The organism is Pseudomonas sp. EL_65y_Pfl2_R96 (assembly GCF_963970905.1).
GTDB lineage: Bacteria > Pseudomonadota > Gammaproteobacteria > Pseudomonadales > Pseudomonadaceae > Aquipseudomonas.
In genome coordinates this window covers 1-57671 of the sequence record NZ_CAXAQH010000035.1, presented here as the reverse complement: position 1 = coordinate 57671, position 57671 = coordinate 1, and the positions used below count along the sequence as shown (strand labels likewise).

The following is a 57671-nucleotide window of genomic DNA, read 5'->3' as shown; positions in this document are numbered from 1 at the left end:
TTCGAAACGCTGAAAGAACCAGACTTCGCTCTGTCGCTGCCGCCGGAAGGTGATCTGCAAAGCGGTGCGATGTTGCTGCCGTCGCAATTGCTTGAGGCACTGGAGGGTGCCCATTGGTGCAAGGTCCTGGCGTCCAGCCGTCTGGTGGCTCTGGCCGCCGACGGACGTGAGGCCGCGCAGCACCGACCATTGGTGCTGTCGGGTAAACGCCTGTACCTGCGCCGTTACTGGACTTACGAACGGCGGATCGACAACGCCCTGCGTCAGCGTCTGGCGGCACACGAAACAACACCGAATGACTTACCACAACGCCTGACCGGCCTGTTCGGTCCAGCAAAGTCTGATGAAGTGATCGACTGGCAGAAGCTCGCTTGCGCCCTGGCAACCCGTAGCGCATTCAGCATCGTCACTGGCGGCCCGGGAACCGGTAAAACCACCACGGTCGTGCGCTTGCTTGCATTACTCCAGGCACCCGCGGTGGAGGCCGGCAAACCGCTGCGCATTCGTCTCGCGGCCCCCACCGGCAAAGCTGCCGCACGATTGACCGAGTCCATCAGTCAGCAGGTTCAAACCCTGAAAGTTGCTGAAGCCGTACGGGAGAAGATCCCGTCGGATGTGACCACCGTGCACCGTTTACTCGGCAGTCGTCCCGGCACCCGGCATTTCCGGCACCACGCCGGCAATCGCTTGCCGCTGGATGTATTGGTGGTGGACGAAGCTTCGATGATCGACCTGGAAATGATGGCCAATCTGCTCGACGCATTGCCGGCCCATGCCCGTCTGGTGCTGCTCGGTGACAAGGATCAACTGGCGTCGGTAGAGGCCGGTGCTGTCCTGGGTGATCTGTGTCGCGATGCCGAAGCCGGTTGGTACAGCCCGCAGACCCGCCAGTGGCTGGAGGCGGTCAGCGGTGAAAACCTCGATGCCAGCGGTTTGCGGGAAGACACCCACGGAGCGCATCCACTGGCCCAGCAAGTCGTGATGCTGCGCCACTCACGGCGCTTCGGCGAGGGTAGCGGCATTGGTCAGTTGGCCCGTTGGGTCAACCAGCAGCATCCCGAGGGCGCGCGCAAGCTATTGGCCGCTGCAAGTCATGACGACGTATTTTCCCTGGTCCTCAAGGGGGAGCAGGACCGTGCTCTGGAGCGCTTGCTGCTCGAAGGCCATGGCGAGGGACCGCAAGGCTATCGGCATTATCTGAGTCTTTTACGCAGTCAGCGGCCACCGCTCGACAGCCCGCTCGACGATCCACGCTGGACCCATTGGGCTCGAGTGGTGCTGCAAGCCTTCGACGCTTTCCAGCTATTGTGCGCGGTACGCAAAGGGCCTTGGGGTGTGGAAGGCTTGAATCAGCGAGTGACCGACGCGCTGCTCAAGGCTCGGCTGATCGACAGCGACCACCAGTGGTACGAAGGGCGGCCCGTGCTGATGACCCGCAACGACTATGGCCTGGGTTTGATGAACGGCGACATTGGCATTGCCCTCAGGCTGCCGGAGCGTGAAGGCCCCGAGGCCGGCCGGCAAGTGTTGCGTGTGGCCTTCCCGCGCAACGATGGTCAGGGCGGTGTGCGTTTTGTCCTGCCAAGCCGGCTCAACGATGTCGACACCGTGTACGCCATGACCGTACACAAATCCCAGGGCTCGGAATTTGCCCATACCGCGTTGATTCTGCCGGATGCCCTGAACCCTGTGCTCACCAAGGAGCTGATCTATACCGGGATTACCCGGGCCAAAGACTGGTTCACCCTGATTGAGCCTCGCGCCGGCGTATTCGAAGAGGCCGTGCAGCGCAAGGTCAAGCGCTTGAGCGGGTTGATGCTGGAGCTGGAAGAGGGGATCGAGCCGAGTCACTGACGGAGGCGCGCCAGACGACGGAATCTGTCCGAAGTGCCGTAGTGCGTGGCCTCGCGGGTGTTTCGGTGCTGTGCTATCGTTGCGGCATCATTTCGTTGTAATCGAAGAGAATCCCTGCATGAAGGTGGCTGTCTGGGCGACAGAGCGCGTCGTTGGCTGCAAGCAAGTACTACTTGCCGGCCTTCTCTGTTTGTTGACGGGCGTTGTCTGCGCTGAGCCGGAAACCGCCGTGAGCAAGGCCGACCAGCGTGCCAGATCAGTCACTCAAGTGGTGCTCGGGATCCTCAGTTATGCCCGGTGGCCTGTTGAGCCCCAACAGCTGCGTCTGTGCGTGGTCGGCCCCACCGAATACACAGACGACCTGGTCAAAGGCCCCACCCAGGCCACTGGTCGGCCGGTTACCGTGCGACGGCTTTTGGCCGACAACCCGGCCATTGCCGGTGAGTGCGATGCGGTGTACATCGGCAAGCTGACCAGCGACGAACGCAGTCAGCTATTCACCTCGTTGACAGGGCGCCCGGTGGTGAGCATCAGCGAAGGCGGTGATCAATGCACCGTCGGCAGTCTGTTCTGCCTTCGGGTCGGCGATGAGCAGGTGTCCTTCGAGGTCAACCTCGACTCGGTCGCCCGCAGCGGCGTGCGCATTCATCCCAGTGTGCTGCAACTGTCACGCCGCAAGCCGGCGGCACCATGAGCCTGTTCAAACTTCGTATACGTCCGACCCTGGGGTCGGTTATCGGCCGTGGACATTTGATCGTCGCCCTGGTGGGCGTGGCCATGGCCAGTGTTTCATTGACCCTGCTGGGCGTTCTGGCCTTGCGGGTCTACGCCGATCACAACCTGCATCTGATCGCCCGTTCGATCAACTACACCGTGGAAGCCGCGGTGGTGTTCAACGACAAGGTCGCGGCTACCGAAGCGCTGGCGTTGATCGCATCCACCGAAGAAGTGGCTGATGCACAGGTGATGGACGAGCAAGGCGAGGTGCTCGCACGTTGGCAACGACCGGAAACGGGGTTGCTTTCTGATCTTGAAATGCAGATCGCCCGGGCGATTCTGGAAAAACCCATCAGCATGCCGATCGTCCATCAAGGTCAGGAAATCGGCAGCATTCTGCTCACCGGTCACGGCGGCAGCCTGATGCGCTTTTTGCTCAGTGGTCTGGTGGGGATCGTCTTGTGTACCGCTGTCAGTGCCTGGGTTGCGCTCTATCTGGCGCGTCGGCAATTGCGGGGGATCATTGGCCCGTTGCGCAGCCTGGCCGCCGTGGCTCACGCCGCCCGCAGCGAGCGAGCCTTCGACCGGCGCGTGCCGCCCGCCGACATTGCCGAACTCGACAACCTGGGCAACGACTTCAATGCCTTGCTCGATGAGCTTGAGTCCTGGCAGACCCACCTGCAAAGCGAAAACGAAACCCTGGCCCACCAGGCCAGCCATGACAGCCTTACCGGACTGCCGAATCGGGCGTTTTTCGAAGGCCGCCTGATGCGTGCCTTGCGCAATGCCGGCAAGCTGGATGAGCGAGTGGCCGTGCTGTTTCTCGACAGCGACCGGTTCAAGGAGATCAACGATAACTTCGGTCATGCCGCCGGCGATGCGGTGCTGATCGCCGTGGCAACCCGGGTTCGCGCACAGCTGCGTGAAGAGGATCTGGTCGCGCGTCTGGGCGGCGACGAGTTTGCCGTCCTGCTGACGCCGTTGCACAAGACCGAAGACGCTGAATGGATTGCCGACAAAATCATCGCCAGCATGGAAGTACCCATCCCGTTGCCGGGCAGTACTCAGGTGTTGACTTCACTCAGTATTGGCATCGCCGTGTACCCGGATCATGGGGGCACACCGGGTGCGCTGCTCGATGCGGCCGACGCCGCGATGTACCAGGCCAAACGCCTTTCCCGAGGCGCCCAGCACACGTCGGGGTCGGAGCACCCTGTCGCTCATGTTCAAACCAGGAGCTAATTTCTGTGTTCACACTCACTCAGCGTTCCCTGCGATTTTTCACGATTACCCTGCTTATGGCCTTGCTGGCATTGACCGGTTGCCAGACGGCACCGCAAAAGGGCCTGACTGCGGCGCAGATCGCCATGCTCAAGCAGCAAGGGTTCGAGATGACCGACGAGGGGTGGGCCTTTGGCCTGTCCGACAAAGTGCTGTTCAGCAGTGATGTCGAGAGCCTCAACCCTGCCAGTACCGAGATCGTCGAGCGTATTGGCAAGGCGTTGTTGAGTGTGGGAATCGAGCGGGTGAGGGTTGACGGCCACACCGATACCTCGGGCAAAGAGCCCTATAACGAACAGCTTTCCCTGCGTCGCGCGAAAAGCGTTGGCAAGGTGCTGAGCGCTGTCGGCCTAAAAGAAGAAAACACTCAGTTTCGCGGCCTGGGCAGCAGCAAGCCCGTTGCGTCCAACGACACCGCGGCCGGACGCACCGAGAACCGTCGGGTGTCGATCGTGGTGAGCGCGGATTAATCGGCGAACAGCATCTTCCTGCTTTCCCCCATCAACTACCCATCGTGTCACCTATCGATTTCTTGGTTTGCTCCTTGTCACTCTGGGAGTTGCTCAAGGTGGTCCGCTGGTCGAAGGCTTTGGGAATGTCGTGTGTGTCCTACTTGGGGGCTGCGCCGGGTAAGTAAGCTTGCTGTGATGCTGATTAGGCACCTTATGAGCGGAAGGGATCAGGTTCGCCTGCACACTGTTTTAAACGAGTGATAACGTCAGGGTCAGTGAGAGCAGTATCGATTCGACCTTTAGCATCAAGGTAGATATCTATCATCCGCCCCCATTTTGGCGTTACATAGAAACACCTCTGAGCACCCTTGTCGGTCCACCAATCGAACCTCATGAAGAAATCTTTATCAGGAAAAATATGGCCCCACTCGACGGATGAGCCACCCCCTTCGGGCATGTCACCCTTATAGATTCGATGCTGAGTGTTCCAGATGTATCGAAACTCTTCCTTTCCTTCATGCGAAAAATTGACTGCTACGACTGGAGAAGCCAAGTACCAAAACGCAATAGGGCAGACTAATAGGGCGACAAGCAGCCAGCGGCCGTATCTGATTTTAGTATTGCTTGCATTTGTGTTCACGGATGCCTTTCCCCCAGACATGCTTGTCACCCAATCGAGCAGAAGAAATCATCCTGCATCATCCTTGTGTCTTTCATCCATGGACAGTGACCAGTCTTATTCTGGCGCGCGGGAGGCTACCGGAAACGGATGGAGGAGTCTGTAGGAAAGTCTCAACCTTGGCCGGGACGGTCTCTTTGAGGATCTGGCAGAAAAATCTGAATGACCACCTCACTACGCATACGTGCGCAGGTTCCCCCGTAGGCCCTCGCGCCTGAGTCTTATCGCGTGTCCGCGTGGGTCCTTATCGCGCTCGCGCAGGCCTCTGGAAATTGGTCCTTTTCGGTGTCTGCGAGTACCTCTCAGTGTTACAAGTCGAGTGCCAACCACTGATACAAACCGTTGGCGAAGGCCTGCTGAGCTCGTTACGATGCCGCTACCTGATTCCTTGAAGAACTGTCAGTCGGCGAACAGCATCTTCCGACTTTCCCCCATCAACAGCCCTTGATTCTGCTCGGTGACGGCACGGATGTAGTCCCATAGCAACGTGATCCGCTTGAGCTTGCGCAAGTCCTCCCGGCAGTACATCCAGAACTGCCGGGTAATGGTGATTTCTTGCGGCAACACCGGCAGCAATCGCGGATCCTGAGCGGCCAGGAAGCACGGCAGAATCGCCAGTGATCGTCCTTGCTGGGCTGCCACAAACTGCGCAATCACGCTGGTGCTGCGCAGGTTGGCACTGGCGCCGGGCAACACATTCGCCAGGTACAGCAACTCCGAGCTGAACGCCAGATCGTCCACATAACTGATGAATTGATGCTTGCCCAAGTCTGCCGGGCGGCGGATCGGTGGGTGCTTGTCCAGATAATCCTGGGTCGCATACAGCTGCAATCGATAGTCGCAGAGTTTGCAGCAGACATAGGGGCCGTGTTCCGGCCGTTCCAGGGCGATGACGATGTCTGCCTCGCGCTTGGACAAGCTGATGAAGTGCGGCAGCGGCAGGATGTCCACCGAGATCGCCGGGTAGGCGTCGACGAAATGGCTCAGCTGCGGGGTGATGAAAAAGCTGCCGAACCCTTCGGTGCAGCCCATGCGCACATGCCCGGACAACGCCACGCCGGAGCCGGAAACCTGTTCGCAAGCCATGTGCAGGGTACTTTCGATCGACTCGGCGTAACCCAGCAGACGCTGGCCTTCGGCGGTCAGGACGAAACCACTGGTGCGGGATTTTTCGAACAGCAACGTACCCAATGCCGCTTCCAGCGAACTGATGCGCCGCGACACGGTGGTGTAGTCCACCGCCAGGCGTTTGGCTGCGGTGCTGGCCTTGCGAGTGCGGGCAACCTCGAGGAAAAACTTGAGGTCATCCCAGTTCAACGAGCCTAAAGACGTGATGTTTTTTTGCATGATGGACCGGCTTTTATGTGCGTTCTTATTAGAAGTTTGCACATCTATACTCCAAAAACAGTCCGACAACCAATTCGCGACACACGCCTCATCTCAAGGCGACTTTCTCGCCTTGGCTCCCCAGATAGCTCTCTACATAAGAACAACGTCCCGGAGACCAACATGAACGCATCGCTAGAAACCACCGTGCAAAAGGTCAAGTTGTTGATCGATGGCGAGTGGGTCGAGTCCCAGACCACCGAATGGCACGACATCGTCAACCCGGCGACCCAACAAGTGTTGGCCAAAGTCCCATTCGCGACGGCTGCCGAAGTCGATGCCGCTATCAGTGCTGCCCATCGTGCCTTCCAGACCTGGAAGCTGACGCCGATCGGCGCGCGGATGCGCATCATGCTCAAGCTTCAGGCGTTGATTCGTGAACACTCCAAGCGTATTGCCGTGGTGCTCAGCAATGAGCAGGGCAAAACTATCGCCGACGCTGAAGGTGATATCTTCCGCGGCCTGGAAGTGGTCGAACACGCTTGCTCCATTGGCAGCCTGCAAATGGGCGAGTTCGCCGAGAACGTCGCTGGCGGTGTCGACACCTACACCCTGCGTCAGCCAATCGGCGTCTGTGCCGGCATTACCCCATTCAACTTTCCGGCGATGATTCCGCTATGGATGTTCCCGATGGCCATCGCCTGCGGCAACACCTTCGTGCTCAAGCCGTCCGAACAGGACCCGATGTCGACCATGTTGCTGGTGGAACTGGCGATCGAGGCCGGCGTACCGGCGGGCGTACTCAACGTCGTTCATGGTGGTAAAGACGTGGTGGATGCGCTCTGCACCCACAAGGACATCAAGGCTGTTTCCTTCGTCGGTTCGACCGCGGTCGGCACTCACGTCTACGACCTGGCCGGCAAACACGGCAAACGCGTGCAATCGATGATGGGCGCGAAGAACCACGCCGTTGTGCTGCCCGATGCCAATCGCGAGCAGGCGCTCAATGCACTGGTCGGCGCCGGTTTCGGCGCAGCCGGGCAGCGCTGCATGGCCACCTCGGTGGTGGTGTTGGTGGGCGCGGCCAAACAATGGCTGCCGGATTTGAAAGCGCTGGCGCAGAAACTCAAGGTCAATGCCGGCAGCGAGCCGGGCACTGATGTTGGTCCGGTGATTTCCAAACGGGCCAAGGCGCGGATTCTCGAGCTGATCGAAAGCGGCATCAAGGAGGGTGCCAAGCTGGAGCTGGACGGTCGCGACATCAGCGTTCCGGGTTTTGAGCAGGGCAACTTTGTGGGGCCGACTCTGTTCTCCGGCGTAACCCCTGAGATGCAGATCTACACCCAGGAAATCTTCGGTCCAGTGCTGGTGGTACTGGAAGTCAACACCCTCGATGAAGCCATCGCCCTGGTCAACGCCAACCCGTTCGGCAACGGCACGGGCCTGTTTACCCAGAGCGGTGCGGCGGCGCGTAAATTCCAGACGGAAATCGACGTTGGCCAGGTCGGCATCAACATCCCGATTCCGGTGCCAGTGCCGTTCTTCAGTTTCACCGGTTCCCGTGGTTCGAAGCTCGGCGACCTCGGTCCGTATGGCAAGCAAGTGGTGCAGTTCTACACTCAAACCAAGACCGTCACCGCGCGCTGGTTCGACGATGACAGCGTCAACGACGGTGTGAACACCACCATCCACTTGCGTTAAGGAGCCGGACATGAAAATCGCTTTTATCGGTCTCGGCAACATGGGCGCGCCGATGGCGCGCAACCTGATCAAGGCCGGCCATTCACTGCGGCTGGTCGACCTGAACAAAGCTGTACTGGCAGAGCTCGAGCAACTGGGCGGCAGCATCAGCGCTTCGGCCCGTGAAGCGGCTCAAGGTGCAGAGCTGGTGATTACCATGCTGCCCGCCGCTGTGCATGTGCGCAGCGTCTGGCTGGGCGAAGATGGCGTGCTGGCGGGGATCGCCAAAGGCGTGCCGGCGGTGGATTGCAGCACCATTGATCCGCAGACGGCGCGTGATGTGGCTGCAGCTGCCGCCAAACAAGGTGTGGCCATGGCCGATGCCCCGGTCTCCGGCGGTACCGGCGGTGCAGCGGCCGGGACGCTGACCTTCATGGTCGGCGCCACGCCTGAATTGTTCGCCACCCTGCAACCGGTGCTGGCGCAGATGGGCCGAAACATCGTCCATTGCGGTGAGGTTGGCACCGGGCAAATCGCCAAGATCTGCAATAACCTGCTGCTGGCGATCTCCATGGTCGGCGTCAGCGAGGCCATGGCCTTGGGCGATGCGCTAGGGATCGACACAACGGTGCTGGCGGGGATCATCAACAGTTCCACCGGGCGTTGCTGGAGTTCGGAGATGTACAACCCGTGGCCCGGCATCGTCGAAACGGCGCCGGCCTCGCGCGGGTATACCGGCGGTTTCGGTGCCGAACTGATGCTCAAGGATCTGGGGCTGGCCACTGAGGCGGCACGTCAGGCGCACCAACCGGTGATGCTCGGCGCGCTGGCGCAGCAGTTGTATCAGGCGATGAGTCAGCGTGGGGAAGGGGGTAAGGACTTCTCGGCGATCATCAATAGCTATCGCAAACCCGTGTAGGAATTGCCGACGGCTGCGATCTTTTTTGGGACAACACAGCAAAAATTTTACCGAGAGATCACGTCGGGTGGCCTCTCGGTTTTTTAGGGTGGCTGATCACTCGATGGAAGTGGGCGCGGTGACTGTCAAATCATACCGAACACAGTCGCTTTTACTGCCGCCTCCGCCTTGTTGGACGCGTTCAGTTTTTTGAGTGTGTTAACGATATGAAATTTTACTGTGCGTGCATCTATATTCAGGATGTTGCCAATCTCGATGTATGTCTTGCCCGATGCAGTCCACCTTAAGACCTCCCGCTCTCTATCGGTCAGTTCTGTGAGGGACTCTGGCATTCTTTCAGGTGATAAAAAACCACTCATGGTGGAGTGTACAAGACTGGTCAGCCACATCAGCTTGGGTTCCTGAAGTGCAAGTTCCCTGGCAGAAATGAAATCATGGCTACGCACCATGGAAAGCTGACCGATCACGCCAAATCTGCTGAACGCGCTCTGACACCAACCATGGGCGAGGCCGTGCATTCTGGCCTCCTCCCAGAACTGTCCATCCTGGGACGCCGATTGTGCTTCCCATGTGAGTGGTCGATGTGTATTCAGCGCGTGACGCACCGTAGGGTCCAGAAAAAAATAATTATTACTGATATAGCGCTCTTCCCAGGCTTTGGGGTAGGAGGACAACAAATGGAAGGTGGGGGGGCTGACAGGGAGGGGGATTCGAATGCCATAAGAACAGGATTGAAAACCTAAACTTTCAGCGATGCTTTGTAAGCTGGAAAATAATGCAGTTTCGGATTTGGATTCCGAACAGAGAGCCAGAAAATCTTCAAGCCAGTCAGACAAGGCATAGTCCTTTTTTTATAATGCGTCCATGCAATCGGCAGTAGGGGGGCTGCCGTGTAAAATGATACGTCATGTCTATTGGGTTTTCCATTGATCTTATTTAACTCTCCGTGAGCACTACTTGAATATGACGTCGATTGTTGATTGTTTGATCAGGAATCAAGGGCGTTCATGAAAGTTGACGTTTAACCACCCTGTGTCGATGGTTATCGACGAATTGAGAGATAAGCTTCGTGGGTTGAGGATGCAGACAGTAACGTTCGGATAAATTACTGCTGCAACGGCCGTCAGTATCGGTTGGGCAGATTTCGCCTTGACCGTCAACGGACACCCTAAGCCGGGCCGTGTCAATGGCTATGACCTGGATGAGAGTCTCTCGGAACACCTGCTTGCCAGGTAGCTGTCTTGCATGACCTGGGAGAGGCGAATGCTCCTGTGACCTGCCCAAACGGGCAGCTATGAACAAATAGCATTTACATCTCTAATTGGTGGGCTAACCAATGGGAGGGGTTATGTTGCGTTTGATTACAGGGATGAACAGCGAAATCAATCAAAACGTAATGTATGGGCTTGCAGAGTATCGTTACGAGATCTTTGTCAAAAAAATGGGCTGGCCACTGAACTGCCCGGAAGGTTTTGAACAAGATGAATTTGATCGGCCGGACACCGTATATGCGATTGTGCTGGATGCCGATAACAAAATATGTGGCTGTGCACGTCTGCTTCCAACGAACAAGCCATATTTGCTGTCAGAGCACTTTGTTCATCTAATGGGTGGTACCGGCCTCCCCAATAATTCGGAAACATGGGAACTGTCTCGCTTTGCGATTAGCTCTTCCAGAAATGGAAGTAGCCATTCAAGCAATCATTGGGCCGATACCGTTGCACTTGTTCGAAAAGTTATTACCACGGCGATAGAATTGGGCGCCAACAGATTGATCGCGGTATCGGCCGTGGGGAACGAGCGTTTATTGAAGCGCATGGGGGTCAATGTTCATCGAGTTTCGGTTCCTCAGCGAGTCGATCAGAAACCTGTTGTAGCATTTTGGATCGAGATTGATCAGCAGACCCTGTCCGCATTGGATATTGATTGTCCGGTTCGGGTGATTTCAAATTAAAGCGCTCTTCTTGCCATGTTTTTAGCGCCGAGAGACTTATTCATCGATAGCGCGCGTACCTGCGATTAATGGCAGGCAGTGGCGATCTCTGACTTCTCCTGCGTTGCAAGTATCGCGTCGACTATGACGCTTTTTATCCAAAGTAAGGATGTGCAAATGGCCGTTATTTCATCTCATCATGAATTTGTTGCATCAGAGAAAGAACTGCTTGAGTTGATCGACAAAGAGTTAAAGGATTCAGGTTTTAATGAGCTCGTTGTAATGGCGGGGCACTTCATGCTTTTTTATGATGAACAGACCCAGAAACTGGTTTCCGGTATATTTCAGGAGCATAACGACAATGTGCTCAAAGAGCGAATCAAGCAACGTGTCGGTATTTTTCCGAAGTACACATGGGATCTCTCGTTGGATATCGCCAAAAAATACCGAGAGTCGGTGGGTGATGTTAAGTTTCTAGTGCTGATAAACGACTGGCAGTATGTGCCTGAGACTGGATCGGCTAGTGAGCATCGAACAAAATTCTATGATGGTTTCACGCGGCTGCCGAATACGTATCGGGAATCTCTGGAGATTCAAGGGGTATTTACTGAACAAGATGTCCTTCCAAGCCGTAAACACAGCCTTGCCTTCCCGGAAACATGGCTGAAATATAGATTCCAAAAAAGCGCCGCCAAATTGGTGAAGCAAGGGAAACTAGAGAAAAGAGTTCTTGAGGATCGCCCAAACCAATCGGAAATCTCTTTTCTGGATGAGGCTGGTCATTACCGGACGCTCATCAGTTGCGGCATTACGGGTTGCGCAGGGGAAGTGACGGAAATGATTTCCGAAGTCTATAAGGCCGGGAAGCGACTCATGCTCATATTCGCACCAGGTGAATGTCATGCACCTGTCAAGTCGGGTATCGAGATTGCTCTTTCTCTCTATAATCTGGAGGGAATGAAGATTGTCGTAGCGGACCCGGGGGGAAGTGGCGAACTGACACCGGAAGAGATATACAACAAAATGGTTAATTTTTCAGTCTTCCGTTCTTAATTTTGCGGTCAAGGCCTGTACAGAGGTAATCATGTACCGGCCTTAAGGCGGATGGCAAAGCAGTTATATTTTTAATGGGTAATCAGTAACCGTCCAGATCAAGACGTGGAGATGGCAGATGGATATATACCTGGACAGTGCGGCAACAACTCAATGTAATGATCAAGTCATTTTATCAATGCATCAGTTTCTCGCAGATCACTACGGTAATGCGTCATCCCCTCATAAAATGGGGAAAATTGCTCAGCATGCCGTGAATGTCGCTCGGGCGAAGATAGCGAGCGCACTGTGTGTATCTCCGACCGAGGTCGTGTTCACTTCCGGCGCTACCGAAAGTAATAACATTGTCATTCAGGGCGCGTTTGGCTATGGAGAGACGGCGCCGGTCAATGCAGTGTTTTGTCCCATTGACCATAAGTCTACTATTGAAGTCTCAAAGGAATTGTGCCGAAGAGGCGTTGACGTGCGTTATGTCAAGGTCGGGCGAAATGGGCGTGTCTGCCTGTCATCTCTTGAAGCGCTGATTGATGATAATACCCGGTTGGTCAGTATCAGTTACGTCAACTCGGAAATCGGAACGTTTCAGGATCTCAAAGAAATTTCTCATCTTTGTGAGTCTCGCCAACTCATTCTGCATATCGATGCTGCCCAGGCGTTCGGCAAGGTGAAACTGGAAGTAGAGAACAGTCGAATCGACTGTATTTCATTGTCCGCTCACAAGATCGGAGGGCCCAAGGGGATTGGGGCCCTGTATGTGCGCAAAGCCATTCAGCAACGCTTGCGTCCACTGACGTTTGGCGGTGAGCGTAACAGCCTGAGAAGCGGCACCCTGCCGACTCAATTGATCGTCGGCTTGGGTGTGGCTTGCGAGATACGGGGCGGCGCAGACCTGGAGAGTGAATGGAACCACCTCACAGCTCTTCGGGATTTGTTCCTCTCGGGCCTGTCTTTTGCGGGGGTAACGTATGAGGTGAACTCCTCTTTGGACGTGAGTGTGCCCCATATCTTGAATATCAGTTTTCAAGGCGTTCGTGCCGAAACCCTGATCAGCTCCCTGGATAATATTTGTATTGCATCAGGATCGGCTTGTAACTCCGACAGTATGGAGCCCTCTTATGTGTTGAAAGGCATCGGCATGAGTGATCAGGACGCTAACTGTTCCGTGAGAATTTCATTGCATCCGGGCATTACCAGATCGCAAATCGAAGACGCCGTTCGCATTGTTGCCAATAAGGTGCTGCAACTTCAGTCGTTAGTATAAATTCCGATCCCAAAGGAGATGACAGTGACAAAGCAAAGAAAGTTCTTGATCCTGAAAGGCGGGAGTTCATCTGAGCGAGAAGTTTCTCTCAAGACAGCCGCACAGGTAGAGGCCGCATTTGAACGCATGGGGCTGGATTATCAATCGCGGGAGTTAAATGGTTTTTCCGAAGGGTTGTCCTTGCCATTGAAGGGTGTTGATTATGTATTCAATGCGCTGCACGGAGGGTATGGGGAGGATGGGACTCTTCAGGCATTTTTGGATGGCTTGAATATTCGCTACAACGGTGCGGGTCGTGAGGCCAGCGCAATCTGCATGAGTAAGGTGCTGACTCGTCTGGTCGCTTCGGCAAGCGGTGTCCGCGTTCCGGAAGGTGTCTGGATAGCATGTGGGGAAGTCGCAAACTTTAGTCGCTTGCAATCTATCCTCGGGACGACCTTCGTTGTAAAACCGGATGCGCAAGGATGCAGCATCGGTGTGAGTGCTATAAACAATAGAGATGATTTCGATGTAGCACTGTCCATATTGAACAGGTTCAAGGGGCGGGTTTTGTTTGAAGAGTTGGTGTCAGGTGATGAAATCACCGTGGGAGTGCTCAATGGAGAAATATTGCCATTCTTACTGATATCTCATGCTCACTCGTTGTTCAGTTACGATGCCAAATTTCACTCCCCGGAAACCACACGCTATTCGATTGCGCAGATGCCCCCTGAAACAGTGGCGCGTGTTGAGGATGATGTTCGGCGGATGTGCAGGATTCTCGCTATCAAGGACTACGCCCGATTTGATTTTATTATCAGGGACGGAGTGCCATTTCTTCTTGAGGTCAACACGTTACCGGGTTTGAATTCACACAGCGTGTTCGTCAAGGCGAGTGGGTTGGCGGGTATGGATTACGATAATGTTATTGGAAAAATTATCAACGCCTGATTAAAGTGCGATCACCGTCCGCTGGGGAGGGCGGCTGTGCCTGATGATTCGCCAAGGAGTAGGGATGCAGTTATCGGATAGCTTTCGCACAAATGCGGCGTTGGCCGTGCTTGTAGGGGTTTGGACGCTCGGCTGGTTTTTAACCGAAGTAGGTTTGGAGAGTTCGACTCCTTTTTCATTCACCGCCGTGCGATTTTTGCTTGCGGCGGTTTTAATGCAGTCAATTTTGGCATGGCGGCAAAAGCGCGGTGCATTGAAGAGCATGGAATGGGTATGGGTCGCTCTTATCGGATTGTTTCAGACCACGCTAATGTTTTCGCTCGCGACTTATGGTTTGCTTGAGGTGGGGATAGCCAGAGCAGCGATTCTCATTTACTCCACGCCCTTGTGGAGCAGTTTGCTGGGTTGGCTGTTTTTGAAGGAGCGTTTTACACCCCTCAAATGTGCAGGCTTGATGGCCGGTTGTGTTGGAATGGTGGTCATGGTTTCCCCAAGCCTGTCAAAAGAGAGTTTCATTGGGGAAGCATTGCTGGTCGGCTCGGCCATGTCATGGTCAATATCGAGCTTTCTTTTGAAAAAATACCTTCCGAATACTGACAAGTTGACCATCGGAACATGGCAAATGACCTTTGGAGCGATTGGACTACTAGTGCTCATGCTAATGGTCGATGGTGGAGTCAAATTCAACGTAAACGCTGAGAGTCTGCTCGCCATGTTGTATGTCAGCGTCATTGGGTCGGTTGTTGCATTTTCACTGTGGTTTTATGTTGTGCCGCGCATTGACCTGCTTCATTCCAGCATGGCGTCGGTAGCCGTGCCTGTCGCGGTGTTGGGAATAGAAGGTGTTGCCTTGGAGCAACACCTGGATACGACATTGCTGTCGGCTTCGATGTTGATCATCGGAGGGATCGTTCTGGTGTTTCTCAGCGATCATATGGGTAGAAACAAGCGCTAGTGCACGAACTTACGTCGTTCACAGGCTTGCTTCGCCATGCCTTGGGCGCGCCATCCATTTTCGCGCCCGGCCGATTTGGGTTTTACGCAAATACAAAATATTTACGTACTGTCTCAACAACTTCCCAAGTGCCTTTCATGCCGGGTTCAACTATAAAAATATCACCAGCTTTCAAATGAATAGGCTCCTGCCCGTCAGGTGTAATGATGCAATACCCCTCGCGGAAGTCGCAGTATTCCCATTTCACGTATTCCACATACCACTTGCCCGGCGTGCAGATCCAGGTGCCCATGATCTTGCTGCCATCTTCGCTGGTGTAGGCGTTGAGGTTGACGGTGTGCGGGTCGCCTTCGAGTTTTTCCCATTTGCAGGCGTCGAGCACGGGCAGCGGATGGGTATCGCGTAGGACGGTAATCGGTGCGGTCATGATGACTCCGGGCAGTGGGTTCAAGAACTGAAGTCGCACCCTATAGCGCCCATACACCGTTCAGTTGTCTGTATTCGACATCGAGCTGTCCAGAAACGCGCAGACCTCAAAGGCTTTCCAGCGGGCAATCGGCTTTGGCCTGTGTGAGTCGGGCTTCAAACTCGACCAATTGCTCGTGTTGATACCTGAGCGCGGCAATCCTCTCGCTGATTTCGCACTTCTTGGCATCGATGGCCTGCTGCGCCAATGACCAGGGCATCGTCTGGCCTTGATGGCCGGTAAAGATCGCCTGCAACTCCTTGAGCCGGAAACCCAGTTGTTGAGCGCACTTGATGAAGATCAGCAAGTCGACGCTTTGCTGGTCATAGACACGGTATTTTCCTTGCCGCTGAGCGGTAGGCAGCAAGCCGATCGACTCGTAATGGCGGATGCTCTTGATCGTCGTTCCGGAGCGCTGCGCGGCTTGGCCGATGTACATGAAAAGTCCTTTTTTGCCGTGGGTAAGCCAGACCCATTATCGGCAGACTCATCGGCTGGCGATAGCCTGGGCTTGCAGCAGCCAGGTTTCGCGCTGACCGGCGCTGGACCCCAGAATCGGCCCGAAGGTGAGCGTGCGCCGGGGTTCGATGCCGCAAAACGCCAGGGTGGTTTTGCGCATCTGATGCAGCCCGGGCATGCGGTAGATCCAGCGGTAATACCAGGGTGGCGTGTCCATGGTCACGAGTAGATGCGCACTGCGGCCATGCAGCAATTTGTCGGGAAAGGCTTTGCCTTCGCGGTACTTGAAGGCGAAGCCTGGCAGCAACACTCGATCGAGAAAACCCTTGAGCAAAGCCGGTACGCCACCCCACCAGATCGGGTAGACCAGGGTCAGGTGTTCGGCCCACAGAATGTCTGCCTGAGCACGGCGCAGGTCGGCTTCCAGTGGCTGCACCTGTTGATAGCCTTCGCGCAACACCGGGTCGAAGTCCATGTTGCCCAGCCACAGCTGGCGCACCTCATGCCCGGCCCGCAACGCCGATTGTGCGTAGCGTTCGGCCAGTGCGCCGCAGAAACTGTTGCTTGAGGGATGGCCAAGAATCACCAGAATTCGTTTGCTCACCGTAGTTGTCCCTGAAGATGAAAACTCAAGGGTAAAGTCTGCCCCTCAGGGGAGAGTCAAGGCGCTCAGCAAGGCCTGGGCATAACCGGGCAGCGTGGCGAAGTCCCTGGCGCACAGCAACAGTTTGCGTCGGGCCCACGGCTCTTTCAGTGCGATGCTTTTGAACGGTGTTTCAGCTGGCCAGCGTTCGACCGTCGCCAAGGGCACGATCGCCAGCCCGGCACCTCGGGCGACCATGCGCATCACGCTGTCGAAGCCATCGGCACGGATGCGGATCTGCATCCGTGAGCCGCTGTGCAGGGCTTGCTCTTCCAGGTACACGGCCAAGGCGCTGTTGGCGTTCAGGCCGACGTAATCATGATGCAAGGTGGCGCTGAAATTTAACGGTCCGGTGTCGGCCAAGGGGTGATCTCGCGCAAGGATCAGTACCAGCGGGTCGTCGCGGAAATAACGGGTCTGAAGGCCGTCGGTATCCACGGCGTCAGACACGATGCCCAAGTCCGCCGCACCTTGGCGCAAGGCGTGGGTGATGCGCGCGCTGGGCAGTTCTTGCAGGTCGATGTCGAGGTTTGGATGGGCGCGCAGAAAGTCTGCCAGCAACTCCGGCAGGTACTCGGTGATTGCAGTGGTATTGCACAGCAGCCGAACCTGGCCTTTGACGCCATTGGCGTATTCGGCCAAATCCTGCTGCATGCGCTCGGCCTGCTGCAACAGGACTCGGGCATGTTGCGCCAACGCTTTGCCGGCTGGGGTCGGACTGATACCACGGCGACCTCGTTCAAGAAACTCGATGCCCAATGAAGCTTCCATGGCGCGGATGCGTGCACTCGCCGCCGCCAGCGACAAATGGCTGCGGGCGGCGCCGGCGGTGATGTTGCCGGTGTCGAGGATGTTCAGGTAGAGGCGCAGGTCGGTCAGGTCGAAGTGCATCGGCAACCTCTGGATGTTTGTTGTCTGGACGGGCGCCTTCGCGGGCAAGCCCGCTCCCACAGGGATCTTTGGCGGACACACAAATTTGTGTTCGATACATTTCAACTGTGGGAGCGAGGCTTGCCCGCGAAGGCGTCAGCAGCCGCAACGAAGAACTTTAGCCTCTGCCAAATCAAGAGGCAGCCTCAGTATATGGCAGATTTTCAGCGCAACCTTCAGGGCTCACCATAGCCCCATGAATACACTCGCCGCGTTCTACCAACACTTGGGTTTGGCCCTGTCCTTATTGGTTATCGCCACCTTCCTGCTGGCCGGGATGATCAAAGGCGTGATCGGCCTCGGACTGCCGACCATTGCCATGGGCTTGCTCGGTCTGGCTATGGCCCCGTCGCAGGCTGCGGCGCTGCTGATTATTCCGGCCACTCTGACCAACGTCTGGCAACTGGCATTCGGCGGTCATTTGCGCGGGCTGCTTAACCGGCTATGGCCGATGCTGCTGGCGATTTTCATCGGCACCGGCGCCGGCACAGTATGGATCGGCATGGCCGGTGGACACTGGGTGGTGCGGGGGCTGGGGGCGGCGCTGTTGATTTACGCCTTGAGTGGGTTGTTCCTGCCGACCTTGCGCGTCGGCGGTCGCACCGAGCGTTGGCTCGGTCCGCTCTGCGGTGTGCTGACGGGCGTCATCACCTCGGCCACCGGTGTCTTCGTGATTCCGGCGGTGCCTTACCTGCAAGCGCTGGGCTTGAACAAGGATGAACTGGTGCAGGCGCTGGGCCTGTCGTTCACCGTCTCGACCCTCGCGTTGGCCGCCGGTCTGTTATGGCGCGGCGCCCTCGGTGATGGCGAGTTGAGCGCGTCGCTGCTGGCGCTGATCCCGGCGGTGCTCGGTATGTTGCTGGGCCAATGGCTGCGCCAGCGGATCAGCGCCGTGTTGTTCAAGCGGGTGTTCTTCATCGGCCTTGGCGCGCTCGGCAGCCATTTGCTGATCAGCGGCTAGCGGACGAAGTGCTGAGCATCTCGATCGAGCGGATATCGAAATCCCGCTCCAGATACTCCATGCGCTGGTCGAGGAACTGCTTCATGTGCGGCAGGTTCGAGTGCTCGTCCAGATGGGCCTGGGATTGCCAGATCTCGTAGAAGATAAACAGCGTCGGGTCCTGTTGATCTCGCAGCATGTGGTACTCGATGCAACCGGGCTCGGCGCGACTCGGTTCGACATAGGCACGGAAGAACGCTTCGAAAGCCTCGGCTTTTTCCGGGCGGGTCTTGGCGTACAGGATGAAGCCTTGCAGTTCGCTCATCAGGGTGTCCTTGAAAGTCTGAATCGGCGCAAGTTTATGGCAACAATCGCTTGTCGATTCGTGCGTATTGGTCAAATGAATTTTGCTGATCGAGCGCTTATTCCACGCGAGGCTGATCGCTACTCTGCCGCCATCGAATTTCAACCTTGCGAGATTTCTCATGAAAAAAGTCCTGTTGCTCAATGGCGGAAAAAAATTTGCCCACTCCGATGGTCGCTACAACACGACGCTGCACGAAGCGGCGCTGAGCGTGCTGGATCGCGGTGGTGTGGATGTGAAAGCCACATTCATCGACGAGGGTTACGACGTCGCCGAAGAGGTCGCCAAATTCCTCTGGGCCGATGTGATCATTTATCAGATGCCCGGCTGGTGGATGGGCGCACCCTGGACCGTCAAGAAATACGTCGATGAAGTCTTCACCGAAGGCCACGGCAGCCTCTACGCCAGCGATGGCCGCACGCGCTCCGACGCGTCGCAAAAATACGGCAGCGGCGGTCTGTTGCACGGTAAGAAATACATGCTGTCGCTGACCTGGAACGCCCCGCAGCAAGCCTTCGACGACCCGACCGATTTCTTCGAAGCCAAGGGCGTGGATGCGGTGTACTTCCCGTTCCACAAAGCCAACACCTTCCTCGGTATGACCGGTTTGCCGACCTTCCTGTGCGTCGATGTGATGAAGCGTCCGAATGTCGAAGCTGATGTGGTGCGTTATGAGCAGCACTTGAGCGAGGTGTTTGGCCTTAAGGCATAACGCTCAGCTACTATCGATATCTGAAGCGGGCACCGAATCCGTGGCGAGGGAGCTTGCTCCCGCTCGGCGGCGAAGCCGTCGTAAAGTCAGTCGACGTGGTTTGCTGAATCACTGCATTGTTTTGGGTCCGCTTCGCGCACCAGCGGGAGCAAGCTCCCTCGCCACAGTAAAACGGCGACGTGGGACTATCGATAAGGGAGACACGTGAAAGCCAGATCCGATGAGTTGCAGATTTTCGTCTGTGTGATTGAGTGCGGATCGATTTCGGCTGCGGCCGAACAGGTCGGGCAAACGCCGTCGGCGGTCAGCCGCACGCTCTCGCGCCTGGAAGCCAAGCTTGACACCACGCTGATCAACCGCACCACACGGCGCATGGACCTGACCGAGGAGGGCAAGTATTTCTTCGAGCACGCCAAGCTGATTCTCGATCAGATGGACGAACTTGAAGAGCGCCTGTCCTCACGTCAGCAAAACCCCTCCGGGCGTCTGCGAATCAACGCCGCCTCGCCGTTCATGCTGCACGCCATCGTGCCGCACATCGAAGAGTTCCGCCGTCTCTACCCGGACATCCAGCTCGAACTCAACAGCAACGACCTGATTATCGACCTGCTTGAACAAAGCACCGACATCGCCATTCGCATCGGCACGCTGGCCGACTCGACCTTGCATGCCCGTTCCCTGGGTTGCAGCCCGCTGCACATCGTCGCCAGCCCAGCGTATCTGGAGCAGCGCGGCGTACCGAGCGCTGTCGCGGATTTGAGCGAGCACACGCTGCTGGGTTTTACCCATAACGAAGGCCTCAACCAATGGCCGCTGCGCTATGTCCACGGTGATCGCTGGCCGATCCAGGCGTCGATCAGCGCGTCCAGTGGCGAGACGGTCAGGCACCTGGCGCTGGCCGGCCAAGGCATTGCCTGTCTTTCGCACTTCATGACCATCGACGACATCCGCGCCGGTCGCTTGCAGGTGCTGCTGGCGGAGTTCAACAGCGGATATCGCCAGCCCATCAACGCGGTGTACTACCGAAACTCGCAACTGGCCCTACGAATTCAGTGCTTCCTGGACTTCATCCAGGGCAAGTTGGCGGTTTATGCGATTGCGGACTTCAGGGGCTGATTCCCAGACCGCGTCATCGTTCTTCGCGAGCAGGCTCGCTCCCACATTGGTTCTGTGTTGATCCCATTATTGTGAATCGACGCAAGTCCATTGTGGGAGCGAGCCTGCTCGCGATTGCATTTCCGGCAGCCCATTAACTGGCCGGCCCACCTTCAATTCCGTAACATCCGCCGCTCTTCTCCCGCCTGCATTTTTAGGTAAGCCATGAAACCCATACGTCTGCGTGCCGATGTCCTGGCCGGACTCACGACCTCTTTCGCCCTGCTACCCGAATGCATCGCCTTCGCGCTGGTGGCTCACCTCAATCCACTGATGGGGCTTTACGGCGCCTTCATCATCTGCACCCTGACTGCGCTCTTCGGCGGACGGCCGGGGATGGTGTCCGGCGCCGCCGGCTCGATGGCCGTGGTGATCGTCGCGCTGGTGGTGCAGCACGGTGTCCAGTACTTGCTGGCGACGGTGCTGCTGGGCGGGCTGATCATGCTGGCGTTCGGTCTGTTGAGGCTGGGCAAGCTGGTGCGCATGGTGCCGTACCCGGTGATGCTCGGCTTCGTCAACGGTCTGGCGATCGTCATTGCCCTGGCCCAGTTGGAGCACTTCAAGAGCGGTGAAGCCTGGTTGAGTGGCACGCCGCTGTACATGATGATCGGGCTGGTGGCGCTGACGATGGCCATCGTCTACCTGATGCCGCGCCTGACCCGTGCCGTGCCGCCGGCGCTGGTGGCGATTCTGAGCGTTGGGCTGGCGGTTTACCTGCTCGGCCTGCCGACCCGCACCCTGGGTGACATGGCGCACATTGCTGGCGGCTTGCCGGGTGTTGCGCTGCCAGACATCCCCTGGAACCTGGAAACCCTGCGCATCATCGCCCCTTACGCGATATTGATGGCGTTGGTCGGCCTGCTGGAAACCCTGCTGACCCTGAGCCTGGCCGACGAGATCACCGAGAGCCGTGGCTTCCCGGATCGTGAGTGCGTGGCATTGGGCGCTGCCAACATCGTCTCTGGTGTGTTCGGCGGCATGGGTGGTTGCGCGATGATCGGGCAAACCATGATCAACCTCAGCTCCGGCGGTCGCGGTCGGCTGTCCGGTGCGGTGGCCGGGGGGATGATTCTGCTGTTCGTGCTGTTCCTTTCGCCGCTGATCGAGCGCATCCCGCTGGCCGCGCTGGTCGGGGTGATGTTCGTGGTGTCGCAGCAGACGTTCGCCTGGGCCTCGCTGCGGGTGCTGAACAAGGTGCCGCTGAACGATGTCTTGGTGATCATCGCGGTAACGGTGATTACGGTGTTCACCGATCTGGCCGTCGCCGTGTTATGCGGGATCATCATTGCGGCGCTCAACTTTGCCTGGCAGCAGGCTCGCGAGCTGTATGCCGACAGTCATCAGGAAAGCGACGGCAGCAAACTCTACCGCCTGCACGGCACACTGTTTTTCGCCTCTACCACGCCGTTCCTCAACCAGTTCGACCCCGCCAATGACCCGGCCCAGGTGACCCTTGATTGTCGCCACCTGAGCTTTGTCGACTACTCGGCTATCGCCGCGCTGAAGACATTGCGCGAGCGCTACGCCAAGGCTGGCAAGCAGCTACGCGTACTGCACCTGTCCGAACGCTGCAAGAAACTGCTCAAACGCGCCAGCGAGCATCACGACTGAAATCGATGAGTGATCGTTCCCATACTCCGCGTCACTGGTGCGGGCGAATTCTGGACAGCATAATGGCTACTTAGTAGCATCCGCCGCATACGGATTTTCTCCTGCACGTCGATCGACGTGGGTCTATCAAGGAATCGAAATGCTCAACTTCACCCATGGCGATAAAACCGTTTCTTTCACTGTCTTGAGCGGTGAAGTGGTGGGCAGCGAAAAACTCAGCGAGACCCGTGTGACATCCACGGGCGGCGTTCAGGTGAACGGTAACGACGGTGATGTGACGCCTGTGCGCATCAGTTCTGTTTCAATCATCAATCATGAGATCTGGGTCAAAACCCCGGACGGCGTCGAGCACGATGTAAAGCTGCGCGGTGTGGACATTCCTTTGCGCACAGGTCAGGAAATCTCTTTGATCAGTGCCTTGAAAAAGGATGGTTCGCCTCTGCACACCATTTTGCAGAACCACACGGCGTCCAAGCGCTGGGTGTTGCGTGACGCGAACGTACTGAATACCGAGCTGGAGCTGTCGCCCTTTAACTGGAAGACAGTGCTGATTGTGCTTGGATTGTGCATCGCTGGTTTTGCTACAGCCGGGCTAGGCTTCCTGGCGGCAGCGGGCTATTTTTGCTACGCGTGGTATCAAGGCTCCCAGCGCAAGAAACGGCTGATTAGCGATTTGAACGCCTACATCGAGAAGCTGGACAATCAGGTCGCCAGTCGCGGTCGGGCACCAGACCCTGTTCAAGTTGAAAGCCCGGTCCAGGCTGAAATCTCTTCCCAGGTCGAAAGTCCAGCACCGGCGCAACCCCCTGTCGAGACTGAAAGCCCTGTGCTGAACAGCGATAGCGTGCGCAGGGCGCTATCGCGCAATCGCTGATGACTTGATCTCGATACAGTGCTCGATTTGATCTCGGTTCACTGCATCGTGACTTTTCAAGGAATAGAGATGTACGACTTCAGCTACGACAATGTCATTGTCAAGTTTACGAAGCATCCTCGCGCATCCGCTGTCGATGGTTGGCTCCGACGGATTGCCGGAAGACCCGTTTCCGCATCCGCGTTTATGGGGGGCGTTCCCACGAGTGCTCGGGCATTTCAGTCGTGACGTTGGTCTGTTTCTGCTGCACACCGCCGTGCGCAAGATGACCGGGCTGTCGGCGGCGCGATTTGGCTTGAAGGCGCGTGGCGAGATTCGTGAAGGGTATTGGGCGAACCTGTTGTTGTTCGATCCAGCGACGATTCGAGATGTGGTGGACTTCAACGATCCGCAACGGGCGGCGCAAGGGATTGATGGGGTGTGGGTCAACGGTGTCTTGAGTTACTGCGACGGTCAGGCGAACGGCAGAAGGGAAGGGCGGTTTCTGGCGCGGGAAGGGGATTTGCGCAAAGGGTTTCATTGATAGAAAAGATTGCATCTTCGGCAGCTACAGAGACATGTGAACGCCCGCAGGAGCTGCCGAAGGCTTCGATCCTTTGATCTGTGTCTCATGGTGGCACATTGGGGTTAAAGAAAGCCGCTACCAAGCCGAAGCGCTGACATCCAGCCCAGCTACACTGGGCTCATTCAGTCAGGGAGCTACCCCATGAGTTTCGGCAAAACCACCCCGATCCTGCGGATTTTCGATGAAACCAAGGCATTGGAGTTCTACGTCGAGTTCCTGGGGTTCAAGATCGACTGGCAGCATCGCTTCGAAGTGGACTTCCCGTTGTACCTGCAAATCTCCCGTGGCGAATGCGTGCTGCACTTGTCCGGACACCACGGCGACGCGACACCGGGATCAGCCCTGCGCATCGAGACCGATGAGTTGGAGGCGTTCCAGCAGCAATTGCTGGCCAAGGAATATTCTTTCGCTCGCCCACAGATTCAGGCCATGCCATGGGGGAGCCAGGATATGACCATTAGTGATCCGTTCGGCAATCGGTTGGTGTTTACCAATGCGATCAGTGTTTGATTGAGCGAGGTCAAGCGAGAACTGCCGATGTCCCAAGAGGCCTCGCCTGGCCAGTTTCAAACAAAAAACTTGCCTTGCGATTTGTTGTGTTCATTAAGCTTGAACAGTAACTCCCGTCCTCTTTGTATCGTTGCGCGCGAGATGGCCATCTCACTTTGCATTGAGGTGCGGCTTATGAGGCTTGAGCTTTCTATGCCTATACGGTTGGCCATGCGATCAGTGGCTCGCCCCAGCTGGCCTTTCACACCCGAGGCATAAAACTCATCCACCCCCAATTCGTCAAATGCTGCGTTGATGGCGTGAGTATCGTGCTCCAGAAAGTTGTCGAGTTCGATCAGGGCATTGTTCAAACGCTCGATTTTCTGTCCCGGCAGACCGTCGAGGGCTTTGGTAGCTTGGGTCGACGATTCAAAGTTTGGAATCCACGCTCCTTTGACCTCAAGCACCTTTGTCAGAACGAAGCCGGTTGCCATCATCGACAGATTTTTCCGCCCGATCTCGTGCTGCGGATTCAGGTCCTTCTTTTTTGCGTGCTGTAACTTTGCGTTCGCGTCATAGAAAGCCGTCCGTGCTGTGTATTCTATATCGTCAGGCTCTAGTCGCCTGGCCTGGGGATACATGGCGACGGGCAGATGCCGTGTTGCATTGAATTTCCCGGCAAGCGAGTCAGTCGTTAAAGAAGTGGCGACTGTCGCCCCCACGATACCAGTCGGTCCGGTTGGTGCGGCCAGCAGGCCCGCCCCCAATGCCATCACATGCCTCACTGCGTTATAGCCGTAACTCTGAAACAGTCTTTTTACGATGTCTCTTTTTCTCATGCTGTTGTAGAGCTGATGGTTCAGCGTGCCCACCCTTTTGTTCACTTCGCTCAAAATGTCGGAATAGGCCCCTAATTCTTCCTTGATGGCGGCTTCGTCTTTTTGAGTGCCGTGATGATCGATGTAACGCAGCGGATTATTCCCAACCATGCAATACAAGTTCAGCCCGTCGACCGTGCCCGCCGGGTCGGCGCTGATCCACCGCTGCAACCACGGTGCGTAATACCTGTGTCCGTAGTAATAGAGGCCACTGGCGTCGCGCTCCTTGCCGGAATACCGAATGGTTTTGTAGTCGGCCTCCACAGCCGAACGGGATGCCGTCCAGGCAGTCCCGCCATAAGGTAAATAGCTTTCCTGGCTAATGAGCCAGGCCTGGTCGTCGAGTTCCAGTGAGCTGGAGCCCAGATGGTCGTCAAGGCTATAGCGCAGCTGGTTTGCCGCGATACCGGCCGGCCGGCCTTGGGTCCAGTGCAGGTAACGTACGCTACAGCGGCCGGCTTGCAGGGTGATGACTTCCAGTCGCTCGTTAGTGCGGGTACGTATCTCGATGCCCGGCAGATAACGGACTTCCCGGGTGTGAGTCACTGATGCAGCATAAGTCGTTTGAATCTTGCGTACACGTTGACCGCTGCTGTCGTAGCAGTAGCGCTCAATGTCATCGCGTCCCTCTTCACGCTGGATCAGCATCACGCTGGCAAGCTGATTGTGGGGGTTCCACTCCAGCGCCTGACCCGGATGTAACGCCTGCTGGTTACCGTTGTCATCGTAGCTTGCTGCAATGTCAGGTGTTGAGTCGCCCTTGCTCCAGGACAGAAGGCGATTGTTTGCGGCGGCAACGTTCAGGGTCCGGGTGTAGTTGCTGCGGTCGCGAACATGGCGCAGTTCGGTCAGATTGCCGCCGGTGTCGTACTTGTAGTGCTCGGTAAAGTTGAACAGTTGCCGGGCGTCGATCGGTGTTCTGCTGAAGATGGGCAGGTGGGGTTGGTTGTGCGGTCCCGCCGCTTCACGGCCCGTCGCGCCGGTCAGTTGGTAGAGGCTGTCATAGGTGAAGGTGCTGACCGCTTCGACCCGTTGGTTACTGCCGAACTGCACCGGTTGGGCCTTGTCCTCGATGCGCGTCACATTGCCCACCGCGTCATAGGTGTAGTGCAAATCCTGCAAGGTGTTGGCAGATACGGATGCGGTGAGTGAGATCAAGCGGCCGCTGGCCGAATCGAACACGGCGCGACTGATCACACGGTTCCCGGCCGTCTGGGATTCGACCTGGCCAAACGCGTTGTAGACGAGATCCTTCACGATGTTTTTTTCGCTCGCAGCGTCTTTTATTTTCAGGTTCACGGACTTGAGCTGGCCGGCGACATCAAACGAGAAGCGCTGTTGGTGTTGGCCGGCATCGATCTGTCGGATGATTTCTCCCTGTGTGTCGTAGTCCCAGACCGTTTTGTAGCCATCACCCTCTTCGCGCAATCCATTGCGTTCCTGCTCATCCGCTGGCCAGTTCGGCCGTTCAGCGTCCAGAAGGAAGTGTCGTGTCTGGCTCAAAGGTTTGGCGCAGAGTGCGTACTCATCGATGAGCAGGGTACCGGCGCTGTCATCGTGGCGAGTCAGCGCGCCACAGCGGTTGTGTCTGGCGGATTCAGATGAGCTATCGCCATAGCTGAAGCGTTCGACCACGCGCAGATCCTGGCCTGCTGCCTGCTCCTGGATTTCGGTCAGTCTTAGCTGATTGTCGTAGGTTGTTTGCCAATGATTGCCACGCTGATCCCAGCTACGCAGTGTCTGTCCGGCGTCGCCAGGCAAACTCAGGCGCCACCCGGCGTCGACGCTGTCCACTAACAGCGCTTTGCCGGACAGGCTGTAGAGGGTCGTCAGATTGGCCTTTGGCGTTTTACCAAACAGTCGAGGGTCCCACTGCGCAATCTGGCGTCCGGCAGTGTCGTACTGCTGACGGGTAATGCGCGCCTGCGCAGCCTTGGCTGCATCACTACGCCAATAAGCGACATGCCGGACCGTCAGGTCTCGGCTGTCGACTACGTTGATCGTCGGTGTCTTGCAGTGAAGGCGTGCGCTCATGCCTCACCTCCGGTTGTCGGGAGTTGTTCGGACATGACCTCTTGCAGCGTGTCGTTCTCGTCTTCATCCACGGTGTACCAGGGATGACGGGTTTGCCGCCGCAGATAGGAAAGGCCATTTTGTTTTGCCAGACGTGTACGCGTAGGGCGCCCCAACGCATCGTAAAACTGCAGATCGCAATGGCCGAACTGTCGCAAGGACACATCGTTGATGTAGTCATGCTGATCGGCGAAGTAAGGGCGGTAGGTCCGGATCGCCAATCCCTTGTTGTTGTATTCCACCCGTTCGCTGATACGCCAGCGCTTTGCTGCGGTCAGCTCCTTCGGTGTTCCGTCCTCGAGGGTCAGTTCTCCCTTGGCGTTGACGACGTAGGCCGTACCCGATTCGACTTGTTGCTTGCTTTGCAGTGTTCGGCCGAAGCCATCGCAGCAGGTGACGGTGATGCGGATTTGTCTCTGGTTGTCACTGGGGTAGCGATCGGCGACCAGGGTGGCGATGTGTATCGGCTCACGGGCCGAGGTTGCGAGTTCGGTTTTCAGTTTCGCTTCATCGGCCAAGAGTGTTTCAAGGCCTGCCAGGCGACTGCGGGCCGAAGCGCAGATGTATCCGGTTGGCAGCACATCACCGTTGGCCACGCAGCGCATCAGCCAGTCGTGGTCCTTCAGCGCTGCGTCCGAGACGCGCCCCATCCAGCTGAATGGCGCGTAGTAGATGGCATTGGCGGCGTCCAGCAGCGCGCCCTTTGCATTGTTGATCGCTTCGGTCGGGCTGGTGAACTCCGGACGCTTGTATTGAGCGATAGGTTTGAAACCTATGAGCGTATTGCTCTTGTTGCTGTAAATGCTGGTGGCCAGCACTTGGCCGAAATCATCATGGAGCCCTTCTTGAATGTTCCCGTTCGGGTCAGTGATGCACCGGGGCTGGAGTGAGCGGTAATCGTAGGTAGCCTTGGTGACACAACCATCGGGCCGTTTGAGCGCGGTGATGAGACAGTGATAGTTGTCGTAGCTGACCTCGGTCACACCATGGCTCTTACTCGACCGCAGGGTCTGTGTCTTGTAAAAACCCTCCAGTGCGGCGTAGGTCGAGAAACTGCTTTTGACTGACCAGAGTTTTCTGGGAGACGTGGCTACGGGAAGGAAATCGTTCATACGGTAATAGCCACTTCGTTCGAGCAGTCTTCCCTTGGGGCGAGCCGCTGGCGACAACACGTCGAAGGCTTTCAGGGCTGTTTCGTCCAGCTCGGCGGTTTCCAGATGGTCGGCCAAGGCTTCGAAGTGGGCGACGCCGTCCGGCAGGGCTTCTGCGGTTGAGGTGTTTTTGTAGCGTTGCACGGACAGTCCGGTGAGGACGTGTTGGGTCGTCCAGGCGGTTTGTTTGACGAGTTCGATGAGCTTTTCGTAAGTCATATCCTTTGTGGTCAGCCCTCCGGCCTCGGGCGCCTTGGGTCGCTTCAACGCATTGGTACGCTGGCGATAAGGCAGACCCAGCCGCCATTCCTGGGGGCTATCCAGATGAATGAATTCGGCAAGGCTTTCGTTCAGGTAGTAGAACTGCTGTGCCGGATCATGAGCATCGCGCCACCATTGTTGCTGGTCGGCATCGCTGAACGGCGGTGTATTGCTGCGGGTTTTACGTCGGGCGTAATGGACGTTCACGCTGTGGGTCAATGTGCCGAACAGGTCGTGCTGCAGATTAAGGGTGTGCCGGCATTGCGGATCATCGGCAATGCCTTCGTACTGATAACGGATGGACTCCAGCAGCAGCGGCAACATCCGGGCATAGCGCCGATTACCCTCAGGTGTTTGTAGCAAACGTACCTGATAGCGGTTTTCCTGAACCGAATAAAGCGTTCTGGTTTTCAGGCGCTTATCGATTCCGAGGGTCTCGATGCGCAATAAATGCCCACTCAGGGCGCGGGCCATTTCGAGGGTTGTTGCCGTGTCTGGGAATGTGATGCGTGTGTCGTTCTTGAGCTCTGGCTGGTATTGGCAAAGCAGTGTCTTGCCCAATGCCACCGCTGCTTTGTCAGCGCTGTGATAACCGGTGCGGGGCAGATCCACCGCTTGCCCGGTGTGGAACCAGCTCTTTGTCTGGCATGGCGTGGTGAAACCTTGCGAGTCGGCATCATCGGGGTTGGTTTCACTGTCGGTTTGCAGCAACAGGCCGAATCCGCGAAATTCCCGCTCGATGCCGTCGTAGTAGCCTTGGCGGTAAGAGAAGCTCTGGGTCAGTCGATTACCGGTAATCTCGTCGAGCCGGGTCTGTTTCGATACCAGATGCAGGGCCATTGGCACATGACAGGTGCGGGGCTTGTCGGCTTTGATTTTCTCCGCTTTTTCATCCAGCCATTCCTGCGCCGAGCTGCGGTAGCTGATGCTGCCGGCGGCGCCCATATTGTTATTGGTGTCGGTGAGTAAATACGGTTTTGCACTGACGAAGTCGTAGCGCCAATGACGGGGTGTCATGTGCGGCAGGCTCAGAATCAGGCTGGAGCAGCCAAGTCCTTGCAGGTCGGCGATGCTCACCTGGCAGAAACGGTCGTAGCGCACACCTTCCGGCCATGGCAGGGCCACTGAAGGGGCGAAACCATTGCCGCTGCGGTTCATGAAAATCCGCGCCTGATCCGTTTCCAGATAGATCAGGTCGGCGGCGCCAGAGCCGTCCAGATCCGCCAGACGGATTCGCGAGGCGTCGAATGTTTCGTATGCAAGGCCAGGAGAGCCCAGCACGATGCCTTTACCGAAACGTCCACGACCCAGGTTTGGCCAGCACTTCACCTCGTTGTGACGAATGCGCACCAGGTGCTGCTGGCCACTGCCCAGGATGTCGCTGAAGGCCACCAGTTCGGTGGGCGAAGAGGTAAGTAAAGGAAGGGCGTCTTCGTCCTCTTTACGAGCCACGTCACGGGCAGCTGAAAAACCTTGTTCTCGTTGATTGGCGTACAAGCGAACACTGCGTGGGCCTATCAGCGTCAGATCGTTGAGCCCTTCGCCGATCAGATCGGCCAACTGCCCTTGCGGATTGAAAAAATCCACAGGGAACGCATTGAACGTGGCGAAATCCGACCAGTTTCGGTCGGGGCCGAGGGAGAAAAAACCGCTCAACCCCGGCTGAGCAATGACCCAGTCCAGCCGACCATCGCCCGTGAGGTCACTCAGTGACTGGCGCACAGGTTTTGCGGTGTCGGCAACGGGAATGTTGGGTAACGCTCGCCACTGATCGTAAGCCACTTCATCGCTTTTGGCTTCGGCTCGCATGGGTTCGCGGTAATACCAGCCACTGTCACTTCGATAGAGCACGCCCGGCAGGCCCTCGCCGTACAAGTCCACCAGTTGATAACCGTGGCTGTCGTTGAGCCCCGGCATGTTCTGAAAGCGCTGCCAGGCGTGGGTATCAGGCAGGCGCTTGAACTCGCTGTAGCTGAATTCAATGGGGGGACGGCTATCGGCGGTTGCCGAGTTGCCAAACGCCTGGTCATGAGCAGCACTCAGGTGGTGGTAACCCAGAGGCGTCTGGCGGTAATCGAGTAGCAGGCGTCGGATCAGAACGGGTGCGGTGCCTAACTCATCGGGAAAGCGGTGAAACATCAGAACCTGGCGGCACAGGCGTTCGGTACGTAATTCAAAACCGTAGGCGAAGCTGGAAAACGCGTCGCTACGAGCTTGCCACTGTTGGCCTTCATATAGCGGTTTGTGTTCGTACTCTGTACTCCGTTCGCCGTAGTCGAATATCAACTCGAAATGCCATTGCACAGGCTTCAGCCGATCTGCTTGCCATGAGTAAAGGTGTGCATCGGCCTTGAAATTGCCGTAGCTCACACGGCTCAAGTAGCGCTGGGCTGTTGCGCCTCTCTTGTACTGGTAAAGGATGTGCTCGCCGTGTGAATTCAGACTCTCCTCTAGCAACCATTCGCCGACGCGGCTCGTGTCCTGGGGATCGGCACGACGCGATGCCGGATTTTTTCCGTACAGGTGAAGGCTGCCATCGGCACCGTGCACCAACCAAAAACCCGGTTTGTCGCTCTCCGAAGACCAATGTTCAATCCGGTCGAAGCTGCTTTCGATTCTCGGGAAGTGGCGCACAACAGTATAGGTTGTACCCAGTTCCAGCTCGTTGTAACGATCGATGCGGGTTGAGGTGATGACGCCCTTTTGATCGCGCTCGGGCAGCCACGCGACACCGCTGGGGCCGACAATCTCGTCATCCTCGGCATAGGCCGGTACACCCTTGCTGGTGCGTCGCGCAACAGTGGGCAGTGACATCCCCCAGCCGATGCCAAACACACTGTTGCCGACCGAACTGCCGTAACTGAGTGACAAGGAGGGTGCAAAGCCGCGGCCAGGTGAAATCGGCAAGGCAATCTCATAAGAGGCTGCGCCGTGGGCGCCGATGGCACCCCAGCCTTTGCCAATGCTCTGGATGGCACCGCCACCCTTGGGCAGTGACGGCGTGATAACAGGCAATGCTGTTTGTTCGCTCATTGCGAACCTCCGCCTGCTCTGGCCGTGTAGCTCACGTGCACGATGATGTCGGTGAGCGATTCGAGCATGGACTTCTGAGCAGCATGATTGGGAAACGACAGCTTCCACTTCGAAATCGCGCCCGTGTATTCGAAAGGCAGGTAACGTTCGTCCTGGAAACTCAGGGTGAACAGGCCGTTATCGTCGATGCCCGTCGAGAGCGCTATTTGCTGATTGGCCCGCAGACTTTTAATGGGGGGCTTGTCGGTACCCGGCATGACGACTTCGCTACCCGTCTGGGTCAGCGTGGCGCGGATGTCTTCATAAGGGCTCAGGACGGCCGGCAGGGAAATGCCGATGCTCTTGATCCGGCGCAGGCAGTGGCCGGGGTAGTCGTTGTCGAACAGGGACTGCGTCAGTTCAAACTCGCATGAGCCGGTCTTTACAAGCTCCGACTTGATCCCGTCGGTTGTCGCCGTGCCGTCTGCTCCGGGCGTATCTTCCCAGGGTTTATTGATCGATGTCGGGGGCGTGCCCTTGCTCTCCTCCTTCGCCTTGAGCTGACGTAACGACACGGTCTTGCGGATTTCCAGCTCGCGTTCGTTGCCCAGAAGATAAGCGTTCTTCATCTTGAGCAAACTCAACTTCATACGCTCGCCAGGGCCGAGCCCACGATAGGTGCTGTTCCAGGTCTGGTGCTGGAAGAACGGTTGTGTGGTGTAGTCGATCATCTCGTAGCGCCAACTCAGTTCGGTGAACTGGCACAGCGAAAAGGTCGAGTCATACACCTGGTAGTAGAAGCTTGAGAGTTGATTGGTGAACCACTGGTAAAGCTGCGCATTGGTAAAGCGCTTGCTGAGAAAGTCGTAGGAGGCCCGGGCTTGGGTCAGGGACGTTTGAGTCTGTCGTAACAGCAGTCGCGAGGCGGTCTCTCTTTCGGCCTCCAGCGCCAGTTGTGCATCAATCTGTTCGATCTCCAGCTTTGCCTGGTCGTGGGCGAGCGTCCACTCCTGATAGCGACGACGGTATTGCGCGGCCCGTTCGAGGGCCTCACCAGCGCCATGGGCGGCGGCCGCCACGCCTTGAGCCCCGGCCATCATGGCGAAGGGCACACCCTCCAGGCGATGACCACCGTCTGCCAGGCCAAAAATGTTGGGCGCGACTTTCAGGCCTTGACCGAGTACCTGGGCCGCGTGGGCGCTTGCTTCTGCGATGCGCCCCGTCAGATGTGAAACGGCAGCTGCCACTTCTTCCGGATTGATGACCTCGTTGACCCGCTGACTGTAGTAATCCCGCCGGCATTCGACGATGGCTTTACTGGCCAGCAAGGCTGCCCGGTTTTTCTCGTCGACCTTCAGGGCCTGGGTCTGCAGGTCTACTGCCATGTTGGCGATGTCCCAGACATGGTGCTGCTGAAGCTCTTGATAACTGGCCTGCTCGCTGCGTTCGATGTACGACAGCAGGGTGGTGCCGAATTGAATCACCGTGTCGACCGCGCTCATGGCATGGGCATACAGGGCACTGAAACGGTACGCCGGAATCTCTGAGCCCAGGTGCTGGGCGATGCCGGGCTCCGCGGCGCGTGGGGGATTGGAGCCGAGCAGGTCGCCGGGTTCTATGGGGGGGGCGAAGAGTGGGAGCTTCAATGGACGACCGACGATGTCGAGATTGTGCCTGAGGTTATGCAGACGGCTTTCCAGTTTCTCCCAGCGCGCGATCAGTACCGGGTTGAACGGTAAACGCAAATGGGGGGTATCAATGGCATGGACCGAGGGAGGGGATGCATAAGGACGCACACATATTTGCGGCACTACTGCGGAGGAAGCGGACTGGTGTTTTTTGTCTTTGCCAAGTTGTTGTTCAAACGTTCGCAGTCCCTCGTTGGTATCGCCACTGAAATTTTCCAGCGGGACAGTAGTCCAGGGATCGGTTTGTTTGAGGTCCGGACGGGGGCCCATCAGGTCCAGGGCGCGGATGTACCATGATTTCGCTTCCGTCAGACCCTCTGGGGTCAGCGTTCGGAACGCCGTGTCACCGCGGTTGAGCAGGATATCGACATGGAGCAGGTACAACGCTTTGCGAAAGTGCACCGGATGACTGAGGGCAATTTGATGCGGATCTTGTGGGCCCTGGATGGCGTAGGTGGTTTGACCGGGGGCTGGAATGGTGGAGCTGATCAACGGCACCGCATTCCAGTAGTCGGGGTTCATGCCAGTGACCTTTTTGCGGCCGGGATTGAACAGGTAATGCAGCCAGCGTTCGGCTTCGCTGTATTGGCGCTCAGCCTTGAAGCGGTGCGCTACCAGCCATGGAAGGTACAAGAACAACTCGACAAAGTAGCGACCATAGGCGCCGTAGAAATCCATTGGTTCTGTCGCGCCTCCTTCTTTTAAAGATGGCTCCGGCAAGTGCTGGGAACCCCAGCTCAGCAACGTGTCCATGCTCGATTCGGCGCGCTCGATCAAGTGTTTGGCGAACGTGATGTTCATTCGGATGGGCGCACGCTTCCCGTTCGAACGGTTTCTGTCGTCACTGAGTTCGATTGTTGAGCCTGCAAAGTCGATGAACTCTGCCGTACCTGAGGCTGTGTCCTTACGTGAGCTGATTTTGGGTGGGGACAGTGTCTTGTCTGTGGTCGAGTACTTGAATTGAAGTTTCTTTTCCGTGCCGGAAGACCGGTTTCGTACCAATGCAAACTGTGACGTATCCGAGGCTTTTGATTTACTCAAGTCATCGGGTGTGAGGTTAAGCTCTTGCGTGGTTTTCGAGTCTTTATCTATATGGGCTGACATCGAAACCAGGAGCGGCAGGCCGGACCTTGCTTGGTAGTGCTCGCCATCAACATAGAGTGCAATGAAAAGTGAATCCGTAGTCCCCGACTTTTCATGAATGGCAATGGTTCGTGTTTTTTTCCTGAGCTCGCTCGAGGTCAGGTCGTGAAGCAAATCGTGCGAACCGTAACCCTGTAGGCAGGCCTGCGGTGTGCTCCAGCTTTCGTCGTATTTTTTGTAGCAGAGGTTCAAACGGAACAGCGGGTTGATTCTGTCGTTTTGGCTCTGCGCCGTCTTGGTTACAGCCGCCTTGTCCTGGAAGATGCATTCGGCCCAAATCACGTACAGGCGATTGTTGAACACGACCGGGCGAATAGTGTGTTCGATGGCGCTTTCGGAGATCGGCAGGTTGGCGCGTTTCCAGTCCGACCAGGCCTGTGGTTCGGGGGCATCGTATTTAGCGCCGGAAACACCTGAGACCGAAGGGCGGCACGCCATGTCCAGCGAACGCCAGTAGTAGGTGTTGGCGATGGTGGATTTGGCGATGAAGTAATAGGTGCTGTTGGCAAAATCATCCCCGTCGATATAGCCATTGATCGTGGTCAGATTGGCCACTTCTTCAAGCCTTGCCAGATAGGCCAGTACCGCAGTTTGAACCGACTCGGTTGTCAGTTGGTTCTGGTCGATGTCGTTTTCCAGTTGCTGAAAACTGTCGGTTTTTGTCTTGCGAAGGGTCGGGTCAAGATAGACCGCAGGGAAATAGTGCAACCGCTGATGGGTTACCCAGGTCGGATAGTGATGCATGACGGTGCGCCAGGTTTCGACCTGATCGGAAGGAATCTGCGCCGTGTGATATCCCGGTTCCATGTTGGTCAGAATGCTGTTGATGTATTGCTGCAGGCTGGCAGTGGCGCAGGCCACGGGGGTAGTGGGCACCTCCTGGGAGACCGACACGTCGAGCAGCCAGTAGTGATACAGGTCATTGGCCGTCTTGAGGTGCTCTGCGATTTTCAGGGCTTTCAGTGTCTCGTCTTGAGGAACGATCGCTGACAGATAGAGCCCGAGCTGCGCATCACGCAGGCTTTCGTTCAATTGTTTTTCAATGGTTGCAGACATGTTCATTCCTTGAGCATGCAGTGGGATCAGTGACTGGCCGCCATGACCGCTTCACCGACCGTTTTCCAGGCCGTGGCCGGGCTGTCGTTTTTGAGCGCCGTGGCATTGAGCAGGGCGGCTGCGCCAAGCCCTGTGGCTTTGCAGGTTTTATGGCAGCGCATGACCCAATCGATGTCCTTCATTGTTCGGGCCTTTGCAAGATCCAGCCGCGCGGTCAGTACGGTGACCTCAGTCGTCGTCCAGTTCAGAAGCTGGGCCAGGCGGTCATTGATGGCGGGTGTTGTGGAAGCGGAGTCGTTGGCGAATTCCAGGTAGCTCAGAAGGCTTTCCTCTGTCTGCTGGTAGGTCACCCTGCAATGGTTGAAACGATCGAGCAGGTACAGGCTGCTGAGCGTCAGTGTCAGTGCTGTGTTCTGCTTATCCAGCAAGTGCGGGCGGTGCAGGAACACGCGCAAAGCCCTGTTGCTCAATTGCAGCCGGACAGCGGCCTCGGCGTGGCGTAAAACCGGACGCAGTATCTTGTGAAGGTTGAGTGGTTCTTCTGTTTGCAGAGCAGCGACGAGGACCTGGTGTACAGAGGTTTTCGCCCAAACCAACACCCCCTTTGCACAATTCATGGGCAGCAGAGTGGTTTCCTGCAAAAACTTCTCGATCAGATGCTGCTGTCGATCATGGGCCAGTAGTAGAAGGCGTTTGAGTTTCTGCTTGCAGTCGGCCTGGAGCTTCAGGTTTTTGCCGGAGTTGGCATCCAGCTTTAACGCATCGACGACGTTGTCCAGCTCAGCGGCCAGCTTCTGTGGAACATCGTCATTGATTGCCGATGCGAAAGCTTTCACCAGGCCTGTTGTATCGAGCAGGGTTCGAGCCAGCGTTGTGCGCCAGCTGATATTTTCCGGCAATGACAATGCTGCCAACTCTTGTGGTGTTACTGCGCACTGGAGCGTTTCGGCGCGCAGTTTGGTGAGGTGCTGCTGCAAATCTCCCGGGGCATGATCGTTGTCGGTCGTCGGCTCAAGAAGTTGTTGCAGTTTGGGGATGTCGTAGACCGATTCCTTGATCCAGCGGGTAATCCAGTCCATTTGCATCAGCACGTCGAGCACGTTGAATGCATCAAGCCCCTGGTGTTCCTCTTCTCTCAGGGTGACAGTCAGGTAGGTAGTCGTTATCTCTATGTTATTGCGCGGTGTTGTGATCAGCTGAACATACAGAGGGTTTCGGCGCAGGAGTTCATCAAGGGGGCCACCCTTGAACTGGATGACAGCCTCTTCCAGAGTCGTTTCTTTATTTGCGCTAACGGTCGGGATCTGGCTGATGCTGATAAAGGGGAGATCCCCGGCTTGAGTCGGGGTCATCAGGACGCGGAACTCATTGATTGTGTCTTTCCTGGCGAACCGTGACGTGTTCATCCGCAGGGTTGACCCGCAAAGCAGGTCAGAATATTGCGCATCACCTTGTGCCGACAGCCGAAAGCGTACGCTCAGCTCGGCATTTTCAACGTTTTTGCTGGCTTTTATTCGAAGGCGGCGCATACCTGAGTCGCCACTCGCCAGGCATCTGAAAATGGATTCCCCGCCCAGCAAACTTGCCAGCGTTGAACTCTCGGCAATCGAAAGGCCGAACATTCTGGCAATGCGTGCCTGCCGATAAATCGATGAGAGTGTGGGCAAGTCACACTTGAGCGAGCCAAGGAATTTCTCCGTGTTTTTGACGACTCGCAAGAGCGAGTCTTCGGTCAAAGGCAGGCCAAGGCAGGCACTCAAGTGCTGGAGAATGGTGTGCGAGACAGGATCCGAGTCATCCGCCTTGAAGGCGCGACCATCGAGTATCAAGGGTGTATCGAACAGCCGGGCCTGGTTGAATAGCTGATCGAACAGGGCGGTGTGATCGCCGCAGGCATAGGGTGATATCTGGTGCAGCAGCGCCCCGAACTCCTCGGCCGAGAGGGAGTACCGGCGGTTCAGATAGCGATAGACCCCGAGGGCACGCATGACATGGCGATCGAGCTGCATCGATGTATTGAGTGGCCGTTGCGATTCAAAAACGCTGCAGATCAGCGTATCCAGTTCGGTGAACGGGATATCGAGCCAGCGTTGAAGGCGGATCATTCGATGCAAGCGTTCGAGTCGTTCCGCGGTCGCGTTAGTGATTTCCCCGGGCCTTTCGCCTCTGTCCAGAAACATGATGCTGGCGTTGTCAGCGACAGAACCGTTTACGTAACGGGCTCCATAGGGCTGGGAATAAGGCGCCGACAATGAGTAGTGAGGCGATGTGCGTGGTGCATATTTGCCTTGCGCCAGCAATGCCTCCATTTGTTCGGCTTTAAGTTCGGTTCGCTCCAGAAAGATGTTTATTTTCTTCAGGTCGGAAGTTGACGCGGTGCCGTAGATGTCTTTCCAGTAGTTCTTTTCCTCGGGGGTGAGATGAGTGTTCGCCGTATCTGTCAGCAGTGCCTGCCGTTTTGGGCCAAGCCCGGACATCAGCATTTGAGCTTCGGCAGAGGAGGCGCTCAGCACACTGCCATAGAGCGTATTGAGGCTCTGGGTGACGGGAAGATTGTCGCTGACGAGGTAGTTCAGCTCTCCCAGCGCCGTTTTTTTTGCGCCAAGGCCCAACAGGCACTGATGGTGGAAAAACTCATACGGAAGGGCGAAGGGGTAGCGCGTTTGCGCCAGCACTTCATAGGTCGATTTGCCTTTGTCGTCGGTGGACTCCAGCCCTGCCTGAATACTTTTGTCCAGAATGTCGTTGACAATCTTGAGCATCGGTTGCGCAGTGAAAGTGCTTTGCTGATCAATCGAGAGCTTTGCCAGATCGGGGCGCCGTTTGCCCAACAGGATTCGGTTGTCTTTTTCAGGCACCGATTCCGAGACGCTGGATTCCAGTTGCAGGGCAAACAGGTACAGCGCTCTGAGGTAGGCGACCGGTGAGTCGATGGCGGCGATCGAATCGACTTTGCAGGCGTCGTTCCAGTTCTCCTTGAACAGATTGGTGTAAGTGGGGCCTTGGTTCTCGATAGCGCGAATGCCTGGAGGGTGCCACTGGTGCTGTACGTTTGCGTCTGAAGTTTGCTGCTCCCGATACAGGTGGCTGATCTGGGCGGCGAGGCATTTGACGTTGTCGTAGAGCGTTCTTGTGTCAATGCTGGACGCGTGATCTTTGAGCGGGCTGTTTTGGATTGCAGTATTGAAGCGATCCTTGAATTCGGCTTCGGTGAGCCGAGTGATATCGAATACTGAGGTGAGTTTCAGCGTGTCTTTAAAAAACTTTTCAAGTGCTGCTTTTGTTTGCTCGGTGCCGTAGGCCCCGAGCAGTGACTGGAGTAAGGGATTGTCGTCCATGCCGATGAGCCTCCTTTGATAGAGCTGACGACACTACGACATGGCATGGGGGAGCGCTGTCAGCCACTCCATGGGGCGGGGGCCAGAACTTTCGCTGCTTGGCTGGGGAAGGGGGAAGGGGAAACTGTAGGATTTTCAAACACGGTATGGCCGGACGTCCCCGAGATCCCCGCCAGTACCGGCACTGACGGGGCAAGGGCGCAGGCGTTATACCCGGAAGTGACTCACCATCATCTGCAACTGATTGCCCAGCCGCGCCAGTTCAACACTGGACGCAGCGGTTTCGTCGCTGGCGGCGGCGGTCTGTTCGGACACGTCGCGGACATTGATGATGCTGCGGCTGATCTCTTCAGCCACGGCGCTTTGTTGCTCGGCGGCGGCGGCGATCTGCTGGTTCATCGACTGGATGTTGGACACCGTGCGGGTGATGTTTTCCAGTGATACGCCAGCCTTGCGGGTCAGCGCCACGCTGCTGTCGGTCAGGGTGCGGCTGTTGTTCATCACCGCCGACACTTGTTGAGTGCCGTTCTGCAAGCCGGCCACCAGGCCTTCGATTTCCTCGGTGGATTTCTGCGTACGTTGCGCCAGGCCACGGACTTCGTCGGCCACCACGGCAAAACCACGACCGGCTTCACCGGCGCGAGCGGCTTCGATGGCGGCGTTGAGGGCCAGCAGGTTGGTCTGTTCGGCCACGGCCTTGATCACGTCCATGACGCTGCCGATCTTGTCGCTTTCCTTCTGCAACACGCTCATGGCTTCGGTGGAGCGCTCCACTTCGCTGGCCAGGCGTTCGATCTGGGCGATGGCTTCGTTGACCACTTTGTCGCCTTCGCGAGCCTCGCCGTCAGCGGCGGCTGCGGCCCGGGAGGCTTCTTCGGCGTTGCGTGCGACTTCCTGCACGGTGGCCGTCATCTCGTGCATGGCGGTGGCCACCTGATCGGTTTCCACTTTCTGGCTGTTCACACCCGCGCTGGTTTGCTCGGTCACGGCTGACAGCTCTTCGGCGGCGCTGGCGATCTGGGTGACGCCGTCGCGGATGCCGCTGATCAAGTCCCGCAGGGTCACACCCATACGCGCGATGCCTTGCTGCAACACGCCGAGTTCGTCACGGCGAGTCACTTTGATGTCCTGAGACAGATCGCCACCGGCGATGCGCTCGACCACTGCCAGGGTATCGCGCAACGGGCCTGTGATCTGGCGGGTGATGAGCACGGCGGCAACGATGCCCACCAGCAACGCCAGCAAGGTGCTGATCAGTTGCAGCGTGCGGGCCTGGGCGCTTTCGGCATCACGGCGGTCGAGCTGGAATTGATACAGCTGATCGCTCAGGGTCACGATGGCGGCGCCCTGATCGGTCATTTCCTTGCGCGCCTGCACCGCATCGCTGTTGACGGCTTTGTAAGCCTGCAAGGCGCTGCGGTAGTTGCTCAGCGCGGTTTCCAGCTGACGCAGGGCGTCTTGCTGGGTCTCGGCGAAATACACGTTCAGTGGCGTCAGGCTGGCGATGGCCACATCCAGTTGGCCGACGGCTTTTTGCTCGGTCTCGGCGTTGGTGTTGGCGGTGTAGCCGCGCACTTCGTAGCGGGCCAGCATGAACGCTTCCTTGGCGGCGGTGATGGCCTGGAACTGTTCGAAGCGCTGATCGCTCAAGGGCATTTGCTTTACACGGGTATTGATCGCGTCGATCAGCTCGCTGGCGGTTTCGGCATTGGCGCCCATGGCGTCGCGGGCGCTGTTGCCGGTGCGGTACGCGCTGCGCATCTTGTTCAGCGACGTCTGATAAGCGGCGATGGTCGCGGCCTGCTCTTTGAGCATTTTGACGTTTTCAGGGTTTTTGAAGCTGCCCAACAGTGCTGTTTGCTGAGCAACAAAACTGTCCAGGGTGGTCTGCACATTCTGTGCGGCGGTTTCGTCACCGTTGGTCAGCATGTATTGCAGGCGAACCACGCGCAGCTTGGTCAGGCCGGCGTTGAGCTGAGTGATGTCGCTCATCCAGTTGCTGCGGTCAATCAACCCGCCCAGGCTGGTCCAGCCGGTCAGGGCGAGTACGCAGGTCAGGGCCAGGACCAGGCCGAATCCCAGGCCCAGCTTCAGGTTCACGCTGATGTTGCCGAACCAGCTATTCATCAAATTCCTCCAGGAACGTTGCGCTTTTGATCGTCGGTTGGCTGGAAGATTTTTGTTATTAGGAGCCAGCAAGGTATGTAACAGGTATATATCGGCAGCAATTCCGAGAGCTGAATGGATTTTGTCGGGCAGATGCTTGTAATAAGGTTTTCAGGCCGTTCTTAAGCTTTTTTTCACATGGGTTTCACCGGATGCCAACGCGAGGCTCTCTACTCTCGCGGCTTTGTATGATTGTGATGCATGCTGGCGAGGCGGCTAGACGTGGAATTGAGACTGAGTCTGTTCGGGGTAAAACGCTCGATCGATCTGAGCCGCTTGGCCCGTTATCGAAACGCCGCGGTCATCGTGGCCTCGCTGCTGCTGGTGATTCCCCTGACCGTGTGGCTACTGCGACCCGCCGCTGTCCCGGACCTGGCCCATGGCAATGTGACGGGGGCCCGCGCGTTGGCTGCCGGCTGGGCCAAGGGCGACATGATCGTGCTGGTGCGTCACGTCGAGCGCTGCGATCACTCCACCGCAGCCTGCCTGATTGGTAACGATGGCATTACGGATCGCTCACGCGGCGTGGCGGCGAGTGTCGGCGCGCGGTTTGAACATCTGGGCCTGGGCAGAGCCGACATCTATAACAGTCCGATCATCCGTGCGGCACAGACCTCGAGTTACATGTTCAACAAGGTCGGCGTCGGCGAAGACTGGTTGATCAACTGCAAGGGCACCATGTTGCGCGATGCCCTGGCACATAAAGTGGCCGGGCGTAACCTGATTCTGGTGACCCACAGCGAGTGCATGGCGCAACTCGAAAAAGACCTCAAGCTGCCAACTGCTACGCTCGGCTACGGCGCCTCTCTGTTTATCTCCGCTGAAAAACCTCAGGCACCACGCATGCTCGGCTCCATTGAAGCCTCTGACTGGCATTCGGTGAGCACCGAATGAGCTTCTTCATCATCCCTCTGGATCAGGACGTACGATGCTGACTTCTTCCCGTTACCGCTTTTACTGGGTGAACTTTGGTATTCCACTGGCCTGCGCGGTCGTGGTGTTCCTACTGTTTGACATGACTAAAATCGACATCGCCTTCAGCGATCTTTTTTATGATCCGGTGACCCAAGTGTTCCCGTTGGAGCATGTCCGTCTGTTCGAGCAGATCACCCATAAATGGGCGCGGATCATCCCGAACTGGACTGGTGAGGTCGCGATCATCGGTGCCTTGCTGTCGTTTCTCTGGCCGCGATTGAAGGCTGAAAAGCATTCGAAGATCATCGCGTTCCTGGAAAAAATCAAAGTTGCGCCGGTACTTCGGTTCGCTACCAAACACCGTCGGGACTTCCTGTATGTGGTGTTCGCGTTTTCCATCAGTACCGGCGTTATCCACTACCTCAAGGGCCACACCAGTGTGTATTGCCCGGTCGAAACAACCCAGTACGCCGGGAAAATCGAACACAAGGAGTGGTACCAGAACTTCGACCTGCTGAAAGTCGCCGGCGACGGTCGCTGCTGGCCGGGTGGGCATGCGTCGGGCGGCTTCACGATGCTCGCGCTGTACTTCGTGGCTCGCCGCTACCGCTGGCGGTACGCCAAAGCGGTGATGTACGGCTCGCTGCTGCTCGGTTTCGTCTACGGCACGACACGGGTTCTACAAGGCTGGCACTACATGTCCCACACCTTCTGGTCCGGGATCTTCGTGTGGCTGACGTGTTTGCTGACAGCATTGGCGTTCTATGGGCGGGCGCGGCTGGAGCTGCCGTTGTTGCAGAAGGATGCGCTCCCCGTCGTTGAGCCGTTTACAGGGTTACAAAGTGGTAAGCCTGACGTCCCAGCTTCATGGTGATCGAAACAATGTGAGTTGCACCCCTGAGTGGCAGCGTCCGTCCTGGCGCTGTTACTGTCTGACGTCATGGAGTTTGTATTTAAGGACGATGCAATGGAGCTTGCGCTGACGGTGGGCACTCACACATTGAGATTGAGCGCCCCCGACCCCGAATGGTGTAAAGCGTTGCAGCACGCGCTGAATGCCAGTTTTACCGCCCATTGCGAATTTCTACCCTGGGCCAAACCCTACACCACCGAGGACGAGGCCCGATCGTTCCTCGCACGGGCGGTCGAAGAATTCAAAAGCGAAACCGGTGAGCGGCGGCTGTTCATCGTCGACGATACCGCGCACGCGATCATCGGCTGCATTGGCTTGAAGCCCCGGCGCCGTAGCCGATATGTCGTTGGCTACTGGGTCAATACCGAGTATTCGGGCAAGGGCTATATGCGCACGGCGCTTGAAGCGTTGATTAAAAGCATGCCCGGTTTCACGTTTTACCTGACCATCGCCTCGGCCAATGTGGCGAGCCAGCGACTGGCCGAAGCGACTGGTTTTGGTTTGATCAGAAGGTGTTATCAGAGGCCTTGTTTGCAGCCGCATGAGGCGCAGGATACGTATTTGTATCGGTTGAAATGATTGTGGGAGCGGTCACTTGAACTGACCGTTAACCAAATCACAGACAAAAAAAAGCCCGCGGGAGGGCGGGCAAACCGTAGTTTCTTGAATGAGCGAAGGGAATGTACAGGTTGGAGGGCGGTGATGGGGTGAAGAAAAATTCATGTGGATGGCTACCCTCCGGCGTGTCCGGTACCTCAGCTGTTTAAGGTAAATGGATCCGCCGCCAATCGGCCTCTGGATTGCGAATTTTCTGTCATTCCGGCAGCCATGCCGACCCTGGAAGAACTTGGTGAGCTGTTCTAAATGAAAATGGCCTCGCTCAAAGTCAGTACCCCCGAAGGGAGCAGCGGCCGAATCCTCACCAGCGCGGAGGATTTCATTTTCCGCTACGACGAAGATGCATTGCCCAACATGGCAATCAGCTTGACGATGCCCGTTCGCCCCGACGAATTTCGCCGACGAGACCTGCACCCTATCTTTCAGATGAACTTGCCGGAAGGCTACGTGCTGGAGCTGCCATCCAAAAAGCGGCGGCGCCATTTGCACTGACTTTTGGGTAGCAATCCATTTGCACGGGCTCGGCGAAAAATCGTTGCTGAGCGTACTCAACAGTAAGTTACACAAAGTGAAACCTTCTGTAGAGTCATGGGCATGCAGTCACACTCAAAACCCAACCAGCTAATGGTTTGCGGCATCAGCAAAAATGGGCGACCTTAATAAGGCCGCCCATTTTGCTTTTCTACGCAGAAACCTGCGTCTGTAACCGTCGCGTGTATCGATCCATGACAAAACCTTCATTTGATCAACGAGCGCGATCACTCAGTGAAAAACGGGAGGCTTGCCCACGGCCACCGACCCGTTCGGATCGAGGTTCTCCCGCGCTCGGTTGACCAAAAGCTCGGTCAACATTGTCAACTGCTGAAGAGCCAGCGCCACATTGCGCTGCGAGCCTTCGAGTTGGTTGGCAAAGTCCAAAGTCATGACGTTGAGGGACGCCAGGGTCTCGCTGGCATGAGCGAGCAGGGTGGTCGTATCGACGTCGGGGCGGACGCTGAAGATGTTCCTGTTCGGGTTGCGCCGGCGGGCGCTGACGGTGCGTTCGGTGGTGTGGGGACGTTGGGTTGGGTCGAGGGTTTCAGGGGCTGAAGTGGCCGGATTTTCAACTAAATGCAGGGTGATTTTTTTCATAAGGGCGTTCCATGGGGTTAGGGATCCTTACGCTGTTTCGGCTTGTCAAAACCGTCCGCAGGGTTTGCAGCGAAGCGTAAAGACTATCGTCCGGAAACCTTGTTCGCCAGTTCATGGAAGTCGCTACGGGTTGCGGGAAATTTCCCAGGATGACGTGGCTCTAATCTGTCAGAGAAATCCTTTTTAGCTACGTTCAGCCCGCATAACCCGGAGCGACCATCACCCTTCGAGGCAGGGCTGTCGCCGTGCCTTAACGCTGATTCATCCGATAGGCCGTCGCGCTCCAGTACCGGCTACCATTGCTTTTATGGCGAGTCCATCCGGCAGCCTCCAACCGCTTGGCGATCATTCGATTCATGAATCCATGACCGAGCAGGAGAACCGGCCCTTCGCTGGCAAGCGATTGAAGTTGTTGAGCGGCCGTATCGGCCCGTATTTTAGCCTTGCGGGCAGACTCTACCGTCCCTGAGAAACCGCACAACCATAGGATTCGAAGAATAAATGCCCACGTAAACGGTGAAAGGCGCGGCCGTGTCCATCGCCCATAGGGCAACTGCGCCTCGCAGAAGATCTCATCTACAAGGCTGGGCTGAAGGCCCAATGCCCGAACGGATGTCAACGCCCGAGGCGCAGTACTCGACACGATCACTTTGGCGGTAGCGGCCACCTCCACACTCGCCTCAGGGGCGAGCTGGTTGATGATTTCGGACAGGTCGTATTGTTCGATCCAGTGTTTCATATCGAGTGATGAAATCTTGTCAATCACAGCCAGATTCGGCTGGCCATGACGCATTAAGATGATTTCCCTTTCCATTGTAATCACGTCCTTGTCTGGGGCCCGGCGAGTGCAAAGGATGCACGCGCCGTTCCCGGGTTGCTCATAAGTCGTTTATGACTGCGCTATCTCGATGGCGGGTCGTACCCATTGACAATAATGGGTGCGAGAACCAAATCCGGCCGTGGGCACTTGGGCGGTCTTGAAGGCGTCAGCTTTCATAATCATCGAGGCTCGGCGAGGCTGGAATCTTAGCCCCGCGACGCCAATACACTGATCCTATTTTTGGCTGAGTGCCGCTATCGATACTCCAGAAGCAACGAAGGTGAGTCCTGCCCCTACGTTCAGGCCATTTACCAGTCGTGGCCTCTGACGCAAGAATCGGGACAGTGCAGAGGCAAATACGCCCATCAGTGCGAATCCCACTGCCGTAAGTGCGGCGAACCATATGCCGTACACCAGCATCTGCACGCTCACTGAGCCGCGTTGTGGGTCGACGAACTGCGGGATGAACGCAAGGACGAAAAACCCAGGCTTCGGATTGAGTGCTGCCGAGAGTAATCCTGTGAGGAAAATGCTCGGCAGTGATTGCCGAGTCGCTGGCTGGAAGCTGATCAGGCTACGAGAGCGCAGGACTTTTATGCCAAGCCAAAGTAGATAACCGGCGCCGATGAGCTTGATGACCCAGAAGGCAACTGCGGACGTCTGCATAAGCAAAGTCAGTCCTAGCGAAGCGGTTGCCACATGAAAGAGAATTCCCGCCCCAGATGCCATGCCCGATACGATAGCGGCTATCTTGCCCTGACTGAGTCCTCGGCCTACGGCCAGCAGATTGTCCGGGCCTGGTGCGAGTACCAACAGCAAGCACGCGGCAGTATAGGCAAGCCAAATATTGATCGGAAACACGGCATTCTCCTTAAGCTTCACCGAGGCATCCATCCTCATGTAGCGCACAGACTGTGCCCGTACCAGGTTGCAAAGTCAAAGCCACTGCATTTGAGAAAATGTGTTGACCGAATGGTTGTTGCGGCACACTGCCGTCCCTCTCAGTCGCTCAGTGTGAGTGCCTGTGATGGATATCGGGATAGTGCGGATGACTGTGTTGGATGGGAGCGTGGTCATGTAAATGGCTATGAGGTTGAGTGCCGTCCCACTCAAAGGCATGTTCATGTTGATGGTGCTCATCGTGAACATGCGGATGGTCATGGGTTTGCGGATCATGTTTGTGTTCGTGAGAATGGCTCTCGGTAAGGTGTATCCAGACGCCAAGCCCCATCAGGCCTGCAGCAATCCAAAACACCCACGTCACTGCTTCGCCTAACAACAGGATTGAAATGGCGGCCCCCAAGAACGGTGCAGTAGAGAAGTACGCACCTGTGCGTGCTGTTCCAAGCCCACGCAAAGCCAAAACGAATAGCACCAGGCTAACGCCGTAGCCTAAAAAGCCGACGAGTAGTGTTGGCCCTAGCAGAGACCATTCAGGGAGATGCATGCCAAGAGCAATCCCTAAAACGCAGTTGACGACCCCGGCGACCAATCCTTTGATACCAGCGATGAACAATGCATCCGATGCAGAAACCTTCCGGGTCAGGTTGTTATCGATGGCCCAGCAAAAACATGCAATCGCCACGGCGACCGGGCCAACCCAACCATGGGGCTGTGCGGAAGTTTGAGGCCAGCCCAAGAGCACGCCACCCGCCACTATAGCGATCATTCCAGCGACGATCCGCCGGTCGGCGTTCTCCTTGAACACCACCCAGGCGAGCAGAGCGGTTAACACCGCTTCAAGGTTTAGCAACAGCGAAGCCGTGGTACCCGATGTGAGGGTAAGGCCGAACATTAAAGACACCGGCCCCAGCACACCGCCGAACGCGATAGCGCCAATGAGCCATGGCCATTCGGATATTGTTAAGCCGACAGGCTGCCAGCCGCGATCACGGATCAGCCTGGTGACCGTGAGACCCAAGCCACTTCCCAGGTAAAGCAAGCCGGCGAGCAAGACGGGGGAAACGTTCAGCCCCAGGACCTTGGCAAGCGGTGTGCTGGCACCAAACAGCGCTGCAGCGCCCAAGGCGTATAAAACGCTTTTGTTCATCATCTGTTCCGTAGCCAAAGGCAATGTTGAGAAACACGATACTCGTCATGCATCGATAGCGCATTGAATCGAATCCACAAAAAAGGCACCTGCGAGAGGCTCGTCAGGTGCCTTTTTACGTTGGGGGGCGGCAACGATGTCCTATGCCGGATTCGTTAAGACGCTGAAACCTGCCTCTGCAACCGTCGCCCCACCACATCCAGTAAATCGCAACCATCGCGCAACGAAGTCACCAACACCCGCGCCAGCTCACTGTGAACGCCTTCGTTCACAGCGAAACTCTCCAGCAGTTGAGTCGCGGTGCGGATGCGGTAGGCCGCCGTTTCATGCAGCACATCCAGCGGCGCTTCGGTGTCGATCAGCAGCGACGCGATAGTGCAGTCGATGCCGGTGATCGGCATGTATCGATCCATGACAAAAACTCCATTCGATCAACGAGCGAGCTCACTCAGTGGCAGACGGGCGTGACCGCCGGCATGGGCGAATCGAGGTTGTCCAGCGCTCGATTGATCAACATCTCGGCCAGCACGGCCAGTTGCTGCATCGCCAATGCCACGTTGCGATGCGAGCCTTCGAGCTGATCGGCCAGGTCGGTGGCCATGACGTTCAGGGAGGCCAGGGTTTCGCTGGCGTGAGCGAGCAGGGTGGGCGTGTCGACGTCGGGGAGGATGGTGAAAACATGGCTCACGGGATCGGGCTGTTTCGGGTTGCGCAAGCGGGCGCTGACGGCGCGTTGGGTGGCTTGGGAGAGTTGGGTCAGGTCGAGGGTTTCGGGTTCTGAGGGGGTATCGGATTCTGGAGGGTTGGGGGTGATCTTCTTCATGTTGATGCTCCTACACTAGTTTTGGAGGCGGCCACCCCTCTGCTGTCAAACAGGATTGGGTGGCAGCTGTGCGCGGGTTGACAGACCGGTAGTGTAGGAACCCGGTGCACCCGAAGATGCCCCACGCACAGCCGCCATAAACGAGACTGCATGCGCGTGAGCATGCTGCCTGATCAGGAGGAGTGAAAGGTTACACTTTTCGGCCTGTCAAAGCCCAATCGCTGATTTGCAGCGACACCTGAAGGCTATCCTCGACGAGCAGCGCCTGCTAGTTCATGGAAGGCGATACGTTTTGAGGGAAATTTCCTAGGACGGTGAGTGCGAGTCTGTCAGGCAATAAAAAACCCGGCATCTGGCCGGGCTTCTCTTCGATTCTATGCAGGTCTATCAGGCTTGCTTTGCCTCGGCCTGCATCATCACGAGGTTTTGTTGCTTGGTCGCCTCGGTCAAAACTTCACTGTAAACGCGCTTTTTTTTGCTCTGACTTCGTGTTACGAATAAAGTCGGCAAATGGGCTTTTAACACCCTTGGCTAAGCCTAGCTTAATCGAAATCATGAATGCGCTCCTGATGGTAACCCGAGCTCGGCCGCTAGATCGGCCCGCGTGTGGCGCTCAGGTATGTGGTAGTCAATTTTATCGACACCAGCCTTGTAAAGTCGTCCCGAGTTGTCAACTGTTGCCTCCACCGGCGCCGCAAGAATGAAAAGGCTATTGATTGCTGCAGTGTTGGCGGTATTGGCTGTGCTCTACGTCGGCTACTACGAAGCCCTTGAAGATGGCGACATTGAGACCATTCCGTTCATCAAGAAACACCCCACGTTCCAGATGAAGTTTTACAACATTCACGCCAACGATGGAGAGATCAGGCACGTCGAACGACTCACGGACGAAGAGCGAAAGTGGATCATTGACTACTGCCGGTATCGGCTGGGAATCGATACGGATCTGAAAACGCAGAGCGATATTGAGATGTGCAGAAAAAAATAAAGTCATCAGGTAGAAAGAGAAAAGGGCCTTTAAAGGCCCTTTTTCAGTATTCCGGTTTTCTTATTTGCTCAGCCTGCTTTCAAAAAAACGTACGCGCCCGGCAATCCCGTCTTGCGGTGTGGCTTCGCCGCACCGAATACCGCGATAACCCTGGCCAGCGCCGTTTCAGTGCCGGCGCGCATATCCATGGGCTCGGTGGCGAGCCAGATGGCATCGATGCGGATCATCGCAACAAGTCTCGAAGGAATACGGCGCAGGCAGCAGCACTATCGGTTGGCCAGTTCACTTTGACGGTGCCGCGCGGGTGCAGGCCGCTGCATGCCACATATAGCCGTGACTGGAGGCTTTCGCGGGAAGTTCCCTGAACGTATTTCCTTGAATCTCGACCTCCCGATGTATATGAAAGAACTTCTCTCTATTACTTGCCCGTCAACTCACAACAATAATCTTCGAAACCAGCTCCGCGCTGTTCTTGGCCTGTAGCTTTTTCATTAGGCGTGCGCGATGGACTTCCACGGTTCTGTGGGAAATCGCCAGTTTTTTTGCCACTTCCTTGCAGGTCAGTCCATTGACGATGTGCATCGAGATTTCTCGTTCGCGGGGCGTGAGGTTTACTGTCGCGTGGTGCGGTCGGTCCATGCGTTCGAAGTGCCAGACCATCAGTTTGAACGGATCGTCCAGAGTCAGGGTATAGCCGTGGGACCTGGCCCAGAACACCTCGCCGCTTTTATGTTGCATGAAGCGTTCATCGGAGTAGGAGCCGCTCTGGCTGTTGAGCAACCAGTTCTGGCTGCGGTTGCCAATGGCCTTGTAGTCCGCCTGGGAGGGGTAGATCAGCAGGGTCAGATGACCCAGAAGCTCCTCGCGAGCGTAACCGAACAGCTCCAGAAATGCCTCGTTGCAGTCGAGCATCACGCGGCTGCCGGTGATGAGCTGCGGGGCGGGTGACACCTGGAACGCCAGACGTTCAAGGTCTTTGAGTTGCTTTGCGAAGACGGTCATTGGGCATCCTGCCTCGACTTACAATCCCTTACTAACGATACCGTGGGTCAGTGCGGTTACTTATGCGAGTACGTAGTTGTACTAACTAGCGAGTGATCCGGACGGTAGGTCATTGTAATGAATACCTGATCCAAGCACAGAAGAAAATCTCCATGCCCCATTCCGTTTCCATCGTCGCTGCCGCTCACTCCCGTTTTGGTCGTCTGGACGGTTCTACGCTGGAAGACCTTATCGTGCAGGTTACCCGCGAAGCCCTGGCGGATGCCGCCATCGACGCCTCAGAAGTCGACGCCCTGTTCCTCGGGCATTTCAATTCGGGGATGGTTGCGGATGGTTTTCCCTCTTCATTGATGCTGCAAGCCGACGCAGGCTTGCGCTTCAAGCCTGCCACCCGCTGTGAAAACGCCTGCGCCTCGGGCTCGGCGGCGATTCACGCGGGGATCAACGCGATCCTTTCAGGCTCTGCTGAGCTGGTGTTGATCGTGGGCGCCGAGAAGATGACTTCCAACTCTACAGCCGAGGTCACCAAGGCCCTGACCGGTGCCGGTTATCAGAACGCCGCCCAAGAGGCCGGGCTCAGTTTTCCGCAGTTGTTCGGCCTGGCTGCGCAACAGTACCGTGACCGCTACCAGTGCCCGATGGCATCGATGGCCGCCATCGCCACCAAAAACCACTCCAACGCCATGGCCAACCCCTTGGCGCAGATGCACCGGGTCATGGATTTCGAACATTGCAACAATGTGTCCAAAACCAATCCGTATGTGGCGCAGGCGCTGCGCCTGACCGACTGTTCGCTAATCAGCGATGGGGCTGCCGCCATTGTGCTGGCCTCGTCCAGGCGAGCCAGGCAGTTTCGTCGTGAGGTGCTGATTCGCTCGGTGGCTCAAGTCAACGACTTCCTGCCGATTGCCCAGCGTGACATCATCGCGTTTGAAGGCCCACGGCGCGCGATCTATGCGGCTTTGCGCGAGGCTAATGTCACCTTGGGCGATCTGAGTTTTGCCGAGGTCCATGACTGTTTCACCATTGCCGAACTGCTGATCTACGAAGCCATGGGCCTGGCCCCCAGAGGCGAGGGGCACCGAGCGCTGGATGACGGTATTGTGCGGGTGGGCGGGCGTTTGCCGGTGAACCTGTCTGGCGGGCTCAAGGCCAAGGGGCATCCTGTGGGCGCCACGGGGGTATCGATGCACGCTATGGCCTTTTGGCAGTTGACGGGCGAGCCTGTCGGCCTGGCCGTGCCGAACCCCGAGTTCGGTCTGTTGTTCAACATGGGTGGCATGGCGGTCGCCAATTACGCCTCGGTGCTTCAGGCTCACAGGGCTTGAGCATGAACATTGCCAACTGGTTGAACGACGCCGGTCGACGCTGGCCAGAACGCCCAGCGTTATTTGAGGGGCAGCGGCAAGTCGCCGATTACGCCACGTTTGTCGCTCATGTCCGTAGCCGTGCCGCGCAGCTCATAGGCGAGCACGGCATTGCTCCCGGCGACCGTGTGGCGCTGTTCATGAAGAACAGTTGCGAATATCTCGAATTACTCTATTGCGTCTGGTGGATTGGCGCGGTCGCGGTGCCGATCAACTGCAAGCTGCACCCTGTTGAAGCTGGCTGGATCGCCAACGATGCGCAAGCCCGTCTGATCTTCACCGAGTGCGGCAAGGTGTTCTCGCCCGAGATGTTGCCGCAGGGCTGTCGTGAACTGAATGAAGCGGACAGTGTGGTGTGTGCTTCGCTCGATGCGACGATGTTGGAAGATCCTTGCTCTCGTGATGCCGATGACCTTGCCTGGCTGTTCTACACCTCCGGCACCACCGGGCGATCCAAGGGGGTGATGCTGTCCCACGGCAACCTGATGGCCATGTCGCTGTGTTATCCGCTCGACGTTAATCCGGTCAGTCCGGATGATGCGGTGGTGTACGCGGCCCCGATGTCCCATGGCGCCGGCCTCTACAACTTTATCCATGTGCGTTGCGGGGCTCGCCATGTGGTCCCCGAATCCCGTGGTTTCAAGGCCGACGAGCTGTTCGAGCTGGCGAGCGGGCTGCGCGATCTCATGTTGTTCGCCGCGCCAACCATGGTCAAGCGCATGGTTGAACAGGCGCGGCGCCAAGGCTACGGCGGCGACGGGATCAAGACAATTGTCTACGGTGGCGCGCCGATGTACCTGAGGGATCTGCAAGAAGCGGTCGAGACCTTTGGCGCGCGGCTGGTGCAGATCTATGGTCAGGGGGAGAGCCCGATGACGATCAGCGCTTTGTCGCGTGAGTTGATTGCGGATCGAAACCGTCCCGACTGGGCGTCTCTGGCAGCTTCCGTCGGGCGGGCACATTCGTGCATGGAGATCAGGATTCTGGATCCTGAGCACCGGCCGTTGTCTCCCGGCCAGTCAGGGGAAATCGCCGTGCGTGGTCCTACCGTCATGCAAGGCTACTGGCGCAACGACGAGGCGACTCGCCAGACCTTGGTGGATGGCTGGCTGTTAACCGGCGACATCGGCTTTCTTGATCACGCAGGTTATCTGACGCTCACCGATCGCTCCAAGGATGTGATCATTTCCGGCGGCTGCAACGTGTACCCTCGGGAAGTAGAAGAAGTGTTGTCGCAGCACCCGGAAGTATTTGAAGTCTGTGTGGTTGGCGAGCCGGATGTGCAGTGGGGGGAAATGGTGGTAGCGTTCGTCGTTCCCCGTGCAGCAGGATCGCTCGATGAATCTTTGCTCAACGCATGGTTCGTCGAGCGCATGGGGTCATTCAAAAAACCGAAGAAGTACGTATTTTGCACGGAGCTGCCCAAGAACAGTTACGGCAAGATCCTCAAGAGCGAGCTGCGCCTCTGGTTGAAGGAGGTCGCGAACGGCACTGCAGTTCCCTGAGTTGTGTTTCCCATGGATAAAATCAGACAGGAGTCCCTCACGTGGGCATTCAACAGAAAAAACCGGCCCGGCAACGGCGTCGGGCGTTTATCGGTGCAACGTCCGGCCACCTGATCGAGTGGTACGACTACGGCGTCTATGGTTTTCTCGCCGTCTATATCGGCAAGGCGTTCTTCGTCTCTGATGACCCGACCACCAGCCTGCTCGCCAGTTTTGCGGCTTTTGCCTTGAGCTTTTTCATCCGGCCTCTGGGAGGGCTGTTTTTCGGTCCGCTGGCGGACAAGATCGGTCGGCGCAAAACCCTGATCACCGTGCTGGTGCTGATGGCCGGTTCGACCTTCTTGCTGGGGGTGCTGCCGACCTATGCCTCGATAGGGATTGCAGCGCCGATCATTCTGGTGTTGATCCGATGTGTACAGGGCTTCTCGGCCGGTGGCGAGATCGGCACCATCACCAGTTTCATCTCCGAGTACGCCGGGCCTGGGCGACGCGGCTTCGCCACATGCTGGTTGATGGTAACGGCGGTGCTCGGACTGTTACTGGGCGGTGCCGTGGCCAACGGCATGACTTGGGTCATGGGCGCCGACCTGATGCAAGCCTGGGGTTGGCGCATTCCATTTCTGATTGCGGCGCCTCTGGGCCTGATCTCGATGTACATTCGTCTGAAGCTTGAAGACAGTCCCGAGTTCCTGGCATTGCAGCGCGCGGGGGAAACCTCCAAGGCGCCTCTGCGAGAAGTCTGGCAGTGGAAACGGGCGATTGCCCTGGTGTTCTTCATCATTACCCTGCACAGCTCGATCTTCTATCTGGTGCTGACCTTTGTCTCGACCTACATGTCGAGCATTCTCAAGTTCGACAGCGGCACGACCTTGCTCTACGTCTTCGTTGCCAGCTTATCGGCCGCAGTCGTCATGCCATTCGGCGGTGCGTTCACGGATAGAAACGGGCGTAAGCCGTTTCTGTTGGTGGTCGGCACCCTGGCCACCTTGGCGATGTACTGGCTCTTCAAATCGGCCCCCACGGCGACGCCTGCTTCGTTTATCTACCCGTTGATGGCGGTGGCCATCCTGTTCGGCCTGTATGCCTCGTCGACTTACGCATTAATGAGCGAGTTGTTGCCCACTCGAATCCGTTCCACCGGTATCGCGGTGGCGTACAACATTCCGGTGGCGGTATTCGGTGGTAGCGCGCCGCTGATTTCTACCTGGCTGATCAAGCTGACCGGAGACATTACGTCGCCCTGGTACTTTTACATAGGTACGGGGGTGGTGTCGTTGATTGCGTTGGTGCTGTTGCGCAAGGAGGATTTTGTCGCCTGTGCCAGTCCCGTTGAGGTGCCGGGCGTTGGGCGAGCTGATATGGCGTTGGCCCCCGCGCCTTGAGCATGCACGCAATAGACAAAATCCCAGATGCAACAAAGCCCGTGCAAGACGGGCTTTGTTAATGCTTGAGGATAGGCTCGCACAAGAGGGGCGAACCAGATTTCATTGATGGATTTCAGGCACAAAAAAGACGTCCGTGGACGTCTTTAGATGTTGAAGTGGTGCCGTGTTCGTTTGAACCGCCGTTCTGGCGACCTATCAAATATTGAATGCTGAAAACAAACCCAAAGAAGCTGCGCGCCAAGGCATCATCGTCGGTGGTGTCGCAGGCGAAGCGGTGGCGAGCTCACTGGATGAAGAGCTGGAGGAATTTACACATTGGGACATCTTCTTACTGAACCGCAACTGACAAAGGTCCGAGCCGCACTCTCCGAGCCATTCAACGATTTCCCAGTCGAATATGACTATGTAGCGAATGAGGTCAGAGGCGTTGATCCTGACATACTGTACGAAATCCTCTATTCAGAAGTCGCACCGGTGTGTTTCACCAATCTGGTGGCCGCGGTGCCCCCAGTATGGACGGGCTTCGATCCCGACATACTTAGAGAATCGATAGAGGAAAGGCTGGCGGCAAGAGAATGTAATTGGTTTCGCCGGCAGTTCGATAAAGTGCTGGTTCGCTGGCTGAAATACAACTACGCCTACATCTGGAAGGAAATCGCCAGCAGGCTGTGAGCTTGCAGTGAGGGTTTTAGATTTCTTCGATTTTAAGCTTGAAGAAAAAAAGGCACCGTCCTCGCGGGATACGACGGCCATCGTGGATGGTTGTATTCGGTTGCGGTGCATCCATCACATCGCAGAAAAGGCATCGGGGTAAAACTGGTCCGTCATGCAGAGGGCGCCTTGACGGCGCGAGGGTGCATGAAAATCAACCTGCAAATTGTCAGCGCAAATGAAGGCGTCAAAACCTTCTACGAATCTCTGGGCTACTCGACCGAGCCACGCATCAGCATGGGGAAAAAAATCGAATCGAATATCGTGATACCTGAAGGGTAATCCTGAGGGATGTCCGCGATAGGTTGTGGATTCAACTGGTCGATGCAACACAATTAAATTCTGAGTTCACACTCCGATCAGTTCCAGTGTGCGCTGATTGCTGAATTTGCATATGACCATCGTCACGATGATTCCTGATGGGCGAGCTGTTTTGATAGGGCAGGGTGCCGATGAGTTCGTAAGCGCCCGGCCAACACACCCTCCTGAATCCAAACCTCAGTGAAGCACACAGCAGTGCCCCCAGCGTTGGGATCAGAACGAGATGTTGGCTGAATGGTTAGGTCAATGCATCACCAGTTCATAATCATCGGCAACCCTGGACGGAAATCGTGTGTCTGGCCGCTTACGCCATGATCGATTTCCAATACGACCAGATGCTCATCACCATGAACAATTTCAAATCCTTTCAGCTGGTTTGCGCAGTTGGCAGGGGTAGAAAAAGCTTGGCTGTTGGGGGTGGTAACTTGCACAGATGTAATGTCGCGAAAGCCGTTGGGATGTTCAAACGGCTGCGCTCGTTCAATCGGAGCCTCATCTGGTCTCTTGGCAAACGAAAGAAAAAACCACATCGGTTCGGATATAGGCGCATGTCCCACGTCGACTTTCAGGGTAGCTGGTAAGTAAACAGGTCGATATTCCCAGACCGGAAACATTGGCTTCTCGCCTACGGTGGATGGTCTGAAGCAAATTCCAAAGGGCGCGGCGACTCCATCTGCGCACTTGAGGCGGTCAAAGAGTTGGGTTGGCGCTGTTAACGGACTTTGAGCTTCTAACTCATCGGTGAGATGTAAAAGCTCAATGAAAGAATTTCGGAAGAAAAACCTTCTATTGGCAGTGCCTTGGCCTGGGTGTACGTTTGGTGTCCCTTCAGCAAGCCCGAGAGCTTTCAGTGCGTCAGCGCCTCGACCGTCATCATTCACACAGATAAAAATGTGATCTATTTCCATCGTTAATTCCCTTTAATCCTGTGATTTGATTGCCTAATTATTCGGTAACAGGTCAACAACTTCACTCGCCTGCTGCGTCGGCAGGCGCGTGAGAACGTCTTTCAGGTAAGCATACGGATCATGTCCATTGAGCCGTGCCGACTGGATCAAACTCATGATCGCAGCCGCACGTTTACCACTGCGTAATAAGCCCGCAAACAGCCAGTTCGAACGCCCAAGAGCCTACGGCCGAATTTGATTGTCGCACCAGTTATTATCGATGGGTACAGCGCCGTCATAGAGATAGCGCGTCAGCGCTATCCAGCGTTTGAGGCTGTAATCCAAGGCCTTGGCGATGGCCAAAAAAACGGGGCCAGACCACGATTAATTCAGTACCGGCATGATCATCCAATCGTGTCCTGCTCCTGAACACTCTACGGCAGCTCCCATCGCACCTCACTCACCACGTCGCCCGATCCAGTGACAAACCCACCGTCAAATCGGTAATCAGCGTCGTCTGTAACCTCTCTTCAAACAGCGCAAGCCCAGCCGCCAGGCAGCAGGTCTCCGGGCAGGGTTCCGATGAGTGCCTGGATACCGTCGATGAGCCATTGGGAAGGGGCGAAGCTGGGTTGCATGTCGATGATCAGAAGGGCTTGGCGCAGGGCATTTCCGAGGGCGGTCGCGGCGGCGGTTGCATTTTTGGCCGCGGGGGATTTGTGCTGGTCTGGTTGGCCTCTTCGCGGGTAAGCCCGCTCCCACAGGGGGGGGAGCCATCGATTGCCAAACCCCAGATGCAACAAAGCCCGCACTTGGCGGGCCTTGTCGTTTTCGGATTGGTGGGCCGGGGTCGTTTGAACGTAAGCGCTCCATGAACCCCACATTCAAAGCGCTTAGCTGATCCCGGATGCTGTGCTCCCGATTCCCTCAGGAGCCAGCCCGCCATGATGCGACCCGATGCCAAAGTCGAAAAAGTCTATCTCTACCCCAAGCCCGTCGACTTTCGAAAATCCATTGATGGCCTGGCCGCACTTGTCGAGCTGGATATCAAAGTCGCGGTATTCGACCCTGTGCTTTTCGTCTTCCTCAACAAACCACGCAACCGCGTGAAGATTTTGTATTGGGGTGTGTCACGAACGCTGGCGTAAGCCAGCGATGCTCTATCAAAGATGGGAGTAGGCCTCCCGGAGTCTGCTTGCAGGAGCTGGCTTCAAACCGCCC

At 56.7% G+C, this 57671-nt stretch carries 51 protein-coding genes and 6 pseudogenes (1 of these 57 running past the window's edge); 32 read left to right on the top strand and 25 right to left on the bottom strand.

Annotated elements, in window-relative coordinates:
• The 5 genes from recD to AACY49_RS31990 form a co-directional block, all read left to right on the top strand.
• A protein-coding gene (gene recD / locus AACY49_RS25865) for an exodeoxyribonuclease V subunit alpha (protein WP_339527253.1) crosses the window boundary here: on the top strand, positions 1–1854 show its 3' portion. 255 nt of this gene lie to the left of the window's left edge; 1854 of the gene's 2109 nt are visible here — the last part of the coding sequence; its start codon lies beyond the left edge, outside the window; the stop codon is at positions 1852–1854.
• A gap of 118 nt (positions 1855–1972) precedes the next feature.
• Positions 1973–2548 carry a YfiR family protein gene (locus tag AACY49_RS25860; protein ID WP_320392328.1) on the top strand — a complete coding sequence of 192 codons (576 nt, stop codon included), beginning with the start codon at positions 1973–1975 and terminating at the stop codon, positions 2546–2548.
• A complete protein-coding gene (locus AACY49_RS25855) occupies positions 2545–3813 on the top strand; it encodes a diguanylate cyclase domain-containing protein (protein WP_258697675.1) in 1269 nt (422 codons plus the stop codon). The genes AACY49_RS25860 and AACY49_RS25855 overlap by 4 nt, the downstream gene beginning before the upstream one ends.
• Positions 3814–3818: 5 nt before the next feature.
• Positions 3819–4322 (top strand): OmpA family protein, encoded by a 504-nt coding sequence (locus AACY49_RS25850; protein WP_339527250.1) that lies wholly within the window; start codon positions 3819–3821, stop codon positions 4320–4322.
• A complete protein-coding gene (locus tag AACY49_RS31990) occupies positions 4318–4485 on the top strand; it encodes a gp19.5 family protein (RefSeq protein ID WP_408980641.1) in 168 nt (55 codons plus the stop codon). Before AACY49_RS25850 ends, AACY49_RS31990 begins: the two co-directional genes overlap by 5 nt.
• Positions 4486–4515: 30 nt before the next feature.
• Here the strand turns inward: AACY49_RS31990 and AACY49_RS25845 are convergent, their stop codons facing one another.
• Positions 4516–4965, bottom strand: a complete 450-nt coding sequence (locus tag AACY49_RS25845; protein ID WP_408980543.1) for a hypothetical protein — start codon at positions 4963–4965, stop codon at positions 4516–4518.
• A 417-nt stretch (positions 4966–5382) separates the two neighbouring features.
• Positions 5383–6330 (bottom strand): LysR family transcriptional regulator, encoded by a 948-nt coding sequence (locus AACY49_RS25840; protein WP_258697672.1) that lies wholly within the window; start codon positions 6328–6330, stop codon positions 5383–5385.
• Between the two features lie 162 nt (positions 6331–6492).
• Here AACY49_RS25840 and AACY49_RS25835 point away from each other — a divergent pair, with 162 nt between their 5' ends.
• Both AACY49_RS25835 and mmsB read left to right on the top strand, forming a co-directional pair.
• On the top strand, positions 6493–8010 hold the full coding sequence (locus AACY49_RS25835) for a CoA-acylating methylmalonate-semialdehyde dehydrogenase (protein ID WP_339527248.1): 1518 nt from the start codon (positions 6493–6495) through the stop codon (positions 8008–8010).
• A 10-nt stretch (positions 8011–8020) separates the two neighbouring features.
• The gene (gene mmsB, locus AACY49_RS25830; protein WP_258697670.1) at positions 8021–8908 is read left to right on the top strand and encodes a 3-hydroxyisobutyrate dehydrogenase; all 888 of its coding nucleotides are present in this window, start codon (positions 8021–8023) and stop codon (positions 8906–8908) included.
• Between the two features lie 125 nt (positions 8909–9033).
• Here mmsB and AACY49_RS25825 read toward each other — a convergent pair whose 3' ends face one another.
• A complete protein-coding gene (locus AACY49_RS25825) occupies positions 9034–9744 on the bottom strand; it encodes a LuxR family transcriptional regulator (protein ID WP_258697669.1) in 711 nt (236 codons plus the stop codon).
• A 512-nt stretch (positions 9745–10256) separates the two neighbouring features.
• Between AACY49_RS25825 and AACY49_RS25820 the strand changes: the two genes are divergently transcribed.
• The 5 genes from AACY49_RS25820 to AACY49_RS25800 all read left to right on the top strand — a co-directional run bounded on the left by AACY49_RS25820 (position 10257) and on the right by AACY49_RS25800 (position 15040).
• Complete coding sequence (locus AACY49_RS25820) at positions 10257–10862, top strand: acyl-homoserine-lactone synthase (RefSeq protein ID WP_258697668.1); 606 nt, start codon at positions 10257–10259, stop codon at positions 10860–10862.
• A gap of 156 nt (positions 10863–11018) precedes the next feature.
• Complete coding sequence (locus AACY49_RS25815) at positions 11019–11894, top strand: LPD16 domain-containing protein (RefSeq protein ID WP_258697667.1); 876 nt, start codon at positions 11019–11021, stop codon at positions 11892–11894.
• 118 nt (positions 11895–12012) lie between these two features.
• Positions 12013–13155 carry a cysteine desulfurase family protein gene (locus AACY49_RS25810; RefSeq protein ID WP_339527244.1) on the top strand — a complete coding sequence of 381 codons (1143 nt, stop codon included), beginning with the start codon at positions 12013–12015 and terminating at the stop codon, positions 13153–13155.
• A gap of 24 nt (positions 13156–13179) precedes the next feature.
• Positions 13180–14085: a D-alanine--D-alanine ligase family protein gene (locus AACY49_RS25805; protein WP_339527242.1), complete on the top strand. Its 906-nt coding sequence runs from the start codon at positions 13180–13182 to the stop codon at positions 14083–14085.
• A gap of 64 nt (positions 14086–14149) precedes the next feature.
• On the top strand, positions 14150–15040 hold the full coding sequence (locus tag AACY49_RS25800) for a DMT family transporter (RefSeq protein ID WP_258697664.1): 891 nt from the start codon (positions 14150–14152) through the stop codon (positions 15038–15040).
• An 82-nt stretch (positions 15041–15122) separates the two neighbouring features.
• Here the strand turns inward: AACY49_RS25800 and AACY49_RS25795 are convergent, their stop codons facing one another.
• The 4 genes from AACY49_RS25795 to AACY49_RS25780 all read right to left on the bottom strand — a co-directional run bounded on the left by AACY49_RS25795 (position 15123) and on the right by AACY49_RS25780 (position 17499).
• Positions 15123–15467 carry a cupin domain-containing protein gene (locus AACY49_RS25795; protein ID WP_258697663.1) on the bottom strand — a complete coding sequence of 115 codons (345 nt, stop codon included), beginning with the start codon at positions 15465–15467 and terminating at the stop codon, positions 15123–15125.
• A gap of 106 nt (positions 15468–15573) precedes the next feature.
• On the bottom strand, positions 15574–15945 hold the full coding sequence (locus AACY49_RS25790; protein WP_258697662.1) for a MerR family transcriptional regulator: 372 nt from the start codon (positions 15943–15945) through the stop codon (positions 15574–15576).
• Positions 15946–15993: 48 nt separating this feature from the next.
• Complete coding sequence (locus AACY49_RS25785; RefSeq protein WP_258697661.1) at positions 15994–16569, bottom strand: NAD(P)H-dependent oxidoreductase; 576 nt, start codon at positions 16567–16569, stop codon at positions 15994–15996.
• 45 nt (positions 16570–16614) lie between these two features.
• Positions 16615–17499 (bottom strand): LysR substrate-binding domain-containing protein, encoded by an 885-nt coding sequence (locus AACY49_RS25780; RefSeq protein WP_339527238.1) that lies wholly within the window; start codon positions 17497–17499, stop codon positions 16615–16617.
• A 235-nt stretch (positions 17500–17734) separates the two neighbouring features.
• Here AACY49_RS25780 and AACY49_RS25775 point away from each other — a divergent pair, with 235 nt between their 5' ends.
• Positions 17735–18499, top strand: a complete 765-nt coding sequence (locus tag AACY49_RS25775; RefSeq protein ID WP_339527237.1) for a sulfite exporter TauE/SafE family protein — start codon at positions 17735–17737, stop codon at positions 18497–18499.
• On the opposite strand, the gene AACY49_RS25770 is transcribed toward AACY49_RS25775, so the two are convergent.
• On the bottom strand, positions 18489–18803 hold the full coding sequence (locus AACY49_RS25770) for a putative quinol monooxygenase (protein WP_258697658.1): 315 nt from the start codon (positions 18801–18803) through the stop codon (positions 18489–18491). The genes AACY49_RS25775 and AACY49_RS25770 overlap by 11 nt on opposite strands.
• Before the next feature lie 160 nt (positions 18804–18963).
• On the opposite strand from AACY49_RS25770, the gene AACY49_RS25765 reads away from it, so the two are divergent.
• From AACY49_RS25765 to AACY49_RS25740, 6 genes and pseudogenes are all read left to right on the top strand, one after another.
• Positions 18964–19554 carry an NAD(P)H-dependent oxidoreductase gene (locus AACY49_RS25765; RefSeq protein WP_258697657.1) on the top strand — a complete coding sequence of 197 codons (591 nt, stop codon included), beginning with the start codon at positions 18964–18966 and terminating at the stop codon, positions 19552–19554.
• A 204-nt stretch (positions 19555–19758) separates the two neighbouring features.
• Complete coding sequence (locus AACY49_RS25760; protein WP_339527233.1) at positions 19759–20670, top strand: LysR family transcriptional regulator; 912 nt, start codon at positions 19759–19761, stop codon at positions 20668–20670.
• Positions 20671–20874: 204 nt separating this feature from the next.
• Positions 20875–22320 carry a SulP family inorganic anion transporter gene (locus AACY49_RS25755; RefSeq protein ID WP_258697655.1) on the top strand — a complete coding sequence of 482 codons (1446 nt, stop codon included), beginning with the start codon at positions 20875–20877 and terminating at the stop codon, positions 22318–22320.
• A gap of 37 nt (positions 22321–22357) precedes the next feature.
• A complete protein-coding gene (locus AACY49_RS25750) occupies positions 22358–23194 on the top strand; it encodes a hypothetical protein (RefSeq protein WP_339527231.1) in 837 nt (278 codons plus the stop codon).
• Between the two features lie 109 nt (positions 23195–23303).
• Positions 23304–23717: pseudogene (locus AACY49_RS25745) on the top strand (amidohydrolase family protein); the annotation flags it as partial.
• 183 nt (positions 23718–23900) lie between these two features.
• Positions 23901–24269 (top strand): glyoxalase superfamily protein, encoded by a 369-nt coding sequence (locus AACY49_RS25740; RefSeq protein WP_339527229.1) that lies wholly within the window; start codon positions 23901–23903, stop codon positions 24267–24269.
• Between the two features lie 56 nt (positions 24270–24325).
• Here the strand turns inward: AACY49_RS25740 and AACY49_RS25735 are convergent, their stop codons facing one another.
• The 6 genes and pseudogenes from AACY49_RS25735 to AACY49_RS31980 form a co-directional block, all read right to left on the bottom strand.
• Positions 24326–27160, bottom strand: a complete 2835-nt coding sequence (locus AACY49_RS25735) for an RHS repeat domain-containing protein (RefSeq protein WP_339527227.1) — start codon at positions 27158–27160, stop codon at positions 24326–24328.
• Positions 27157–31644 (bottom strand): SpvB/TcaC N-terminal domain-containing protein, encoded by a 4488-nt coding sequence (locus AACY49_RS25730; RefSeq protein ID WP_339527225.1) that lies wholly within the window; start codon positions 31642–31644, stop codon positions 27157–27159. The genes AACY49_RS25735 and AACY49_RS25730 overlap by 4 nt, the downstream gene beginning before the upstream one ends.
• Positions 31641–35510 (bottom strand): Tc toxin subunit A-related protein, encoded by a 3870-nt coding sequence (locus tag AACY49_RS25725; RefSeq protein WP_445262663.1) that lies wholly within the window; start codon positions 35508–35510, stop codon positions 31641–31643. The genes AACY49_RS25730 and AACY49_RS25725 overlap by 4 nt, the downstream gene beginning before the upstream one ends.
• A 26-nt stretch (positions 35511–35536) precedes the next feature.
• Positions 35537–38848: a Tc toxin subunit A gene (locus tag AACY49_RS25720; protein ID WP_339527221.1), complete on the bottom strand. Its 3312-nt coding sequence runs from the start codon at positions 38846–38848 to the stop codon at positions 35537–35539.
• 207 nt (positions 38849–39055) lie between these two features.
• Complete coding sequence (locus AACY49_RS31985) at positions 39056–39760, bottom strand: methyl-accepting chemotaxis protein (RefSeq protein ID WP_408980640.1); 705 nt, start codon at positions 39758–39760, stop codon at positions 39056–39058.
• Between the two features lie 201 nt (positions 39761–39961).
• Positions 39962–40840: pseudogene (locus AACY49_RS31980) on the bottom strand (methyl-accepting chemotaxis protein); the annotation flags it as partial.
• Positions 40841–41236: 396 nt separating this feature from the next.
• On the opposite strand from AACY49_RS31980, the gene AACY49_RS25710 reads away from it, so the two are divergent.
• From AACY49_RS25710 to AACY49_RS25695, 4 genes and pseudogenes are all read left to right on the top strand, one after another.
• A complete protein-coding gene (locus AACY49_RS25710) occupies positions 41237–41908 on the top strand; it encodes a histidine phosphatase family protein (RefSeq protein WP_339527218.1) in 672 nt (223 codons plus the stop codon).
• A 34-nt stretch (positions 41909–41942) separates the two neighbouring features.
• Complete coding sequence (locus AACY49_RS25705) at positions 41943–42803, top strand: phosphatase PAP2 family protein (RefSeq protein ID WP_339527216.1); 861 nt, start codon at positions 41943–41945, stop codon at positions 42801–42803.
• Positions 42804–42896: 93 nt separating this feature from the next.
• Entirely contained in the window at positions 42897–43421 is a 525-nt protein-coding gene (locus AACY49_RS25700) for a GNAT family N-acetyltransferase (protein WP_339527214.1), read from the top strand.
• 285 nt (positions 43422–43706) lie between these two features.
• Positions 43707–43916, top strand: a pseudogene (locus tag AACY49_RS25695) (HipA N-terminal domain-containing protein); the annotation flags it as partial.
• Positions 43917–44222: 306 nt separating this feature from the next.
• Here AACY49_RS25695 and AACY49_RS25690 read toward each other — a convergent pair.
• Both AACY49_RS25690 and AACY49_RS25685 read right to left on the bottom strand, forming a co-directional pair.
• Positions 44223–44591: a DUF6124 family protein gene (locus AACY49_RS25690; protein WP_258697643.1), complete on the bottom strand. Its 369-nt coding sequence runs from the start codon at positions 44589–44591 to the stop codon at positions 44223–44225.
• A 250-nt stretch (positions 44592–44841) separates the two neighbouring features.
• A complete protein-coding gene (locus AACY49_RS25685; protein WP_339527212.1) occupies positions 44842–45405 on the bottom strand; it encodes a histidine phosphatase family protein in 564 nt (187 codons plus the stop codon).
• A 77-nt stretch (positions 45406–45482) separates the two neighbouring features.
• Here AACY49_RS25685 and AACY49_RS31975 point away from each other — a divergent pair, with 77 nt between their 5' ends.
• Positions 45483–45572, top strand: a complete 90-nt coding sequence (locus AACY49_RS31975) for an IS66 family transposase (RefSeq protein WP_408980542.1) — start codon at positions 45483–45485, stop codon at positions 45570–45572.
• Positions 45573–45645: 73 nt separating this feature from the next.
• Here AACY49_RS31975 and AACY49_RS25675 read toward each other — a convergent pair whose 3' ends face one another.
• The 4 genes from AACY49_RS25675 to AACY49_RS25660 form a co-directional block, all read right to left on the bottom strand.
• Positions 45646–46272 carry a LysE family translocator gene (locus AACY49_RS25675; RefSeq protein WP_339527210.1) on the bottom strand — a complete coding sequence of 209 codons (627 nt, stop codon included), beginning with the start codon at positions 46270–46272 and terminating at the stop codon, positions 45646–45648.
• A gap of 148 nt (positions 46273–46420) precedes the next feature.
• Positions 46421–47461 (bottom strand): DMT family transporter, encoded by a 1041-nt coding sequence (locus tag AACY49_RS25670; protein ID WP_339527208.1) that lies wholly within the window; start codon positions 47459–47461, stop codon positions 46421–46423.
• 155 nt (positions 47462–47616) lie between these two features.
• Positions 47617–47874, bottom strand: a complete 258-nt coding sequence (locus AACY49_RS25665; protein ID WP_028939924.1) for a hypothetical protein — start codon at positions 47872–47874, stop codon at positions 47617–47619.
• A gap of 35 nt (positions 47875–47909) precedes the next feature.
• Entirely contained in the window at positions 47910–48284 is a 375-nt protein-coding gene (locus tag AACY49_RS25660; protein WP_339527205.1) for a DUF6124 family protein, read from the bottom strand.
• Positions 48285–48984: 700 nt separating this feature from the next.
• Between AACY49_RS25660 and AACY49_RS25655 the strand changes: the two genes are divergently transcribed.
• On the top strand, positions 48985–49272 hold the full coding sequence (locus AACY49_RS25655; protein ID WP_258697638.1) for a hypothetical protein: 288 nt from the start codon (positions 48985–48987) through the stop codon (positions 49270–49272).
• A 68-nt stretch (positions 49273–49340) separates the two neighbouring features.
• Here the strand turns inward: AACY49_RS25655 and AACY49_RS25650 are convergent, their stop codons facing one another.
• Both AACY49_RS25650 and AACY49_RS25645 read right to left on the bottom strand, forming a co-directional pair.
• Positions 49341–49499, bottom strand: a complete 159-nt coding sequence (locus tag AACY49_RS25650; RefSeq protein ID WP_339527203.1) for a hypothetical protein — start codon at positions 49497–49499, stop codon at positions 49341–49343.
• A 202-nt stretch (positions 49500–49701) separates the two neighbouring features.
• On the bottom strand, positions 49702–50274 hold the full coding sequence (locus AACY49_RS25645) for a LuxR C-terminal-related transcriptional regulator (RefSeq protein WP_258697636.1): 573 nt from the start codon (positions 50272–50274) through the stop codon (positions 49702–49704).
• Positions 50275–50426: 152 nt separating this feature from the next.
• Between AACY49_RS25645 and AACY49_RS25640 the strand changes: the two genes are divergently transcribed.
• From AACY49_RS25640 to AACY49_RS25615, 6 genes and pseudogenes are all read left to right on the top strand, one after another.
• Entirely contained in the window at positions 50427–51602 is a 1176-nt protein-coding gene (locus AACY49_RS25640) for an acetyl-CoA acetyltransferase (RefSeq protein WP_320392299.1), read from the top strand.
• A gap of 2 nt (positions 51603–51604) precedes the next feature.
• Positions 51605–53146: a class I adenylate-forming enzyme family protein gene (locus AACY49_RS25635; protein ID WP_339527200.1), complete on the top strand. Its 1542-nt coding sequence runs from the start codon at positions 51605–51607 to the stop codon at positions 53144–53146.
• A gap of 41 nt (positions 53147–53187) precedes the next feature.
• Positions 53188–54528, top strand: a complete 1341-nt coding sequence (locus AACY49_RS25630; protein ID WP_258697633.1) for an MFS transporter — start codon at positions 53188–53190, stop codon at positions 54526–54528.
• Between the two features lie 205 nt (positions 54529–54733).
• Positions 54734–54877 (top strand): hypothetical protein, encoded by a 144-nt coding sequence (locus tag AACY49_RS25625; RefSeq protein WP_258700831.1) that lies wholly within the window; start codon positions 54734–54736, stop codon positions 54875–54877.
• Complete coding sequence (locus AACY49_RS25620; RefSeq protein ID WP_258697632.1) at positions 54847–55203, top strand: DUF7079 family protein; 357 nt, start codon at positions 54847–54849, stop codon at positions 55201–55203. Before AACY49_RS25625 ends, AACY49_RS25620 begins: the two co-directional genes overlap by 31 nt.
• Before the next feature lie 51 nt (positions 55204–55254).
• Positions 55255–55524, top strand: a pseudogene (locus tag AACY49_RS25615) (GNAT family N-acetyltransferase); the annotation flags it as partial.
• Between the two features lie 290 nt (positions 55525–55814).
• Here AACY49_RS25615 and AACY49_RS25610 read toward each other — a convergent pair.
• The 3 genes and pseudogenes from AACY49_RS25610 to AACY49_RS25600 form a co-directional block, all read right to left on the bottom strand.
• Positions 55815–56471, bottom strand: coding sequence for a VOC family protein (locus AACY49_RS25610; protein WP_258697631.1), 657 nt, complete (start codon positions 56469–56471; stop codon positions 55815–55817).
• A gap of 33 nt (positions 56472–56504) precedes the next feature.
• Positions 56505–56810, bottom strand: a pseudogene (locus AACY49_RS25605) (IS66 family transposase); the annotation flags it as partial.
• 112 nt (positions 56811–56922) lie between these two features.
• Positions 56923–57115, bottom strand: a pseudogene (locus AACY49_RS25600) (hypothetical protein); the annotation flags it as partial.
• Between the two features lie 279 nt (positions 57116–57394).
• Here AACY49_RS25600 and tnpB point away from each other — a divergent pair.
• Positions 57395–57598 (top strand): IS66 family insertion sequence element accessory protein TnpB, encoded by a 204-nt coding sequence (tnpB, locus tag AACY49_RS25595; protein WP_233081557.1) that lies wholly within the window; start codon positions 57395–57397, stop codon positions 57596–57598.
• Positions 57599–57671 lie beyond the last annotated feature (73 nt).

Coding starts and splice junctions, on each gene's coding strand:
- AACY49_RS25860 (WP_320392328.1), top strand. CDS start 1,973: ATGAAGGTGGCTGTCTGGGCGACAGAGCGCGTCGTTGGCTGCAAGCAA.
- AACY49_RS25855 (WP_258697675.1), top strand. CDS start 2,545: ATGAGCCTGTTCAAACTTCGTATACGTCCGACCCTGGGGTCGGTTATC.
- AACY49_RS25845 (WP_408980543.1), bottom strand. CDS start 4,965: ATGTCTGGGGGAAAGGCATCCGTGAACACAAATGCAAGCAATACTAAA.
- AACY49_RS25840 (WP_258697672.1), bottom strand. CDS start 6,330: ATGCAAAAAAACATCACGTCTTTAGGCTCGTTGAACTGGGATGACCTC.
- AACY49_RS25835 (WP_339527248.1), top strand. CDS start 6,493: ATGAACGCATCGCTAGAAACCACCGTGCAAAAGGTCAAGTTGTTGATC.
- mmsB (WP_258697670.1), top strand. CDS start 8,021: ATGAAAATCGCTTTTATCGGTCTCGGCAACATGGGCGCGCCGATGGCG.
- AACY49_RS25820 (WP_258697668.1), top strand. CDS start 10,257: ATGTTGCGTTTGATTACAGGGATGAACAGCGAAATCAATCAAAACGTA.
- AACY49_RS25815 (WP_258697667.1), top strand. CDS start 11,019: ATGGCCGTTATTTCATCTCATCATGAATTTGTTGCATCAGAGAAAGAA.
- AACY49_RS25810 (WP_339527244.1), top strand. CDS start 12,013: ATGGATATATACCTGGACAGTGCGGCAACAACTCAATGTAATGATCAA.
- AACY49_RS25800 (WP_258697664.1), top strand. CDS start 14,150: ATGCAGTTATCGGATAGCTTTCGCACAAATGCGGCGTTGGCCGTGCTT.
- AACY49_RS25795 (WP_258697663.1), bottom strand. CDS start 15,467: ATGACCGCACCGATTACCGTCCTACGCGATACCCATCCGCTGCCCGTG.
- AACY49_RS25790 (WP_258697662.1), bottom strand. CDS start 15,945: ATGTACATCGGCCAAGCCGCGCAGCGCTCCGGAACGACGATCAAGAGC.
- AACY49_RS25780 (WP_339527238.1), bottom strand. CDS start 17,499: ATGCACTTCGACCTGACCGACCTGCGCCTCTACCTGAACATCCTCGAC.
- AACY49_RS25775 (WP_339527237.1), top strand. CDS start 17,735: ATGAATACACTCGCCGCGTTCTACCAACACTTGGGTTTGGCCCTGTCC.
- AACY49_RS25770 (WP_258697658.1), bottom strand. CDS start 18,803: ATGAGCGAACTGCAAGGCTTCATCCTGTACGCCAAGACCCGCCCGGAA.
- AACY49_RS25765 (WP_258697657.1), top strand. CDS start 18,964: ATGAAAAAAGTCCTGTTGCTCAATGGCGGAAAAAAATTTGCCCACTCC.
- AACY49_RS25755 (WP_258697655.1), top strand. CDS start 20,875: ATGAAACCCATACGTCTGCGTGCCGATGTCCTGGCCGGACTCACGACC.
- AACY49_RS25740 (WP_339527229.1), top strand. CDS start 23,901: ATGAGTTTCGGCAAAACCACCCCGATCCTGCGGATTTTCGATGAAACC.
- AACY49_RS25735 (WP_339527227.1), bottom strand. CDS start 27,160: ATGAGCGCACGCCTTCACTGCAAGACACCGACGATCAACGTAGTCGAC.
- AACY49_RS25730 (WP_339527225.1), bottom strand. CDS start 31,644: ATGAGCGAACAAACAGCATTGCCTGTTATCACGCCGTCACTGCCCAAG.
- AACY49_RS25725 (WP_445262663.1), bottom strand. CDS start 35,510: ATGTCTGCAACCATTGAAAAACAATTGAACGAAAGCCTGCGTGATGCG.
- AACY49_RS25720 (WP_339527221.1), bottom strand. CDS start 38,848: ATGGACGACAATCCCTTACTCCAGTCACTGCTCGGGGCCTACGGCACC.
- AACY49_RS31985 (WP_408980640.1), bottom strand. CDS start 39,760: ATGACGGCCACCGTGCAGGAAGTCGCACGCAACGCCGAAGAAGCCTCC.
- AACY49_RS25705 (WP_339527216.1), top strand. CDS start 41,943: ATGCTGACTTCTTCCCGTTACCGCTTTTACTGGGTGAACTTTGGTATT.
- AACY49_RS25700 (WP_339527214.1), top strand. CDS start 42,897: ATGGAGCTTGCGCTGACGGTGGGCACTCACACATTGAGATTGAGCGCC.
- AACY49_RS25690 (WP_258697643.1), bottom strand. CDS start 44,591: ATGAAAAAAATCACCCTGCATTTAGTTGAAAATCCGGCCACTTCAGCC.
- AACY49_RS25685 (WP_339527212.1), bottom strand. CDS start 45,405: ATGGAAAGGGAAATCATCTTAATGCGTCATGGCCAGCCGAATCTGGCT.
- AACY49_RS31975 (WP_408980542.1), top strand. CDS start 45,483: ATGACTGCGCTATCTCGATGGCGGGTCGTACCCATTGACAATAATGGG.
- AACY49_RS25670 (WP_339527208.1), bottom strand. CDS start 47,461: ATGAACAAAAGCGTTTTATACGCCTTGGGCGCTGCAGCGCTGTTTGGT.
- AACY49_RS25665 (WP_028939924.1), bottom strand. CDS start 47,874: ATGGATCGATACATGCCGATCACCGGCATCGACTGCACTATCGCGTCG.
- AACY49_RS25660 (WP_339527205.1), bottom strand. CDS start 48,284: ATGAAGAAGATCACCCCCAACCCTCCAGAATCCGATACCCCCTCAGAA.
- AACY49_RS25655 (WP_258697638.1), top strand. CDS start 48,985: ATGAAAAGGCTATTGATTGCTGCAGTGTTGGCGGTATTGGCTGTGCTC.
- AACY49_RS25650 (WP_339527203.1), bottom strand. CDS start 49,499: ATGATCCGCATCGATGCCATCTGGCTCGCCACCGAGCCCATGGATATG.
- AACY49_RS25645 (WP_258697636.1), bottom strand. CDS start 50,274: ATGACCGTCTTCGCAAAGCAACTCAAAGACCTTGAACGTCTGGCGTTC.
- AACY49_RS25640 (WP_320392299.1), top strand. CDS start 50,427: ATGCCCCATTCCGTTTCCATCGTCGCTGCCGCTCACTCCCGTTTTGGT.
- AACY49_RS25635 (WP_339527200.1), top strand. CDS start 51,605: ATGAACATTGCCAACTGGTTGAACGACGCCGGTCGACGCTGGCCAGAA.
- AACY49_RS25610 (WP_258697631.1), bottom strand. CDS start 56,471: ATGGAAATAGATCACATTTTTATCTGTGTGAATGATGACGGTCGAGGC.
- tnpB (WP_233081557.1), top strand. CDS start 57,395: ATGATGCGACCCGATGCCAAAGTCGAAAAAGTCTATCTCTACCCCAAG.